The organism is Pseudomonas sessilinigenes, assembly GCF_003850565.1.
In the GTDB taxonomy this organism is placed as follows: Bacteria; Pseudomonadota; Gammaproteobacteria; order Pseudomonadales; family Pseudomonadaceae; genus Aquipseudomonas; species Aquipseudomonas sessilinigenes.
The window spans coordinates 2095486-2153156 of sequence record NZ_CP027706.1 but is presented as its reverse complement, the minus strand read 5'-3'; the positions used below and the strand labels follow the sequence as shown (position 1 = coordinate 2153156).

At 61.6% G+C, this 57671-nt stretch carries 48 protein-coding genes (2 of these 48 only partly in view); 24 read left to right on the top strand and 24 right to left on the bottom strand.

From position 1 onward, the window contains the following. A protein-coding gene (locus C4K39_RS10160) for a heavy metal sensor histidine kinase (protein WP_124346274.1) crosses the window boundary here: on the top strand, nt 1-1316 show its 3' portion. The gene continues 46 nt to the left of window position 1, outside the view; 1316 of the gene's 1362 nt are visible here — the last part of the coding sequence; its start codon lies off the left edge, out of view; the stop codon is at nt 1314-1316. Nucleotides 1317-1352: 36 nt separating this feature from the next. Here C4K39_RS10160 and C4K39_RS10155 read toward each other — a convergent pair whose 3' ends face one another. From C4K39_RS10155 to C4K39_RS10145, 3 genes are all read right to left on the bottom strand, one after another. Then, nucleotides 1353-2597: a lipoprotein-releasing ABC transporter permease subunit gene (locus C4K39_RS10155; RefSeq protein WP_068587831.1), complete on the bottom strand. Its 1245-nt coding sequence runs from the start codon at nt 2595-2597 to the stop codon at nt 1353-1355. 71 nt (nt 2598-2668) lie between these two features. Next, on the bottom strand, nt 2669-3352 hold the full coding sequence (lolD, locus tag C4K39_RS10150; protein ID WP_164487274.1) for a lipoprotein-releasing ABC transporter ATP-binding protein LolD: 684 nt from the start codon (nt 3350-3352) through the stop codon (nt 2669-2671). Nucleotides 3353-3359: 7 nt separating this feature from the next. After that, on the bottom strand, nt 3360-4610 hold the full coding sequence (locus tag C4K39_RS10145; RefSeq protein ID WP_124346273.1) for a lipoprotein-releasing ABC transporter permease subunit: 1251 nt from the start codon (nt 4608-4610) through the stop codon (nt 3360-3362). 94 nt (nt 4611-4704) lie between these two features. Here C4K39_RS10145 and C4K39_RS10140 point away from each other — a divergent pair, with 94 nt between their 5' ends. After that, complete coding sequence (locus C4K39_RS10140; RefSeq protein WP_068587837.1) at nt 4705-5292, top strand: PilZ domain-containing protein; 588 nt, start codon at nt 4705-4707, stop codon at nt 5290-5292. Between the two features lie 47 nt (nt 5293-5339). Continuing rightward, entirely contained in the window at nt 5340-6062 is a 723-nt protein-coding gene (locus C4K39_RS10135) for a glycerophosphodiester phosphodiesterase (RefSeq protein ID WP_124346272.1), read from the top strand. Nucleotides 6063-6104: 42 nt separating this feature from the next. On the opposite strand, the gene sthA is transcribed toward C4K39_RS10135, so the two are convergent. Both sthA and C4K39_RS10125 read right to left on the bottom strand, forming a co-directional pair. Beyond that, the gene (gene sthA, locus C4K39_RS10130) at nt 6105-7499 is read right to left on the bottom strand and encodes a Si-specific NAD(P)(+) transhydrogenase (RefSeq protein ID WP_031321327.1); all 1395 of its coding nucleotides are present in this window, start codon (nt 7497-7499) and stop codon (nt 6105-6107) included. A gap of 199 nt (nt 7500-7698) precedes the next feature. After that, nucleotides 7699-8679 carry an FAD:protein FMN transferase gene (locus C4K39_RS10125; RefSeq protein WP_437179381.1) on the bottom strand — a complete coding sequence of 327 codons (981 nt, stop codon included), beginning with the start codon at nt 8677-8679 and terminating at the stop codon, nt 7699-7701. Between the two features lie 320 nt (nt 8680-8999). Between C4K39_RS10125 and C4K39_RS10120 the strand changes: the two genes are divergently transcribed. Beyond that, nucleotides 9000-10301 (top strand): MFS transporter, encoded by a 1302-nt coding sequence (locus tag C4K39_RS10120; protein ID WP_068587840.1) that lies wholly within the window; start codon nt 9000-9002, stop codon nt 10299-10301. A 70-nt stretch (nt 10302-10371) separates the two neighbouring features. Here the strand turns inward: C4K39_RS10120 and C4K39_RS10115 are convergent, their stop codons facing one another. After that, a complete protein-coding gene (locus C4K39_RS10115; protein ID WP_068587842.1) occupies nt 10372-11835 on the bottom strand; it encodes a glyceraldehyde-3-phosphate dehydrogenase in 1464 nt (487 codons plus the stop codon). 353 nt (nt 11836-12188) lie between these two features. Between C4K39_RS10115 and mfd the strand changes: the two genes are divergently transcribed. Genes mfd through C4K39_RS10100 form a run of 3 tightly spaced genes read left to right on the top strand, consistent with a single transcriptional unit; the run spans nt 12189 to nt 18917 of the window. Then, a complete protein-coding gene (gene mfd, locus C4K39_RS10110) occupies nt 12189-15638 on the top strand; it encodes a transcription-repair coupling factor (RefSeq protein WP_124346270.1) in 3450 nt (1149 codons plus the stop codon). A gap of 10 nt (nt 15639-15648) precedes the next feature. Next, the gene (locus tag C4K39_RS10105; RefSeq protein WP_124346269.1) at nt 15649-16215 is read left to right on the top strand and encodes a CsiV family protein; all 567 of its coding nucleotides are present in this window, start codon (nt 15649-15651) and stop codon (nt 16213-16215) included. Nucleotides 16216-16226: 11 nt separating this feature from the next. Beyond that, a complete protein-coding gene (locus C4K39_RS10100) occupies nt 16227-18917 on the top strand; it encodes a DEAD/DEAH box helicase (RefSeq protein ID WP_124346268.1) in 2691 nt (896 codons plus the stop codon). A gap of 27 nt (nt 18918-18944) precedes the next feature. On the opposite strand, the gene nagZ is transcribed toward C4K39_RS10100, so the two are convergent. Beyond that, a complete protein-coding gene (gene nagZ / locus C4K39_RS10095) occupies nt 18945-19943 on the bottom strand; it encodes a beta-N-acetylhexosaminidase (RefSeq protein WP_178083983.1) in 999 nt (332 codons plus the stop codon). Nucleotides 19944-20141: 198 nt separating this feature from the next. Beyond that, nucleotides 20142-20849, bottom strand: a complete 708-nt coding sequence (locus C4K39_RS10090; RefSeq protein ID WP_068587851.1) for a TetR/AcrR family transcriptional regulator — start codon at nt 20847-20849, stop codon at nt 20142-20144. 251 nt (nt 20850-21100) lie between these two features. On the opposite strand from C4K39_RS10090, the gene lexA reads away from it, so the two are divergent. Both lexA and sulA read left to right on the top strand, forming a co-directional pair. After that, on the top strand, nt 21101-21706 hold the full coding sequence (gene lexA / locus C4K39_RS10085; protein WP_068587853.1) for a transcriptional repressor LexA: 606 nt from the start codon (nt 21101-21103) through the stop codon (nt 21704-21706). Nucleotides 21707-21716: 10 nt separating this feature from the next. Further along, the gene (sulA, locus tag C4K39_RS10080) at nt 21717-22190 is read left to right on the top strand and encodes an SOS-induced cell division inhibitor SulA (RefSeq protein ID WP_068587855.1); all 474 of its coding nucleotides are present in this window, start codon (nt 21717-21719) and stop codon (nt 22188-22190) included. A gap of 105 nt (nt 22191-22295) precedes the next feature. Here sulA and C4K39_RS10075 read toward each other — a convergent pair whose 3' ends face one another. The 10 genes from C4K39_RS10075 to C4K39_RS10025 form a co-directional block, all read right to left on the bottom strand. Next, entirely contained in the window at nt 22296-22529 is a 234-nt protein-coding gene (locus tag C4K39_RS10075; RefSeq protein WP_011060267.1) for a hypothetical protein, read from the bottom strand. A gap of 146 nt (nt 22530-22675) precedes the next feature. Continuing rightward, the gene (locus C4K39_RS10070) at nt 22676-23233 is read right to left on the bottom strand and encodes a LemA family protein (protein WP_124346266.1); all 558 of its coding nucleotides are present in this window, start codon (nt 23231-23233) and stop codon (nt 22676-22678) included. A 9-nt stretch (nt 23234-23242) separates the two neighbouring features. Next, complete coding sequence (locus C4K39_RS10065) at nt 23243-24253, bottom strand: hypothetical protein (RefSeq protein WP_124346265.1); 1011 nt, start codon at nt 24251-24253, stop codon at nt 23243-23245. Further along, on the bottom strand, nt 24253-25272 hold the full coding sequence (locus C4K39_RS10060) for a hypothetical protein (protein WP_124346264.1): 1020 nt from the start codon (nt 25270-25272) through the stop codon (nt 24253-24255). Before C4K39_RS10060 ends, C4K39_RS10065 begins: the two co-directional genes overlap by 1 nt. Before the next feature lie 50 nt (nt 25273-25322). Next, nucleotides 25323-25844, bottom strand: coding sequence for a DUF6586 family protein (locus C4K39_RS10055; RefSeq protein ID WP_124346263.1), 522 nt, complete (start codon nt 25842-25844; stop codon nt 25323-25325). Nucleotides 25845-26005: 161 nt separating this feature from the next. Continuing rightward, nucleotides 26006-28615 carry a type I DNA topoisomerase gene (topA, locus tag C4K39_RS10050; RefSeq protein ID WP_068587864.1) on the bottom strand — a complete coding sequence of 870 codons (2610 nt, stop codon included), beginning with the start codon at nt 28613-28615 and terminating at the stop codon, nt 26006-26008. A gap of 113 nt (nt 28616-28728) precedes the next feature. Continuing rightward, a complete protein-coding gene (locus tag C4K39_RS10045; RefSeq protein ID WP_019093731.1) occupies nt 28729-28965 on the bottom strand; it encodes a DUF1653 domain-containing protein in 237 nt (78 codons plus the stop codon). Between the two features lie 86 nt (nt 28966-29051). Then, on the bottom strand, nt 29052-30227 hold the full coding sequence (fadA, locus tag C4K39_RS10040; protein WP_068587866.1) for an acetyl-CoA C-acyltransferase FadA: 1176 nt from the start codon (nt 30225-30227) through the stop codon (nt 29052-29054). Between the two features lie 28 nt (nt 30228-30255). Continuing rightward, complete coding sequence (fadB, locus tag C4K39_RS10035; RefSeq protein ID WP_068587867.1) at nt 30256-32403, bottom strand: fatty acid oxidation complex subunit alpha FadB; 2148 nt, start codon at nt 32401-32403, stop codon at nt 30256-30258. A gap of 561 nt (nt 32404-32964) precedes the next feature. Continuing rightward, on the bottom strand, nt 32965-33402 hold the full coding sequence (locus C4K39_RS10025) for a hypothetical protein (RefSeq protein WP_068587870.1): 438 nt from the start codon (nt 33400-33402) through the stop codon (nt 32965-32967). A gap of 99 nt (nt 33403-33501) precedes the next feature. On the opposite strand from C4K39_RS10025, the gene C4K39_RS10020 reads away from it, so the two are divergent. Beyond that, entirely contained in the window at nt 33502-33939 is a 438-nt protein-coding gene (locus C4K39_RS10020) for a universal stress protein (protein WP_068587872.1), read from the top strand. Nucleotides 33940-34000: 61 nt separating this feature from the next. On the opposite strand, the gene C4K39_RS10015 is transcribed toward C4K39_RS10020, so the two are convergent. Beyond that, nucleotides 34001-35917 carry an ATP-binding cassette domain-containing protein gene (locus tag C4K39_RS10015; RefSeq protein WP_124346262.1) on the bottom strand — a complete coding sequence of 639 codons (1917 nt, stop codon included), beginning with the start codon at nt 35915-35917 and terminating at the stop codon, nt 34001-34003. Between the two features lie 213 nt (nt 35918-36130). On the opposite strand from C4K39_RS10015, the gene C4K39_RS10010 reads away from it, so the two are divergent. Then, on the top strand, nt 36131-38059 hold the full coding sequence (locus C4K39_RS10010; protein WP_124346261.1) for a transglycosylase SLT domain-containing protein: 1929 nt from the start codon (nt 36131-36133) through the stop codon (nt 38057-38059). A gap of 165 nt (nt 38060-38224) precedes the next feature. Here C4K39_RS10010 and C4K39_RS10005 read toward each other — a convergent pair whose 3' ends face one another. Continuing rightward, the gene (locus C4K39_RS10005; protein WP_164487351.1) at nt 38225-39994 is read right to left on the bottom strand and encodes an ABC transporter transmembrane domain-containing protein; all 1770 of its coding nucleotides are present in this window, start codon (nt 39992-39994) and stop codon (nt 38225-38227) included. Between the two features lie 259 nt (nt 39995-40253). Here C4K39_RS10005 and C4K39_RS10000 point away from each other — a divergent pair, with 259 nt between their 5' ends. Continuing rightward, the gene (locus C4K39_RS10000; RefSeq protein ID WP_011060254.1) at nt 40254-40433 is read left to right on the top strand and encodes a PA1571 family protein; all 180 of its coding nucleotides are present in this window, start codon (nt 40254-40256) and stop codon (nt 40431-40433) included. Between the two features lie 59 nt (nt 40434-40492). Here the strand turns inward: C4K39_RS10000 and pdxB are convergent, their stop codons facing one another. Next, on the bottom strand, nt 40493-41635 hold the full coding sequence (gene pdxB / locus C4K39_RS09995; RefSeq protein ID WP_124346259.1) for a 4-phosphoerythronate dehydrogenase PdxB: 1143 nt from the start codon (nt 41633-41635) through the stop codon (nt 40493-40495). Between the two features lie 184 nt (nt 41636-41819). On the opposite strand from pdxB, the gene C4K39_RS09990 reads away from it, so the two are divergent. Beyond that, nucleotides 41820-43229, top strand: a complete 1410-nt coding sequence (locus tag C4K39_RS09990) for an MATE family efflux transporter (protein WP_124346258.1) — start codon at nt 41820-41822, stop codon at nt 43227-43229. Here the strand turns inward: C4K39_RS09990 and tusA are convergent. After that, the gene (tusA, locus tag C4K39_RS09985) at nt 43226-43477 is read right to left on the bottom strand and encodes a sulfurtransferase TusA (protein ID WP_011060251.1); all 252 of its coding nucleotides are present in this window, start codon (nt 43475-43477) and stop codon (nt 43226-43228) included. The genes C4K39_RS09990 and tusA overlap by 4 nt on opposite strands. A gap of 58 nt (nt 43478-43535) precedes the next feature. Then, nucleotides 43536-44609, bottom strand: coding sequence for a 23S rRNA (cytidine(2498)-2'-O)-methyltransferase RlmM (gene rlmM, locus C4K39_RS09980; protein ID WP_124346257.1), 1074 nt, complete (start codon nt 44607-44609; stop codon nt 43536-43538). 238 nt (nt 44610-44847) lie between these two features. Here rlmM and acnA point away from each other — a divergent pair, with 238 nt between their 5' ends. From acnA to C4K39_RS09965, 3 genes are all read left to right on the top strand, one after another. Next, nucleotides 44848-47589, top strand: a complete 2742-nt coding sequence (gene acnA, locus C4K39_RS09975; RefSeq protein ID WP_124346256.1) for an aconitate hydratase AcnA — start codon at nt 44848-44850, stop codon at nt 47587-47589. 177 nt (nt 47590-47766) lie between these two features. After that, nucleotides 47767-48558, top strand: a complete 792-nt coding sequence (locus C4K39_RS09970) for a CPBP family intramembrane glutamic endopeptidase (RefSeq protein ID WP_068587885.1) — start codon at nt 47767-47769, stop codon at nt 48556-48558. Between the two features lie 233 nt (nt 48559-48791). Beyond that, on the top strand, nt 48792-50357 hold the full coding sequence (locus tag C4K39_RS09965) for a methyl-accepting chemotaxis protein (RefSeq protein WP_068587887.1): 1566 nt from the start codon (nt 48792-48794) through the stop codon (nt 50355-50357). 63 nt (nt 50358-50420) lie between these two features. On the opposite strand, the gene C4K39_RS09960 is transcribed toward C4K39_RS09965, so the two are convergent. Then, nucleotides 50421-51116, bottom strand: coding sequence for an alpha/beta family hydrolase (locus tag C4K39_RS09960; protein WP_068587889.1), 696 nt, complete (start codon nt 51114-51116; stop codon nt 50421-50423). A gap of 99 nt (nt 51117-51215) precedes the next feature. Here C4K39_RS09960 and ccoN (C4K39_RS09955) point away from each other — a divergent pair, with 99 nt between their 5' ends. From ccoN (C4K39_RS09955) to ccoP (C4K39_RS09920), 8 genes are all read left to right on the top strand, one after another. Further along, nucleotides 51216-52640: a cytochrome-c oxidase, cbb3-type subunit I gene (gene ccoN / locus C4K39_RS09955; protein WP_068595880.1), complete on the top strand. Its 1425-nt coding sequence runs from the start codon at nt 51216-51218 to the stop codon at nt 52638-52640. Between the two features lie 10 nt (nt 52641-52650). Further along, the gene (gene ccoO, locus C4K39_RS09950) at nt 52651-53259 is read left to right on the top strand and encodes a cytochrome-c oxidase, cbb3-type subunit II (protein WP_068587740.1); all 609 of its coding nucleotides are present in this window, start codon (nt 52651-52653) and stop codon (nt 53257-53259) included. 3 nt (nt 53260-53262) lie between these two features. Then, the gene (locus C4K39_RS09945) at nt 53263-53493 is read left to right on the top strand and encodes a cbb3-type cytochrome oxidase subunit 3 (RefSeq protein WP_068587738.1); all 231 of its coding nucleotides are present in this window, start codon (nt 53263-53265) and stop codon (nt 53491-53493) included. Next, on the top strand, nt 53490-54437 hold the full coding sequence (ccoP, locus tag C4K39_RS09940; RefSeq protein ID WP_124346255.1) for a cytochrome-c oxidase, cbb3-type subunit III: 948 nt from the start codon (nt 53490-53492) through the stop codon (nt 54435-54437). Before C4K39_RS09945 ends, ccoP (C4K39_RS09940) begins: the two co-directional genes overlap by 4 nt. Nucleotides 54438-54932: 495 nt before the next feature. Continuing rightward, nucleotides 54933-56375, top strand: a complete 1443-nt coding sequence (ccoN, locus tag C4K39_RS09935; protein WP_124346254.1) for a cytochrome-c oxidase, cbb3-type subunit I — start codon at nt 54933-54935, stop codon at nt 56373-56375. Beyond that, complete coding sequence (gene ccoO, locus C4K39_RS09930) at nt 56375-56983, top strand: cytochrome-c oxidase, cbb3-type subunit II (RefSeq protein WP_011060240.1); 609 nt, start codon at nt 56375-56377, stop codon at nt 56981-56983. Before ccoN (C4K39_RS09935) ends, ccoO (C4K39_RS09930) begins: the two co-directional genes overlap by 1 nt. Nucleotides 56984-56988: 5 nt before the next feature. After that, nucleotides 56989-57174 (top strand): CcoQ/FixQ family Cbb3-type cytochrome c oxidase assembly chaperone, encoded by a 186-nt coding sequence (locus C4K39_RS09925; RefSeq protein ID WP_025128824.1) that lies wholly within the window; start codon nt 56989-56991, stop codon nt 57172-57174. Further along, nucleotides 57171-57671 carry the 5' portion of a cytochrome-c oxidase, cbb3-type subunit III gene (gene ccoP / locus C4K39_RS09920; RefSeq protein ID WP_068588102.1) on the top strand. Its footprint extends 477 nt past the window's final position, so only the first 501 of its 978 coding nucleotides appear in the window; the start codon lies at nt 57171-57173; its stop codon lies off the right edge, out of view. Before C4K39_RS09925 ends, ccoP (C4K39_RS09920) begins: the two co-directional genes overlap by 4 nt.

The following is a 57671-nucleotide window of genomic DNA, read 5'->3' as shown; positions in this document are numbered from 1 at the left end:
CCTGTACCGCCGTGGTGTCGCTGCTGGCCGGGGTACTGTTCAGCCGCGCCAGCGAGGCGCACTTCATCGAGCTGGACCAACAACTGCTGGACAGCAAGCTGATCGCCCTGCGCAGTGCATTGCAGGATGTCACCACGGCGGCTGACTTTCCCCAGCACCTGGCCAGGTTGCAGGATGAACTGCGCCATCAACCAGACCTGGCACTGCGAATCGACGGCGCCGACGGCCAGGCCTGGCTCGACACCCTGCCCCCGCTCGACACCCCACTGCCCACCCCAGCTGGCCTGCACAGCCTGGACCTGGCCGGAACCGCCTACCGGATCTACAACGCGGCGCTGGTTCCCGGCCAAGCCAGCTCCCCCAGGCTGACCCTGATGCTCGACATCACCCATCACCAGCATTTCCTGCAACGCATGCAGAACCTGATCTGGCTCACCGTAGGGTTGTCAGCCCTGGCCACCGCCCTGCTGGGCGCCTGGGCCGCTCGCAGTGGCCTGCGTCCGTTACGGCGCATGAGTGTGGTAGCCGCCGGAGTTTCCGCCAGCTCACTGACCCAGCGCTTGCCGGCAGAGCAGATGCCGGCCGAGCTGGCGGAACTGGCCGGCAGCTTCAACGCCATGCTCGGTCGCCTCGACGAGTCGTTCCAGCGCCTCTCGGCCTTCTCCGCCGACATCGCCCATGAACTGCGCACGCCGCTGTCCAACCTCTTGACCCACACCCAGGTCACCCTGACCCGGCCCAGGCCTATCGAGGACTACCGCGAAGCCCTGCACAGCAATCTCGAAGAACTGCAGTGGATGGCACAGTTGGTCAACGACATGCTGTACCTGGCCAAGGCCGACCACGGTCTACTGGCCCCTCGACGCGAAATGCTCGACCTGGCCCATGAGACCGACGTGCTGCTGGAGTTCTACGGCCCCCTGGCCGAGGACGCGCAAGTCCACCTCAGCCGCGAGGGCAGTGCCCAGATTTCCGGGGACCGCAGCATGCTGCGCCGGGCCCTGTCCAACCTGCTGGACAACGCCCTGCGCTTCACTCCAGCCACTGGCTGGGTCAAGGTGCAAATCAGCGAAAGGCCTCGGGATTTGTGCCTGAGCATCGAGAACAGTGGCGAAGGTATCGCCAAGGAAGTCCTGCCGCACCTGTTCGATCGCTTCTACCGGGCCGATCCGGCGCGGCGCGAAGGCAGCAGTGAGCATGCCGGGCTGGGGCTGGCCATCACCCAATCGATCGTCAGGGCCCATGGCGGGCAGATCCATTGCGAATCGGGCCAGGGCTGGACTCGCTTCGTGATTGAGCTCCCGAAGAACACCTGACCCCTGTGCCACCCTCGCAGCACAGGGGTTCACGACTCAGGAGTAGCGCAGCGCCTGGGCCGGCTCGACCTTGGAAGCGCGCCAGGCCGGGTAGACGGTGGCCAGGAAGCTCAAGATGAACCCGGCGCTGCAGATCAACGCCACGTCACCGCCCTGCAGCTCCGAAGGCAGGTTGCTGACGAAGTACACATCCGAGCTGAAGATCTGCTGGCCGCTGATGCGCTCCAGCCACCCCACCAGCTCGCTCACGTTCAGCGCCGCCAGGACGCCCAGCACGCCGCCGATCAGGGTGCCGACGATGCCGATCACCGTCCCCTGGACCATGAAGATCGCCATGATCTGCCGCGGGGTGGCGCCGATGGTGCGCAGGATCGCGATATCCGCGCCCTTGTCGTTCACCACCATGATCAGGGTGGCGATGATGTTGAAGGCCGCCACCGCGACGATCATCAGCAGGAGCAGGCCGATCATGGTCTTTTCCATCTTCATCGCGCTGAACAGGCTGCCCTGGGTATGGGTCCAGTCATCGGCCCTGAAGTCCGCCCCCAGATCCTTGGCGATGCTCGCCGAAACCTGCGGCGCAGCGTACAGATCCTTCACCGCCAGGCGCACGCTCTGCACCTGGTTCGGCTGCCAGTGCTGCATTTCGGCGGCATCGGCCACATGAATCAGGCCCATGGAGCCATCCAGCTCGGCACCGACCTTGAATACCCCCACCACATTCAGGCGCTGCATGCGCGGGGTGATACCGCCGGGGGCGCTACTGACTTCCGGCACGATCAGCGTCAGCTTGTCGCCGACATTCAAGCGAAAGCGCCGGGCCGTGATCTCGCCGATCACCACGCCGAACTCGCCTGGCTTCAGGTCCTGCAGGCTGCCCTGGACGATATGCTGGGCGACGATGGAGACCTTGCCTTCCTGGGCCGGATCGATGCCGCTGATCTGGATCGGCTGCATCGCGCCCTTGTAGGACAGCATGCCCTCCATCTCAGTGAACGGCACTGCCGCGGTGACTTGTGGATTGCTCAGCGCCGCAGCGGCCACCGGCTGCCAGTCATCGATGGGCTTGACCCCGACGATGGTCGCATGGGGCACCATGCCAAGGATCCGCGAACTCATTTCCCGCTGGAAACCGTTCATCACCGAGAGCACCACGATCATCGCCAGTACACCCAGGGCAAGGCCGATCATCGAGGTCATGGAAATGAAGGAAACGAAGCGGTTACGCCGCTTGGCGCGGGTGTAGCGCGTGCCGATAAAGATCGATAAGGGTCGGAACATGGGCAAGGCACCCTGGAAAAATTAATGACCCGACGCCGCTGGGCTAACCACCGACGCCGCGTGCGGTCGCATCAGATTGCGACCAGGTGACCTTCTTGCAGGTGCAATACGCGATCCATCTGCCGGGCCAGGTTCATGTCGTGGGTCACCACCAAAAAGGCGGTGCGCATCGAGGTGCTGAGCTCCAGCATCAAGTCCTGGATGCCCTGGGCGGTATGGGAGTCGAGGTTGCCAGTAGGCTCGTCGAGCATCACCAGCCCAGGCTTGTTCACCAGGGCCCGGGCGATGGCCACCCGTTGGCGTTCGCCACCGGACAGTTCGGCGGGCTTGTGTTCCAGGCGATGACCGAGACCAACCCGCTCCAGCAGCGCCGTAGCCCGCTGCCGGGCTTCCGGGATCGGTGTACGGCCGATCAGCAGCGGCATGCAGACATTCTCCAGGGCGGTGAATTCCGGCAGCAGGTGGTGGAACTGATAGACGAATCCCAAGGCGCGGTTGCGTAGCTGGCCACGGGCCTTCTCACCCAGGGCCGAAAGCTCCTCCCCGGCCAGCCAGACGCTGCCCCTGGAAGGCGTATCCAGGCCGCCCAGCAAGTTGAGCAAGGTACTTTTACCGGAGCCGGAGCTGCCGACGATGGCCACTCGCTCCCCCGGGTGCAGCTCCAACTGCAGGCCAGACAGCACCACCACCGATTCCGGACCTTCCTCGTAGGATTTGCCCAGGTCGCGGCAGCTCAGGATTGCTTTTTCACTCATGCCCAACTCACTCATAACGTAGCGCCTCCGCAGGCTGGGTGCGCGCCGCACGCCAGGCAGGATACAGGGTGGCGAGGAAACTCAGGACCAACGCCGCGCCGCAGACCATCAACACGTCCTCGGCCATCAGCTGGGACGGCAGGTAATCGATGAAGTACACGTCGGCATTAAGGAATTTGTGCCCGATCAGGCGTTCGAGGCCGGCGATCGCAGCGCTGACATTCAACGCCGCGAGCATGCCCAGCACGGCGCCGATCAGGGTACCGACCACACCGATCACCGTGCCCTGGACCATGAAGATCGCCATGATGGTTCCTGGCGTCGCCCCCAGGGTACGGAGGATGGCGATATCGCCTTTCTTGTCGTTCACCACCATCACCAGGGTCGAGATGATGTTGAACGCGGCCACCGCGACGATCAGCAAGAGCAGCAGGCCGATCATGGCTTTTTCCATGCGGATGGCCTGGTACAGGTTGCCGTGGGTGCGGGTCCAGTCACGGGCGTAGAAATGGTTCTCGCCCAGCTCCTGGGCGATCTGCCAGGCCGTGCGCGGCGCCTGGAACAGGTCGTCGAACTTCAGCCGCAGGCCCTGGACCTGATCCGGCTTCCAGCGGTGCAGGCGCCCCAGGTCCTGGAGGTTGGTCAGGCCCAGGTAGCCATCGATCTCGCCGGCGCCAACGTGGAAGATGCCCACTACGATAAAGCGCTTCATGCGCGGGAACATGCCAGCCGGCGTCACCGAGACTTCCGGGGCGACGAAGGTCAGCTTGTCACCCAGGCCGACGCCCAGCTTGTTGGCGGCCTTGTCACCGATGACGATACCGAAACTGCCGGGCGCCAGGGCATCGAGCTGCCCCTGCTGCATGAAGTGGTCGATGATCGAGACCTGGCGTTCCTGGGCCGGATCGATGGCATTGAGCAGCACCTTCTGCACCTGGCCGTTGTTGGTCAACAGACCCTGCATCTGGGTGAAGGGCGCCACCGCCAGTACCTGGGGATTGGCCTTGACCTTGGCGGCCAGGCCTTGCCAGTCGCTGATGGGCTCGCCGGATTCGATAGTGGCGTGAGGCACCATGCCCAGCACGCGGGTGCGCATCTCATGGTCGAAGCCGTTCATTACCGACAGCACCACGATCATCACGATCACGCCGAGGGCGAGTCCGATCATCGAAGTCAGGGAAATGAATGACACAAAATGATTGCGGCGCTTTGCACGGGTGTAACGCGTGCCGATGAAAGCAAACAGAGGTCTGAACATGTCGGGGCTTGTTCGGAGGAAAAGAAGACGTCCTTGTGGCGGGGCCTGGTAAGCAGCTTTACACTCAGACCACTGCCTCTACCATGGGTTCGCCATGTCGACATTAGATGAAGAAGATCGCCGCGAATACTACCGTATCGAGGACGCGATCGCACTGGAAATTAGCCCCTTGTCCGCCCACGATGCGGCGAGCAAGGAAGTGTTGCAGGATGAGTCCGCACTGTTCAATCTGCTCAGTGAATTGCACCTGAGCGAATTCGAATCCCAGCACCTGTTGCGCCAGGTCAGCGAGCGCGATCGCACCCTGGCCAGCTACCTCAAGGTCATGAACAAGCGCATCGACCTGCTCGGCCAGGTAGTGGCCCAGACCGTGCTCGGCAAGTTCGGCGAGCCGCAACGGGTGATCCTCTCGGAGGGGGGCATCGAATTCGGCCACCACCAGAGCTACCCGGCCGGTAGCCACCTGGCGCTGAAACTGCTGCTGATGCCCCAGGCCCTGGGCCTGCTGTTGCGAGCCAAGGTCACCCACTGCGAGCCCCAGGGCTTCGGCACCTTTGAAATCGGCACCGAATTCGAAGCATTGACCGAGGCCCAGCGCCAGCTGTTGGCACGCTATATCATGCAGAAACAGGCCCAACAACGTCGCCTGGCCCGGGAACAGAACACTCCCGACACCCAATGAGCGCGCCTGACCCCTCTTAAAGGAACAACATCCGTGAAGGAGCAATTGTGACCCTGATCTATGGCCATCGCGGCGCCAAGGGCGAAGCGCCGGAAAACACCCTGACCAGCTTTCAGGAATGCCTCAAGCACGGCGTACGCCGCTGCGAGCTCGACCTGCACCTGTCCATGGACGGGGAACTGATGGTCATCCATGACCCGACCCTCAAGCGCACCACCGACCGGCGCGGCAAGGTCGTGGAGCACTCCGCTGCCGAACTGGTGACCTACGATGCACGCCGGGGCGGCCCGGGCTGGGTCAGCCCCTGCCCCATCCCGCGCCTGGAGGAGTTGTTCGAGAAATGCGACTTCGAGCACTGGCAGCTGGAGGTCAAGAGCGCCTCGCGCACCCGTGCCGCCACCACCGTACTGGCGATCCGGGAAATGGCCCAGCGCTTCGGCCTGCTGGACAAGGTCACCGTCACCTCGAGCTCCCGGGAGGTCCTCAAGGCCGCCGTCGAACTGACTCCGGACCTGTCCCGCGGACTGGTAGCCGAGTACGCCTGGCTCGACCCACTGAAGGTCGCCCAGAGCTATGGCTGCCAGATGCTTGCGCTGAACTGGACCCTGTGCACCCCGGAACGCCTGCAACGGGCGCAGCGCCAGGGCCTGCATGTGTCAGTGTGGACGGTCAACGAGCCGGCGCTGATGCGCAGGCTCGCCGACTTCGGCGTAGATAGCCTGATTACAGACTTTCCCGGTTTGGCCAGCGCCACCCTCGAGAATTACTGAAATCGGTCTCCCCGGCCGGCTCAGGCCACCGGCCGGAGCCGCTCAAAAAAGCCGGTTGAGGCCGTCGTACGCTGCCACCCGATAGGCCTCGGCCATGGTCGGGTAGTTGAAGGTGGTGTTGACGAAGTACTTCAGGGTATTGAGCTCGCCCGGCTGGTTCATGATCGCCTGGCCGATGTGCACGATCTCCGAAGCCTGGTAACCGAAGCAGTGCACGCCCAGTACCTCCAGGGTCTCGCGGTGGAACAGGATCTTCAGCATGCCCTGGGGCTCGCCGGCGATCTGCGCGCGGGCCATGCCCTTGAAGAACGCCTTGCCCACTTCGTATGGCACCTTGGCCTGGGTCAGCTCCTGCTCGTTCTTGCCGATCGAGCTGATCTCGGGAATGGTGTAGATCCCGGTCGGCACGTCGTTGACGAAGCGCCAGCTGCCGTTGTCGACGATGCTGCCGGCAGCGGAACGCCCCTGGTCGTGGGCGGCACTGGCCAGGCTCGGCCAACCGATCACGTCACCGGCGCCATAGATGTTCGGCACGCTGGTGCGGTAGTTCTCGTCCACCTCGATCTGACCACGGCCATTGACCTTGATCCCGATGTTCTCCATGCCCAGCTTGTCGGTGTTGCCGGTACGGCCGTTGCACCAGAGCAAGGCGTCGGCCTTGATCTTCTTGCCGGACTTGAGGTGCAGGATCACGCCGTTATCCACGCCCTCGACCCGCTCGTACTCTTCGTTGTGGCGCACGGTGATGTTGTTGTTGCTGAAGTGGTAGCTCAGGGCCTGGGAGATCTCGGAGTCCAGGAAGCTGAGCAACTGGCCGCGGTTGTCCACCAGCTCCACCAGCACACCCAGGCCGCTGAAGATCGAGGCGTATTCGCAACCGATCACTCCGGCACCGTAGACGATGAGCTTGCGCGGGGTATGGCCAAGGCTGAGGATGGTGTCGCTATCGTAGATACGCGGATGGTTGAAATCGATGTCCGCCGGGCGATAAGGGCGCGAGCCGGTGGCGATGATGATGTGCTTGGCCACCAGTTTTTCCACTACGCCATTGGCGCAAACCACTTCGACCGTCTGCTCGTCGGCGAAGCTGCCAGTACCGAAGAACACATCGACCCGGTTGCGCGCGTAGTAGCCGGTACGCGAGGCCACCTGCTTGGAGATGACTTTTTCCGCGCTCTTGAGCACGTCCGGGAAGGAAAACCAGCGCGGCTCGCCAATGGCCCGGAACATCGGGTTGGTGTTGAACTGCATGATCTGCCGGACCGAGTGACGCAAGGCCTTGGACGGGATGGTACCCAAGTGAGTGCAGTTACCGCCGACCTGGCGACGGCTGTCGACCATTGCCACCTTGCGCCCTGCTTTCGCGGCATTCATCGCCGCACCTTCTCCAGCGGGGCCTGAACCCAGCACCACTACGTCGTAGTTGTAGACAGCCATGCGTACTCCTCAGAACAGGCCGCGATGCCCTTCTGGCACCTACGGCTAAATCATGCCGCGGCCAGCGGCATGAAGGATCAATTTGGCTCGGTTACGAACCCGGGCACAGTCTATAGAAGCGACAACGCCGCGCACATTAACCCTTGGTCGCGTCGTAGGCTACTTTTGCCTGCACTACAGCGTGCGCGCCCTCATTGGCTCACTTGGGCCGCCCCGGGAACAACCGGTCGAAGGCCGGGTTGCTGCGTGTGACGAAACCTGTATCGGCACGCATCACGAAAAACGCGGCGATCGCCTGTTTTTCGGCATAGTCCCAGCCAGCCTCGGGGCCCAGGATGAGCAGCAGCGTCGACAAGCCATCGGCCATCAGCGCCGAAGGATGAACCACCGTTACCGAAGCGAGCTTGTGAGCAATGGGCCGCCCGGCCCTGGCATCGAAAGTATGGGAGTAGCGCTGGCCGTCCTGCTCGAAGTAATTACGGTAGTCGCCAGAGGTGGAAACGCCATAGCCGTCCACGGCGATCACCCGCTCGGCCACCTGCCGGTCATCCCGGGGTTCCTCCAGGGCAATACGCCAGGGCGTGCCATCCGGCTTGCGCCCAACCGCCTTGAGTTCGCCGGTGGCCTCGGCCAGATAACTGGTGATACCCAGTGCCCCAAGACGCGCCGCGATACGATCCACCGCATACCCGGCAGCGATGCTGTTGAAATCCACCTCCACTGCCGCCTCCTTGCACAACTGCGATCCCTCGATGCGCAGCAGCCCATGCCCCACGCGCTGCCGCACCTCGGCCAGGGCTCCGGCGTCCGGGATCTTCTCTGCCCGCCCCTGGGGACCAAAGCCCCAGAGATCGAGCAGCGGCTCCACCGTCAGGTCGAAGGCCCCGTCGCTGTCACGGGACAACTGCTCGCCAACCCGCACCAGCTGCAACACCGGCTCGGGCATGGGTTGGCAAGCATGGGCCGGCAACCGATTGAATCGTTCGATATCCGAATCGCTGCGATAAGTGGACATCTGGCGATCCACTTCAGCCAGGATCGCCTCGACCTCAGCCTTGACCGCAGCTGCCTGCGGCCCTCCTGAAGGCCGGACATATTGCACCGACCAGGTGCTGCCCATGGTCGGCCCGGAAATGCTTTCCAAACGCTCCCCGGCACCACATCCAGCCAATAGCGCCATCACACCCCACAGTACCTGCCACTGCCTGCTACCTGCCAAGGTCATCCCTCCAGAACGGCCACCCGCAGGGCCTGCCCATCAAGCAAAAAGCCATTATGCGACAGACGGAACGGCATTCACCTATCCACTTCCCCTCAAAGACAAGGGCAAAGCCACAAGCTAGAGCCATCGCGCGATGACCAAGAGTTTTAGTTGCCTGATGCCTTCCACACACATATTGTTACAAAACTGTTCAGCGTGCAGCCCCGTGCCCCGCCTTTGCAGTGAGGACGAGTAATGACCAGGGAATGCTAACAAGACAGCCAAAGTGAGTGAAAAACATGTCCACGACCACGGGCAAAGGCAAGGCGATCTTTCGCGTTGTCAGCGGCAACTTTCTAGAGATGTTCGACTTCATGGTCTACGGCTTCTACGCCACGGCGATCGCCAAGACCTTCTTCCCTGCCGACAGTGCTTTCGCTTCGCTGATGCTGTCCCTGGCGACTTTCGGCGCTGGCTTCCTGATGCGCCCCCTGGGAGCGATTTTCCTTGGTGCCTACATCGACCGCCATGGCCGTCGCCAAGGCCTGATCATTACCCTGGTCCTGATGGCCGCCGGCACCGTGCTGATTGCTTGCGTGCCAGGCTACGCCACCCTGGGCGTGGCCGCCCCGCTGCTGGTGTTGCTCGGGCGCCTGTTGCAGGGCTTCTCCGCTGGCGTGGAACTGGGCGGCGTCTCGGTCTACCTGGCCGAGATCTCCACCCCCGGACGCAAGGGCTTCTTCGTCAGCTGGCAATCGGCAAGCCAACAGGCCGCCGTGGTATTCGCCGGCTTGCTGGGCGTAGGCCTGAACCACTGGTTGAGCCCCGATCAGATGGGCGACTGGGGCTGGCGCGTACCGTTCCTGGTGGGCTGCATGATCGTGCCGGCGATCTTCATGATCCGTCGCTCCCTGGAGGAAACCCCGGAGTTCCAGGCGCGCAAGCACCGTCCGACCCTGCAGGAAATCGTGCGTTCCATCGGCCAGAACTTCGGCATCGTCATCGCCGGCATGGCCCTGGTGGTGATGACCACCGTGTCCTTCTACCTGATCACCGCCTACACCCCGACCTTCGGCAAGGCCGAATTGCACCTGTCCGATTTCGACTCGCTGCTGGTGACGGTATGCATCGGGGCGTCCAACTTCTTCTGGCTACCGGTCATGGGATCGCTGTCCGACAGGATCGGCCGCAAGCCATTGCTGCTGGGCGCCACCATCCTGGCGATTCTCACGGCCTATCCGGCGCTGTCCTGGCTGGTGGCCAACCCCAGCTTCAGCCACCTGTTGATCGTCGAGTTGTGGCTGTCCTTCCTCTATGGTTCCTATAACGGCGCCATGGTGGTGGCCCTGACCGAAATCATGCCGGCCGAAGTCCGTACCACCGGTTTCTCCCTGGCCTATAGCCTGGCCACCGCCACCTTCGGCGGCTTCACCCCGGCAGCCTGCACCTACCTGATCCACATACTGGACAACAAGGCAGCCCCCGGCATCTGGCTCAGCGGCGCTGCCGTACTGGGGCTGATCGCCACCCTGGTGCTGTTCCACGGCAACCGCCATGCCCTGCGGACCGCGCAGACGACCGTGACCGGCGGCGCTCGGTAAACCTTTCGCGGGCAATCGCCCCAAACAAAAACGCCCCGACAAGTCGGGGCGTTTTCATATCGGCAGATGCTTAGCGTGGGAACGCTGGCGGGTTGACCCCAGCCATGTCTTCCATCACGCGCACTACCTGGCAGCTGTAACCGAATTCGTTGTCGTACCAGACGTACAGGACAACGCGGTTGTCGTTGCAGATAGTAGCCTCGGCATCGACCACACCAGCATGGCGGGAACCAACGAAGTCGGTGGACACCACTTCCTGGGAATTGACGAAGTCGATCTGCTTGTGAAGATCCGAGTGCATGGCGGTCTGGCGCAGGTACTCGTTGATCTCGTCGCGGGTGGTGGCCTTTTCCAGGTTCAGGTTGAGGATGGCCATCGACACGTTTGGCGTTGGTACGCGAATCGCGTTGCCGGTCAGCTTGCCCTTGAGCACCGGCAGTGCCTTGGCAGCAGCGGTGGCTGCACCAGTCTCGGTGATCACCATGTTCAGCGGCGCGGCGCGGCCACGACGGCTGCCCTTGTGGAAGTTGTCGATCAGGTTCTGGTCGTTGGTGAACGAGTGAACGGTTTCGACGTGGCCATTGACGATGCCGTACTGGTCGTTCACGGCCTTGAGCACCGGCACGATGGCGTTGGTGGTGCAAGAAGCAGCGGAAACGATCTTGTCGTCAGGGGTGATTTCACCGTGGTTGATGCCGTGCACGATGTTCTTCAGCGCGCCCTTGCCAGGTGCGGTCAGGACCACGCGGGCAGCGCCCGGGCAGGCCAGGTGCTGGCCCAGGCCATCGGCATCGCGCCATACACCGGTGTTGTCGACGATCAGCGCATCGTGGATGCCGTACTGGGTGTAGTCGACTTCGCTCGGGCTCTTGGCGTAGATGACCTGGATCAGGTTGCCGTTGGCGGTGATGGTGTTGTTTGCTTCATCGATGGTGATGGTGCCGTTGAACGAACCATGTACCGAGTCGCGACGCAGCAGGCTGGCGCGCTTGGTCAGGTCGTTCTCGGCGCCCTTGCGCACCACGATGGCGCGCAGGCGCAGGCCATCGCCACCACCGGTTTTTTCGATCAGGATGCGTGCCAGCAGGCGACCGATACGACCGAAGCCGTACAGCACTACGTCAGTGCCTTTGCGCGCCGAGGCGTTTTGTTGGCCCACGACATCAGCCAGCTCTTCGCGAACGAACTGTTCGGCGGTGCGGCCATTGCCCTGGGTTTTGAATTTGACAGCCAACTTGCCCAGATCGACCGAAGCCGCACCGAGCTTGAGCTCGCTCATGGCTTTCAGAAGCGGGAACGTTTCGTGGACGGACAATTCGCTTTCGTCGGACTGACGATGGCGAGCAAAGCGGTGAGCTTTGAGAATCGCGATGACAGACTGGTTGATCAGGCTGCGGCCATAGATCGAGCTCACCACATTGTTGTTGCGGTAGAGCTGACCGATAAGCGGAATCATCGCTTCTGCGAGTGCTTCACGGTCGATCCATTCACCAAGACACTGGTCGGGCTTCTGAGTCACGGGAACCTTCCACATGTAGGGGCAGAAAAAAGGGGCTACATTATGCCGCCGAGTCCCTCCCGTAGCAATGCGCACCTGTCGTGCGGAACGTAACAATAGTCCTTGCAAAAAAATCAACGCCACGCTGCAGCCCAGTAAACACGCGGGCTCCAGCGGTGTCATTTTTTTGTCAGAGTGGGCGACCTGTCCGTAACCCTCCGTAACACTAGTCAAAATCGGCACTACATTTCCCACTAAAAAGCCGGTTTTTTTGTGATTGCCACTACATTTCCCCCAACCAGCGTATTAGACACATCAGCCACTGACAGTGGCTGCCCGGGGCCGTTACAATTACCGACTTTGTCGCAACGCCTGGAGCTTGACCGTCCGTGCCTGTCCTGCGTCTACCGCTACTCCCAGCCGCCACCGGCAAACAGCACTGGGGCAACCTGCCCGGTGCCGCCCTGAGCCTGGCCATCGCCGAAGCGGCCAGCGCCGCCAAGCGCTTCACCCTCCTGCTGACCGCCGACAGCCAAAGCGCTGACCGCCTGGAACAGGAGTTGAGCTTCTTTGCCCCGGACTTGCCGGTCCTGCATTTCCCCGATTGGGAAACCCTGCCCTACGACCTGTTTTCCCCCCACCAGGACATCATTTCCCAGCGCATCGCCAGCCTGTATCGGTTGCCCGAGCTGGAGCATGGCGTACTGGTGGTACCGATCACCACCGCCCTGCACCGCCTGGCGCCGACCCAGTTCCTGCTGGGCAGCAGCCTGGTGCTGGACGTGGGCCAGAAGCTCGATGTGGAACAGATGCGCACCCGCCTGGAGGCCAGCGGCTATCGCTATGTGGATACGGTGTACGAACACGGCGAGTTCACCGTTCGCGGCGCCCTGATCGACCTGTTCCCCATGGGCAGCAAGCTGCCCTACCGCATCGATCTGTTCGATGACGAAATCGAAACCTTGCGCACCTTCGACCCGGAAAACCAGCGTTCCATCGACAAGGTCGACTCCATACGCCTGTTGCCGGCCAAGGAGTTCCCCCTGCAGAAGGAGGCGGTCACCCGCTTCAAGGCCCGCTTTCGCGAACGCTTCGACGTCGACTTCCGCCGCTGCCCGATCTTCCAGGACCTGACCAGCGGAATCACTCCGGCCGGTATCGAGTACTACCTGCCGCTGTTTTTCGAAGAGACCTCGACCCTGTTCGACTACCTGCCCCAGGACACCCAGGTGTTTTCCCTGCCCGGCATCGAACAGGCCGCGGAGAACTTCTGGAACGACGTGCGCAACCGCTACGAAGAGCGGCGCATCGACCCTTCGCGGCCATTGCTGCCGCCGGCCGAACTGTTCCTCCCGGTGGAAGACTGCTTCGCCCGCCTGAAGAACTGGCCTCGGGTGGTCGCCAGCCAGCAGGACATCGAGACGGGTGTCGGACGCGAACGCTTTGCCGCACGCGAACTGCCCAACCTGGCCATCGAAGCCAAGGCCAACCAACCGTTGGCGGCGCTGGCCACCTTCCTCGATGAATTCCCGGGCCGCGTGCTGTTCACCGCCGAGTCCGCCGGCCGCCGCGAAGTCTTGCTGGAACTGCTGGAGCGCCTCAAGTTGCGCCCCAGGACGGTCGACAGCTGGCCGGACTTCGTCGCCAGCAAGGAGCGCCTGGCCATCACCATCGCGCCCCTGGATGAAGGCCTGGCCCTGGACGAGCCAGCCCTGGCGCTGGTCGCGGAAAGCCCACTGTTCGGCCAGCGCGTGATGCAACGCAGGCGTCGGGAAAAACGTGCCGACGCCAACAACGATGCCGTGATCAAGAACCTCACCGAATTGCGTGAGGGCGCACCGGTGGTGCATATCGATCATGGTGTCGGCCGCTACCTGGGCCTGGCGACCCTGGAGATCGACAACCAGGCCGCCGAGTTCCTCACCCTTGAGTACGCCGAGGGCGCCAAGCTCTACGTGCCGGTGGCCAACCTGCACCTGATCGCCCGCTATACCGGCAGCGACGATGCCCTCGCACCCCTGCACCGCCTGGGCTCCGAGGCTTGGCAAAAGGCCAAGCGCAAGGCCGCCGAACAGGTGCGCGACGTGGCCGCCGAGCTGCTGGATATCTATGCCCGCCGGGCGGCCCGGGAAGGTTATGCCTTCGCCGACCCCAAGGCCGACTATGCGACCTTCAGTGCCGGCTTCCCCTTCGAGGAGACCCCGGACCAGCAGAGCACCATCGAAGCGGTGCGCGAGGACATGCTCTCGCCCAAGCCGATGGACCGCCTGGTCTGCGGCGACGTGGGCTTCGGCAAGACCGAAGTGGCCATGCGCGCAGCCTTCATCGCGGTGCACGGCGGCAAGCAGGTGGCGATCCTGGTCCCCACCACTCTGCTCGCCCAGCAGCACTACAACAGCTTTCGCGATCGCTTCGCCGACTGGCCGGTAACCGTCGAGGTCATGAGCCGCTTCAAGTCGGCCAAGGAGGTCAGCACGGCGGTACAGGACCTGGCCGAAGGCAAGATCGACATCGTCATCGGCACCCACAAGCTGTTGCAGGACGATGTGAAGATCAAGAACCTGGGGCTGGTGATCATCGACGAAGAACACCGCTTCGGCGTACGCCAGAAAGAGCAGCTCAAGGCCCTGCGCAGCGAAGTGGACATCCTCACGCTCACCGCCACGCCGATACCGCGTACCCTGAACATGGCGGTATCGGGCATGCGCGACCTGTCGATCATCGCCACGCCGCCGGCCCGACGGCTGTCGGTACGCACCTTCGTCATGGAACAGAACAAGAGCACGGTCAAGGAGGCCCTGCTGCGCGAGCTGCTGCGTGGTGGCCAGGTGTATTACCTGCACAACGACGTGAAGACCATCGAGAAGTGTGCCGCCGACCTTGCCGAACTGGTGCCGGAAGCGCGAATCGGCATCGGCCACGGGCAGATGCGCGAACGCGAACTCGAACAGGTGATGAGTGACTTCTATCACAAGCGCTTCAACGTCCTCATCGCCTCGACCATCATCGAGACCGGGATCGACGTGCCCAGCGCCAATACCATCATCATCGAACGGGCCGACAAGTTCGGCCTGGCCCAGCTGCACCAATTGCGCGGCCGGGTCGGCCGCAGCCACCACCAGGCCTATGCCTACCTGCTCACGCCACCGCGCCAGCAGATCACCACGGATGCGGAAAAGCGCCTGGAGGCGATCGCCAACACCCAGGACCTGGGAGCCGGTTTCGTCCTGGCCACCAACGACCTGGAGATCCGCGGTGCCGGCGAGCTGCTGGGGGATGGCCAGAGCGGCCAGATCCAAGCGGTGGGCTTCACCCTGTACATGGAGATGCTGGAGCGGGCGGTGAAGGCCATTCGCAAGGGCGAACAACCCAACCTCGACCAACCCCTGGGCGGCGGCCCGGAAATCAACCTGCGCCTGCCGGCACTGATTCCCGAGGACTACCTGCCGGATGTCCACGCTCGCCTGATCCTCTACAAGCGCATCGCCTCGGCCACCGACGAAGATGGCCTGAAGGACCTGCAAGTGGAAATGATCGACCGCTTCGGCCTGTTGCCGGAGCCGACCAAGAACCTGATCCGCCTGACCCAGCTCAAGCTCCAGGCCGAGCAACTGGGGATCAAGAAGATCGATGGCGGCCCCCAGGGTGGGCGTATCGAGTTCGCCGCGGACACCCCGGTGGACCCGCTGGCCTTGATCAAGCTGATCCAGGGCCAGCCCAAGCGCTACAAATTCGAAGGCGCCACGCTGTTCAAGTTCATGGTGCCGATGGAACGCCCGGAAGAGCGCTTTAATACATTGGAGGCCCTGCTTGAGAGCCTCACCCCGAAAACTGCTTGAAGGACGCCCCATGCGCCTGTTCCGCTCCTTGCCCCTGCTCCTGGCCCTGGTCATGCCAACGGCATTCGCCAACGACCTGTACCAGGTGGAAATGATCCTCGTGCGCCAGAACGCCGAACCCCAGATCATCAGCCGCGCCGCCCCCGAGGACTGGGCCGCCGGCGCCACGCGCCTGGAGCCGGGCAGCCTGCGGACTCCCGCGCTGAATGCGATAGTCGAAAAACTCGGCGCCAGCAGCGACTACAGCGTGCTGCTGCATCGGGCCTGGCAACAGACCCTGGGAGAAAGCCCGGTCAAAGTCGCCCTCAGCGACGGCCCCGAGCAGTTCGGCCAGTTCCCCATCGAAGGCACCCTGAGCCTGACGCTTGGGCGCTTTACCGATGTGGATGCCGACTTCTGGATCAACCAGATCGACAGCAATGGCCTGGTCACCCGCAGCGAACGCCTCAAGCAGCAGAGCCATACCAAGAACGGCCAGCTCAACTACCTGGATAACGGCCACCTGGCACTGCTGATCAAGATCACTTCGCTGACCGCGCCCGCACCGCGCCCCGCTCCTGCTGAAATTCCGGACTGATAGAAGTCCTTATGACCCTGCCCCTGACCAAACCCCTGGCCCCATCCTGGCTCAATCGCTTCAAGGAACAAGCCTTGGAGCGCGGCCGGCGCTACGCCATGGAAAAGCGCGTGCGCATCGTCAGCGCCGGAGACAGCGCTATCACGGCCAGTTGCGAAGGCTCCAATGGCAATGTCTATCGCCAGACCATCACCCTGCGCGAGTCGAGCAAGGGCAACCTGCTACTGATCGATGGCCACTGCACGTGCCCGGTGCACAGCAACTGCAAGCACATCGCCGCCGTCTTGCTGCAAGTGGAGGAAACCCTGGCCTATCCGGCGGCGGCCAAAGATGCCGAACTGCTGGAAAAGCTTTCCGCCGTCCTCGACAACCGGCGCCCACCCGCGCCGCCCCAACAACTGCTGGAGGATGTCCAGCCAGTACCACGCCTGTGGCTGGCGAGCGTCGAGTTCAGCGCCTTCGAGCCGCGCAACGGCAAGATGCAGCGATACATCCAGCACCGCGCGGCACTGTCCTTCAACTACCAGGGCGAATACGTCAGCGACCAGAAACACGCCGACCTGATCATCCGCCAGGAACACCAGAGCCTGCGGATCAAGCGCCAACCCGAACAGGAACAGGCCTTTCGCGAACAGTTGCGGGGCCTGGGCTTCAAGATCGCCACCCGCCAGAGCAAGGCCTTGCCGGAGAGCGCTGGCGAGCTGTACGAGATGGTCAATGACAGCGCCTGGCTGACCTTCACCCTCAATGAACTGCCCAAGCTGCGCAGCCAGGGTTGGGAACTGCAAATCGACGATGGCTTCGGCTTCGACCTGACAGCGGTGGACGACTGGTATGCCAGTGTCGATGAAGCCCCGGGGCGGGATTGGTTCGACCTTGAGCTGGGGATCATCGTCAACGGCGAACGCCTGAGCCTGCTGCCGATCCTGCTCAACCTGATGCGCTCGCATACCGAGATCCTCAACCCGGAACGCCTGGCCAAGCGCCGCGATGACGAACTGATCCTGGTGAACATTCCCAATCGCCCCAACTCCCAGCACGGCCCACTGCAAGTGGCGCTGCCCTATGGCCGCCTGAAACCCGTGCTGGCGACCCTGGGCGAGTTCTACTTGCAGGAAAACAGCGATCTGGCCCTGCGCCTGAGCAACGCCGACGCCATCCGCCTCAACCCGCTCGAGGAGCTGCCGCTGCTTTGGGAGGGTGGCGAGCACATTCGCAGCTTCGCCCAGCGCTTGCGAGACATCCGCGACTATTCAGCGCCAGTCCCCGAGGGGCTCAACGCGACCCTGCGGCCCTATCAACTCGAAGGCCTGAGCTGGATGCAGTCGCTGCGCCAACTGGAAGTGGGCGGCATCCTGGCCGACGACATGGGCCTGGGCAAGACCCTGCAGACCCTGGCTCACATCCTCAGCGAAAAACACGCCGGACGCCTGGACCGCCCGTGCATGGTAGTGATGCCTACCAGCCTGATTCCCAACTGGCTGGACGAGGCCGCACACTTCACGCCGCAGCTTAAAGTCCTGGCCCTGTATGGCGCCGGGCGCAAGAAGCATTTCAGCCAGCTGGCCGATTACGACTTGCTATTGACCACCTATGCCCTGCTGCCCAAGGACGCCGAGCTATTGGCCGCGCAACCATTGCACGTGCTGATCCTGGATGAGGCGCAGTACATCAAGAACCCCTCGAGCAAGGCGGCCCAGGCCGCACGCCTGCTCGATGCCCGGCAACGCCTGTGCCTGTCCGGTACGCCCCTGGAAAACCATCTGGGAGAGCTCTGGTCGCTGTTCCACTTTCTCCTGCCGGGCTGGCTGGGCGATGCCAAGAGCTTCAATCGCGACTACCGCGCGCCGATCGAGAAACAGGCCAGCGAAGTACGCCTGCAACACCTCAATGGCCGGATCAAGCCTTTCCTCTTGCGTCGCACCAAGGAACAAGTGGCGACGGAGCTGCCGCCCAAGACCGAGATCATCCACTGGGTCGAACTCAACGATACGCAGCGTGACGTCTACGAGACCATGCGCCTGGCCATGGACAAGAAGGTCCGCGACGAAATCACCCGCAAAGGCGTGGCCCGCAGCCAGATCATCATCCTCGAGGCCCTGCTCAAGCTGCGCCAGGTGTGCTGCGACCTGCGCCTGGTCAACGACTCGCCACCGGCGCGCGGCAGCTCGTCCGGCAAACTCGACAGCCTGATGGAGATGCTCGAGGAGTTGTTCGATGAAGGCCGGCGAATCCTGCTGTTCTCGCAATTCACTTCGATGCTGGGCCTGATCGAAGTCGAGCTGAAGCGACGAAACATCGCCTATGGGCTGCTCACCGGCCAGACCCGGGACCGGCGCACACCGGTGCGGGACTTCCAGAGCGGTCGCTTGCAGATCTTCCTTATCAGTCTGAAAGCCGGCGGGGTCGGCCTCAACCTGACGCAAGCCGATACGGTGATCCACTACGACCCGTGGTGGAACCCGGCCACCGAGACCCAGGCCACCGATCGCGCCTATCGCATCGGCCAGGAAAAGCCGGTATTCGTCTACAAGATGATTGCCCGTGGCACCGTGGAGGAGAAGATCCAGCACCTGCAACAGGAGAAGTCGGACCTGGCAGCAGGCGTGCTGGATGGACGCCAGGCTGGCGACTGGAAACTGCAAAGCGAAGATATCGAGGCCCTGTTCGCACCGCTCCCCGATGACAAGACAGGCCGCTGAAGCGGCCTGTCGAAGGGATCGGTCGGGTCAGTCGATCAGCTGAGCGGCCCTGAGGGCACCCAGCGCCGTCAGCCAGCGCGGATCCTGCTTGTATTCGACATTGGCGAAGGCTTGGCCGCGCATCCGTGCAATCCGTGGCGAAGGACTGACCTTGAGGCGCTGCGCGGCGCCCAGGGCCAGCTCGGCGGCAGCACGGTCATTGCAGACCAACCCCATGTCGCACCCGGCGCTCAGGGCAGCCTCGATCCGGCTCGCAGCGTCACCCACCACATGAGCCCCTGCCATGGACAGGTCATCACTGAAGATCACGCCATCGAACTGCAACTCGCCGCGCAGGATGTCCTGCAGCCAGCGCCGGGAGAAGCCGGCTGGCTGGCCGTCGACCTGCGGGTAGATCACATGGGCCGGCATCACCGCCGCCAGCTGCTTGCTCAGGCGGGCGAATGGCAGCAAGTCCTTGGCACGGATCTCTTCCAGGCTGCGCTCGTCATTGGGGATCGCCACATGGGAATCCGCCTCGGCCCAGCCATGGCCGGGGAAATGCTTGCCGGTGGCGGCCATGCCGGCGCTGTTCATGCCCCGGATGAAGGCTCCGGCCAGCAACGCGGCGCGTTCCGGATCGCCTTCAAAGGCCCGGGTGCCCACCACAGCGCTACGCTGGTGATCGAGATCCAGCACCGGCGCGAAACTCAGATCCAGGCCAACGGCCAGGACTTCAGTGGCCATGACCCAACCGCATTGCTCGGCCAGGTACTCGGCATTCGGGTTGTCGGCCAGGGCACGCATCGCCGGCAGGCGCACGAAGCCCTGGCGCAAGCGCTGCACCCGGCCACCTTCCTGGTCTACCGCCAACAGCAGGTCCGGGCGGATTGCGCGAATCGAGGCGCAGAGCTCACGCACTTGGTGCGGGTGCTCGATATTACGGGCAAAGATGATCAGCCCGCCCACTTCTGGCTGACGCAGGAGGTGGCGATCTTCGGCCGTCAGCCAGGTACCGGCGACGTCCACCATCAAGGAGCCTTGCAGGCCAGCGGTCATAGAATGTCCTTAAACACGAGTGCGCGCGCCATCAGCAATGGCGTCCACGGAACGCCAGCCGACTGTATCCACGACACAGGCGGCCAAGGCGATCCGCATTAGCGGGAAAAAAGCGCGGAGGTAGAAAACGAGAATCGGCATGGGCGGCTAGCTTAGCGGATGTAAGCTGTCGCGCCCACCCGTGGATCAGGCCTTGGCAGCTGCCGGGACCGACTTGCTGCGCGGCTTGAGCTGGGCGCTGGCCATCGCTTCGTCGGTTACCCCCGTTTCGGCACGCATGCCGGCAGCGAGGAACGGCACCATCAGGCGCATGACCTGCTCGATGGAGGTATTGACCCCGAAGTCAGTCTCGGCGATAGCCCGCAAGGCCTTGATTCCGGACATGCTGAAAGCGGCTGCACCCAGCATGAAGTGCACACGCCAGAACAGCTCGATCGGTGGAATACGCGGCGCAGCATCGTTGACCAGAAGCATATAGCGGCGAAATACCTTGCCGTACATGTCTTCCAGGTAGCGACGCAGATGCCCCTGGCTCTGACTGAAAGCCAGCCCCAGCAAGCGCATGAAGATCGATAGGTCGTTACCGCTGCGCGGCTGAACCACCAACGCCTGCTCAACAAGGATTTCCAGCAGTTCTTCCAGGCTGGGCTTGCTGTCCGGCTTGGACTGGCGACGCTCCAACTCGCGATCAAGGCTGATGCAGAACGGCCCGAGAAAGCGCGAGAACACCGCTTGGATCAAGGCCTTTTTGGAGCCGAAATGATAGTTGACAGCAGCCAGGTTGACCCCGGCCTTGCTGGTGATCAGCCGCAATGAGGTTTCGGCAAAACCTTTTTCCGCGAACAACTGCTCGGCAGCATCGAGAATGCGTTCAACGGTTTCCGACTGGGCCATGGCTACTCCGCCTGACAAACACTTGTTTGAAACATACGTTTCAGGCTCCGTAATGTCAAGTCTGCGAGCCCTTTCAACGACCAGCCGGCGCACTATTTAATCATACCTGCCACTGCCAGTTGGCGACCCTGGCAGCAGATTCCGACACCTGAACGACAAGCTTCAGGAGCGAGCATGACAAATGGAGGATTGCCAAGCGACATTCACTGTATATAATCCCAGCAACTGTATAAAAAGACAGAGCGATCGACATGCTAAAACTGACGCCACGCCAAGCTGAGATTCTGGCTTTTATCAAACGTTGCCTTGAAGACAATGGCTATCCGCCGACTCGTGCCGAAATCGCCCAGGAGTTGGGATTCAAGTCCCCCAATGCGGCGGAAGAACACCTCAAGGCGCTGGCCCGCAAGGGCGCCATCGAGATGACCCCCGGCGCCTCCCGAGGCATCCGCATTCCAGGCTTCGAGGCCAAGAACGACGACACCCTGCCGATCATCGGGCGCGTCGCTGCCGGTGCTCCCATCCTCGCCCAGCAGCACATCGAGGAATCCTGCAACATCAACCCGACCTTCTTCCACCCGCGCGCCGACTACCTGCTACGGGTTCACGGCATGAGCATGAAGGATATCGGCATTTTCGACGGCGACTTGCTGGCGGTACACACCACCCGTGAAGCCCGCAACGGCCAGGTGGTCGTAGCGCGCATCGGCGATGAAGTCACGGTCAAGCGCTTCAAGCGTGAAGGCAGCAAGGTCTGGCTGATTGCAGAAAACCCCGAGTTCGCCCCTATCGAAGTCAACCTGAAGGACCAGGACCTGGTGATTGAAGGCTTGAGTGTCGGCGTCATTCGCCGCTGAAGGAGGCTCCATGCAGTTCCCCCACGCACCACAACAGGCACAGCTACCCTTGTTCGAGGCGTTCATGGCACACCCCTTGACGCCCGCCCTCAAGGACGTGGTCGAGCCGCCCAAGAACAATACTCAGGAAGCCTTCAGCGAGCTGTCGCTACGCGGTACTGCCGGGAGCTGCCTGAACCTTCTGGCCCCCATCCTCAGGGAACTAAGCCAGGACCAGGACGCCCGCTGGCTGACCCTGATTGCCCCGCCCTCCAGCCTAACCCAGGCCTGGCTACGTGATGCCGGCCTGAATCGCGAACGCATCTTGCTGCTCCATCCGCGGGGTAACCAGAGTCCTCAACAGCTAGCCTGTGAGGCCCTGCGCCTAGGTCGCAGTCATACGGTAGTCAGTTGGCTGAATCCATTGAGCTCCAGCGCCCGGCAACAACTGGTCAGCGCTGCACGCACTGGCGAGGCGCAAAGCCTGAATATTCGCTTGGGATGAACAGCGGGAGGTCGCAGGAAATACGCTTGAGTAACTCGGGGCTTCTCCAGGATTGAGAAGCCGGAACAATGCGACGAATGACCTCAAGAAAACCGATAGACGGGCTTAGTGAAGAACCCGTGGACCATCTTCCTTGTCGATTTCACCCTCGACCAAGCGGCCAGCCATCTGTACACCGACACTCAACATGGCCTTGGCCACTTCGACATGCTGGCCCTGCAGAAAGGCCTTGGCATCCTCGGAGAAATCCAAAGTAACCAGAGAACCCTCGTCCTCAGCCCTACGCAGCTCAATACGGCCGTCTGGCAACTCGACAATTTCTAGAAAGGACGTTGGCATATAGATCTGTTCTCCACGAAAGGCGGGGGATTATACCAGCCATCATCCTCTCCCCGCTCAGGAATCGCCAACCCTCAGCAGACCGACCCTGCCTATTTGAAACGCCCAATGCTGCCCAATAAGCATGCACAAGCACCTCGGCATCTTCAGAAATTCGGCTTGTATTCAATGCCAGCCGAGGCCTCACTGTCGGAGAACGGTACGATCAGTGGCTTGCCCAGGGCCAACCTGTTGATCAGAGAGCCAGGGAACAACTGAATGGTGTTATTGAAGCGTTCCACATTCAGGTTGAACAAGGTAATGGCTCCACCGACATTACCTTCCTGCTCGGCAACCTCGCGCATCAGGTTGCTCAACAGCTCCACGGACCTGAGCTCAGGGTAGGCTTCAAGCGCGAGGTTCAACTCGCCCCGCAGAGCCTTGGCGCCCTGATCTACCGATTTGAGCGCACCGCCATCGGCTGCAGACGGCAAACTGCCAATAGCACTACGCAGCCCAACGATCTTTTCCAACAATTGGCTTTCATAAGCCTGAAAGCCGGCTACCTGGGGTTCGAGCATATCCAGCACCTTGATTCTCTGGCGCTGGTAGGTCAAAACATCCGACCAGGCACGCTGGACACGGTTGTACGCGCTGACAATCCTGTTGTAGTGAACATAAGCAACAACACCCACGGCAATCACCGCAACCAGCAACAACTCCATTCCCTACTGCTACATTTCATCAGCGACCTTCAATGGAAGGTCGAAATTATTGTCGTGCAACTCCGCCAACTCATGCACCAGGGCCAGCACCGGAAACAGATTCGGCAACTCCAACCCGCATTCGATGTTCGCGTAGAAGCTCGCTAGATCCTCAAGCGTGCCTGGATCCTTGTAGGCCATGACTTCTGCATCATCGAAGCTCAGGCATAGATGCCCCTGGCTGGAAAACTCCAGGTTCACTTTTTTCAGCCGCCGATGAAGACCCAGCAAAAAAGCCAGGGTTGTAGGTGTCGCGAACTTTGCGCAATCCAACTCGCTGTCACCGGCAAAACTGAAGACCCTGTTGAATTCATCGGACGTGGTCTCGAAGACCTTGGGCCTAGTGCTTTTTTTGCTCGGCAGATCACTGCGCACCGTTACACCGGTAACCCAAGGAAAATCCACCACCAGGCTGAAGCGGTCGAAGTGCTCGTACACCTTTTCGCTCTCACCATCGGATTTGGTCTTGTTATGGGCGTTCACATAATGCAAATGGTGGAAGACAAAGGACAACTGATGCCGTCTCCCCTGATACACGCCCCTGGCCGAAGCCTCGATGCGACGACTGTCGTTACCACGGTCATAATCATCGAACTCCTCATTCAACCAACTCAGGCGCTCATCTGCAGTACCGCCCGGATCCCTGAGGCCATTGCTGAGAAACGAACATTTGCGGGCTATGTTCTTCGGCAACTCATCCAAGGCCACCGAGCGGCTCATCCAAATGTACAGGCTGGCAAACCCCAGGCACGCAGTGGCGAACCACATCAACACCAGGCCTGCCAGGGCAGGGATCGCCGAGACAATGGCCAGCAGTAGCAACACCCAGCATTGGGCGTGATCGAACTGCAGCCCTCCCTTGAAGGCCTTGAGCCTGTCGATGACTATCAACAAGTCTTCATTGGACCGGGCCTGCAACACCGCCACATCGCAATCGCCCAACAAACGGATCAAATCAGCATCGTGCTTGAGAAACTGCATCATCCTTCCTTGATCAGCTCACCGAGCTCGGAGTCCTCTGTCGGACTATCATGTGCCAGCGCCAACTGGTGCACCCACTCCAGAACCGGGAATAGTCCTGGTAATTCAACCCCCTCCTCGATCCGCTCACGAAAGACCGAGAGATCACTCAAAGCTCCCAGATCGGCATGAGCCATGACCTGTGCATTATCGAAGCTCAGGCAGAGCCGCTCCTGACTGGAAAACTCAAGGTTCGGCTGGTCCAGGTGGCGCGCGAGCCCCAGCAGGAGATCCAAGGTCGCAGGTGTGACGAATCGCTCGCAACTGGCCTGGTCATTGCCCCGAAGCACAAAGACCTCATTGAAAGCGTTGCAGTCAGTCTTGAATGGTTGTCCCGCCAGGGTGGCCTCCAATGGACGGGATCGAACCGCAATGTCCGTGACCCAAGGAAAATCCACTACCAGGCTATAGCGATTGAAGGTCTCGAAGACTGTTCTGTAGCTGCCCCCCGCCCCACGCTGGAGACTGGAGGTAACGTACTGCAGTTGGTGATACTCGAACGCCAGCCGATGGCGGCTCCCCTGATAGGCCCCTTGGACCGAGTCGACGATGTGACGTCGCTCATTACCTCGCTGATACTCGACAAATTCGCTATTGAGCTTCTTCAAGCGCCAATCGGCAGTGCTGTCGAATTCGCTCAGCTCGTTACAGAACAAAGCACACTTGCGGGCAATGCTCGTTGCCAGGTCCGTTAACGATCCGGAAAGCCCTTTACGGGTGTAATAACTGAAAAAAGCCAAGGCCAGGCCCACCCAGAAAAACCCGCCCATCCCATCCATCAACAGCGCCGTGGCGAAAGAGGCAAAGGCCAGTACCAGGAGGACTATCGATTGCACATGATCGAACTCCAACCCGCCGGGAAATACATCGAGCCTGTCGAGCACCTCTAGCAGATCCGCATTGCAACGGGCACGCGCAACCCGCACCTGAGAGTCGCTCAGCAGGCGAACCAGCGCCTGGTCACGCAAGAAGAACAGCATGAATCTTCCTTGATCAAATAGTCTTACGGCGAATCAGCTAGCACTCAGGTTCAGCACTCGTTCAAGCCGTCCCGAAAGCGAATGGCCAGGGCCTTGAGATTCTGCCGCCAGCTTTCCAGCTCCTCGCGCCCCAGCTCCGGTTGTTCTTCCTCATCGAGGTTGACCGCCACGATAAGTGGCTGGGTGACATCGCCCTTGGGCTTGTGGGGCACCCTTGGCGGCTGGAGCAACGCTGCATAGGCAGTTAACAGCTGCGCCAGCCAGCTTTGCGGGCTCTGCGCCAGCTCGACCAGCTCCGCCAGTTCAGGAATCGCGATGCTCTCCAGCACATCACGATTGAGTATCTGCTCCACCCGCGCAGCGCCCGCCTGGGGCAACCGGTAGAACCCGGCGATCTCATGACACAAGCCCAGCAACGCCCCGTACAGGTGAAACAGTACTGACTCACGCCCCGCCTGGACCAGAGCATGGGCATTCATCGCTCGCCCCTCTTCAGCCCGCGCCAGAGCCTCCAGGGCCAGGCCGGCGAAGTAGATCTTCTGATTGGTACGGGTATAGAGCTCGTGGGCCATGTAGGCAGCCTCCACTGCGAGAAGAGAACCGGGTGCGAATGGCACAGTTTCAGGGATCAATCCTGTCGGCCGCAAGCCAAAAGAAAGGCCGCATGCTCCGTGGGAACATGCGGCCTCGTGAATCACCGAGCCAGATACCCGGCTCCAGCGCTCAATGGACCTCAGCGCTTGTCTTCGATCTTCCAGCTACCGCCATCGTAGAAAGCGCGCCAGCCAGTAGGCTTGCCATCGACTTCGGTCTGCACGTACTGCTCCTTGGTCTTGCGGCTATAGCGCACGACTGCGGGACGGCCATCAGGATCCTTCTGCGGCGCCTCGCACAGGAAGTGATACTTCGGATCGATCTCGTCCTTGTGCGGGATCAGCTCGAGCACCAACGGTGCACGGGTCTCACGGTTTTTCGGGAACTGGCTGGCAGCCAGGAACAACCCCGATGCACCGTCACGCAGGATATAGGTGTCGTTGACCTTCTCGCACTTGAGCTCGGGCATCTTCACCGGATCCATCTTCGGCGGCGCCGCATCGCCGCTCTTGAGCAGCTTGCGGGTGTTCTTGCAGGTCGCATTGGTGCAACCGAAGAACTTGCCGAAACGACCGGTCTTGAGCTGCATTTCGCTACCGCACTTGTCGCACTCCAGGCTCGGGCCTTCGTAGCCCTTGATCCGGTAGCTGCCCTCTTCGATCTCATAGCCGGCGCAATCCGGGTTGTTGCCACAGATATGCAGCTTGCGCTTTTCATCCAGCAGGTAAGCGTCCATCGCCGTGCTGCAGATCGGGCAACGATGCTTGCCGCGCAGTACCAGGGACTCGGACTCACCCTCGTCGTCCGCCGCGATCTCGTCGCCCGGAACCAGGTTGACCGTGGCCTTGCAGCGCTCCTTGGGCGGCAGGCTATAACCCGAGCAGCCCAGGAACACGCCTGTGGAAGCCGTACGGATCTGCATCGGCCGGCCGCAGGTCAGGCATGGGATATCGGTCATGACCGGCTGGTTGGCGCGCATACCGCTTTCAGCGCCCTCCGCGACCTCGAGCTTGTTCTTGAAGTCGCCGTAGAACTCGTCGAGCACGTTCTTCCAGTCACGCTCGCCCTGGGCCACGTCGTCGAGATTCTCTTCCATGCCGGCAGTGAAGCCGTAGTCCATGAGGTTGGAGAAGCTTTCGGAGAGGCGTTCGGTAACGATGTCGCCCATCTTTTCCGAGTAGAAGCGACGGTTGTGCAGGGTCACATAACCGCGATCCTGGATGGTGGAGATGATCGCCGCATAGGTCGAAGGACGGCCGATGCCACGCTTCTCCATCTCCTTCACCAGGCTGGCTTCGGAGTAGCGCGCCGGCGGCTTGGTGAAGTGCTGGCTCGGGTCCAGCTTGATCAGTTTCAGGACTTCGCCCTGGGCCATGTCGGGCAACACATCGTCGTCGCCCGGCTTGCTCACCTGGGGCATGACCCGGGTGTAACCGTCGAACTTGAGGATACGACCCTTGGCGCGCAGCTCGAACTCACCAGCGGCAACGCTGACAGTGGTGGACAGGTATTGCGCTGGCGGCATCTGGCAGGCCACGAACTGGCGCCAGATCAGCTCATACAGGCGCTCGGCATCACGTTCCATGCCCGACAGCTTGCTCGGATGGGTGTGCACATCGGACGGACGAATCGCTTCGTGCGCCTCCTGGGCCCCTTCCTTGCTGCTGTAGACATTGGGCGAGGCTGGCAGGTACTTGTCACCGAACTCGCTCTCGATATAGCTACGAGCCATCGCCACGGCGTCGGCCGAGAGGTTGGTGGAGTCGGTACGCATGTAGGTGATGTAGCCCGCTTCATACAAGCGCTGGGCCATCATCATGGTCTTCTTCACCCCGAAGCCCAGGCGGTTGCTCGCAGCCTGCTGCAGGGTGGAAGTAATGAACGGGGCCGAAGGCTTGCTGCTGGTGGGCTTGTCTTCGCGCTTGGCGACGCTGTAGGACGACGCCTTGAGCTTCTCCAGGGCCGCCATGGCCTGGGCTTCGTTGAGCGGCTTGAAGGCCTCGCCGTTCTCGCGCGCCACTTCGAAACGCACCTTGGCGTTCTTCGCGGTACCGAGGTCGGCATGCACCTCCCAGTATTCTTCGGGGATGAAAGCGCGGATTTCGCGCTCACGCTCCACTACCAACTTGACCGCCACCGATTGCACGCGGCCGGCGGACAGGCCACGGGCGATCTTGGCCCACAGCAGCGGCGACACCATGTAGCCCACTACACGGTCGAGGAAACGCCGGGCCTGCTGGGCATTGACCCGATGGATATCCAGCTCGCCGGGCTGGGAGAAGGCGTCCTGGATCGCCTTCTTGGTGATTTCGTTGAACACCACGCGCTTGTAGCGCTCGTCGTCACCGCCGATGGCTTCGCGCAGGTGCCAAGCAATGGCCTCCCCTTCGCGGTCCAAGTCCGTTGCGAGATAGATGGTGTCGGCATCCTTGGCAAGGCGGCGCAGCTCTTCGATGACCTTTTCCTTGCCGGGAAGGATTTCGTACTTGGCTTTCCAGCCGTGCTCGGGGTCGACGCCCATGCGCGCCACCAGCTGCTTGCGCGCCTTTTCCTTCGGCGACAGTGCCGGGGCTTCGCCCGCGGCCTTGCCACGCTTGGCGGCCGGCTCCTTGGCGGCACTTGCCGAACCGCTGGTGGGCAGGTCTCGGATATGGCCGATACTCGACTTCACCACGTATTGGTTACCCAAGTACTTGTTGATGGTCTTGGCCTTAGCCGGGGATTCCACAATGACCAGCGATTTGCCCATGGATCGGAAAATTCCTGAATTCGAGAAGTTGAGGCGGATGGCGCCTGACGCGGCACCGCTATATATAGTGGCAACAAGGTGAGGTCAAGCGCGGGGTACTGCGCGACCTGCGCTCAAGCCGGTGAAAAAAGACTGGGTTCGGCCTGCACCAAAGCAAAGCGTGGGACCTGCTCGCCGTCAACTTCGACTGACTCCAGGAACATGCTCAAGGGGCGTACCCAAAAGCCGTAATCGCCATACAGGGCTTGGTAGAACACCACTTCTTCTTCCGTTTCCGAATGCCGCGCCACGCTGAAGACGCGGTACTGCGGCCCTTTGTAATGCTGGTAGAGCCCGGGTTGTAACTGCATGCTCTGGCCCTCTTGCAAAAAAAATTAAAAATCTTCAGAAAAACAAAAACCGGGGCACAGGGCCCCGGCTTCCATCAACCCAACGCTTAAACGCGTTCGAAGACGGTCGAGATACCCTGGCCAAGGCCGATGCACATGGTGGACACACCGAAGGTGCCGCCATTCTGCTTCATGACATTGAGCAGCGTCCCCGAGATACGGGCCCCGGAACAACCGAACGGGTGACCCAGGGCGATTGCGCCGCCGTGCAGGTTAACCTTCTCGTCCATCTTGTCGAGTACTTTCAGATCTTTCAGCACTGGCAGGGCCTGTGCGGCGAAAGCTTCGTTAAGTTCGAAGAAGTCGATATCAGCGATTCCCAGGCCCGCACGCTTCAAGGCTTTTTGCGTAGCCGGTACTGGACCATAGCCCATGATCGCCGGATCCACACCTGCTACCGCCATCGAGCGAATCACTGCCATCGGCTGGATACCCAGGTCCTGGGCACGCTGAGCAGACATCACGATCATGCACGAGGCACCGTCGGTGATCTGCGACGAAGTACCGGCAGTCACGGTACCGCCCTTGGGGTTGAACGCCGGCTTCAGGGCCGCCAGGCTTTCCAGGGTAGTGTCCGGACGGATGGTTTCGTCGTAGTCGAACAGCTTCAGGAAGCCATTCTCGTCGTAACCCTGCATCGGGATGATCTCGTCCTTGAACTTGCCCTCCAGGGTCGCCTTGTGGGCGAGCTGGTGGGAGCGCAGGCCAAAGGCGTCCTGCTGCTCACGGGTGATGCCATGCATCTTGCCCAGCATCTCGGCAGTCAGGCCCATCATGCCCGAGGCTTTGGCCGCATACAGGGACATGTGCGGATTCGGATCGACGCCATGCATCATGCTCACGTGGCCCATGTGCTCGACGCCGCCGACGACGAACACGTCACCGTTACCGGTCATGATCGCCTGCGCCGCGGTGTGCAGTGCGCTCATGGACGAGCCGCACAAGCGGCTGACGGTCTGGCCAGCCGACGTGTGAGGGATCTGGGTCATCAGCGAGGCCATGCGGGCGATGTTCCAGCCCTGCTCCAGGGTCTGGTTGACACAGCCCCAGATCACGTCTTCGACTTCCGCCGGATCGACCTTGGCGTTGCGCTCCAGCAGCTTGCTGATCAGGTGTGCCGACATGTCTTCGGCACGGGTGTTGCGGTGCATGCCGCCCTTGGAGCGGCCCATCGGAGTACGACCGAAGTCGACAATCACGACGTCTCTAGGATTCAAGCTCATATGTTCACTCTCGCTCTAGTGTGGGCGCTTAACCGAAGAAGCTCTGGCCGTTCTTGGCCATCTCACGCAGCTTCGCGGTCGGGTGGTACAGCGCGCCCAGATCGGCGTACTGGTCGGCCAGGGCAACGAACTCGGCAACACCGACGGAATCGATGTAGCGCAGCGCACCGCCACGGAATGGAGGGAAACCAATACCGTAGACCAGACCCATGTCGGCTTCGGCAGCGGTCTCGACGATGCCATCTTCCAGGCAGCGAACGGTTTCCAGGCACAGCGGGATCATCATCCAGTTGATGATGTCTTCGTCGGTGACTTCACGCTGCTCGTAGACGATCGGCTTGAGCACTTCCAGCACCGACGGATCGGCGACCTTCTTCTGCTTGCCGCGCTTGTCGGTCTCGTAGGCGTAGAAGCCCTTGCCATTCTTCTGGCCCAGGCGCTTGGCCTCGTAGAGCACGTCGATGGCCGAACGGCGATCGTCCTTCATGCGATCAGGGAAGCCTTCGGCCATCACGTCACGGCCGTGGTGGCCGGTGTCGATGCCGACCACGTCCATCAGGTAGGCCGGGCCCATCGGCCAGCCGAACTTCTCCATGATCTTGTCGATGCGCACGAAGTCCACGCCAGCGCTGACCAGCTTGGCGAAACCGCCGAAATACGGGAACAGCACGCGGTTGACCAAAAAGCCCGGGCAGTCGTTGACCACGATCGGGTTCTTGCCCATTTTCTTGGCGTAGGCAACGGTGGTGGCCACGGCTTGTTCGCTGGACTTCTCGCCACGGATCACTTCCACCAGAGGCATCATGTGCACCGGGTTGAAGAAGTGCATGCCGACGAAGTTTTCCGGACGCTTGAGGGCCTTGGCTAGCAGGCTGATGGAGATGGTCGAGGTGTTGGACGCCAGGATGGTGTCCTCCTTGACCTGTGCCTCGACCTCGGCCAGGACGATTTGCTTGACCTTGGGGTTCTCGACGACAGCCTCGACCACCAGGTCGACATTGCCGAAATCGCCGTAGGACAGGGTCGGGCGAATGCCGTTGAGCACTTCAGCCATCTTCGCTGCGGTCATGCGACCTTTGTCGACGCGACCTACCAGCAATTTCGCAGCCTCAGCCAGGCCCTGCTCGATACCGTGTTCGTTGATGTCCTTCATCAGGATCGGCGTGCCTTTGGAAGCCGACTGATAAGCGATGCCACCCCCCATGATGCCGGCACCGAGTACGGCGGCCTGCTTCACATCCTTGGCGATCTCATCGTAGGCCTTGGCCTTGCGCTTGAGTTCCTGGTCGTTCAGGAACAGGCCGATCAGGCTCTGAGCGGCCGAAGTCTTGGCCAGCTTGACGAAGCCGGCTGCTTCCACTTCCAGGGCCTTGTCGCGACCGAAGTTGGCAGCCTTCTGGATGGTCTTGATCGCTTCGACCGGCGCCGGGTAGTTCGGACCTGCCTGGCCTGCGACGAAACCCTTGGCGGTTTCGAAAGCCATCATCTGCTCGATGGCGTTGAGCTTGATTTTCTCCAGCTTCGGCTGGCGCTTGGCCTTGTAGTCGAACTCGCCGGAAATAGCCCCCTTGATCAGGGTCAGGGCAGCATCCTTGAGCTTCTCAGGGGCCACCACTGCATCCACGGCACCAACTTTCAGCGCGTCTTCGGCACGGTTTTCCTTGCCGGCGGCGATCCATTCGATGGCATTGTCGGTACCGATCAGGCGCGGCAGGCGCACGGTGCCGCCGAAGCCCGGGTAGATGCCCAGCTTGACTTCCGGCAGGCCGATCTTGGCGCTGGCGGACATGACGCGGTAGTCCGCCGCCAGGCACATTTCCAGGCCGCCGCCCAGGGCGATGCCGTTGATGGCGGCAACGGTCGGCACGTTAAGGTCTTCGAAATCGCTGAAGATCTTGTTGGCTTCGAGGTTGCCCGCCACCAGCTCCGCATCCGGCAGCTTGAAGTTATCGACAAACTCGGTGATGTCGGCGCCGACGATGAACACGTCCTTGCCACTGCTGACGATCACGCCCTTGATCGAAGCATCTGCCTTGATGGTGTCAACAGCCTGACGCAATTCGTTCAGGGTTAGACGGTTGAACTTGTTGACGGACTCACCCTTGAGGTCGAAATTCAATTCGACGATACCGCTTTCAAGAGCCTTAACCGTGATGGCTTTACCTTCGTAAATCATCAACTGATCTCCACGATATGGAAGCTGAACAGTACACGTCGGACGCTAACTTCTGGCATGGCACTGACGTCACCGTCGATGCTAACGCCAATCCGCCAGGCACACCCGCCAACGCGATAGTCGGGAATCTGTATAGAGTCGCCTAAGATATAAACGCTCATTTCATACGCCCGTTTGATTTGGGTACGCCACATTCACGGAAAATCCACGAATTGTCAATCGTCCAAAATGCCGTTTGAAACGCGACTTTGCGGTCATTCCCGCACTGCACGGACCACCAACACGCCCCTGCATTTATAGTCATTCATAGGATCAATATTTAGAAAAATCGCCCTAAATCTCCGCTGCCACGGACCAAAGGCAACTACATCAGGAAGATATCTAGAGAGAAAACAGGGCCTTTCGATCGAAGGCACCGTGTCGAATGAACGCAAGAGCGAGCCGCGCCCGCGCTTATACCGGATGGCTCCATGACAGCGACTTGGCCGGCCAGCCCTCCCAATGCCAAGCTCGCGCCCTTGCTGCTCGCAAGCACCTTGGCTACGCCTGCCTGCCCAGCCCTCAAGCCAGGGACTTGAGGACCGTGGCAATGTCCTGCAATACACTGATTTCACCGCGCTCATTCCAATACACGGCGATCATCTGCTTGTCCGCTTCAACCTTGAACACGCCGAAGGGCAAGCTGCGCAGTTGCTTGAGCAGTGACTCATCGTCACAGGGCTCGCGCCATTGATTGACCCAGTTACCGGGTTCTACCTGCCAATAACTCCAGCAGGCGGCCTGGCCATTGCGTCGCGGCCGATGATATTGCGGACAAGGATCAGGAGGCTCCTGCCCCAGCCAATGCGGCCATTGCTGGGGCGCCAGCTGCATGGCCAGCCCCATTCGCCGGGCCTCCATGCGCAAGGCGATCAACCCATTCTGGCGGCGCGAAGGTCGCAACCATGCCCAAGGGCTGAGGACCACCACAAGGATTGACACCACTATCCAGACCGTCATATCTGTACTCTCGATTCTTGATGAGCGGGCCTGGTTGGAACCAACCCGCTTGAAACCAGCCATACTTGAAGCAATTGCAATCCTCAGGAGGAGCGCCTCATGTCCTACCACCATATTCTGGTCGCCGTAGATCTAACCGAAGAGTGCGATCCTGTTATCCATCGTGCTCGCGAGCTATCGGTAAGCAATTCCGCCAAGCTGTCGCTGGTACATATTGTCGAACCCATGGCCATGGCCTTTGGCGGCGATGTCCCGATGGATCTTTCGCAACTGCAGCAACAACAGTTCGACCAGGCCAGGGAACGCCTCGATCGGCTGATCAACAAGTACCCGGAGTTGACCAAGGAGTACAGCCACCTGACCTATGGCCAACCGCGCCAGGAAATCCATCACCTGGCCAAGGAACAGGAATGCGACCTGATCGTGGTCGGCAGCCATGGCCGCCACGGCCTTGCCCTGCTACTGGGCTCCACCGCCAATGACGTCCTGCACGGCGCCCCCTGCGACGTACTCGCGGTCCACCTGGCCAAGCGCTAAGCATTCGGCCTCGAAAAAAAGCCCGACTCTAGAATCGGGCTTTTCATATGGCGCCGGTCACTCAGGCATCCAGCTCCGCCCAGCGCTCGACCATCTGGTCCAGCTCGGCATTCAACTGTTCCAGCTGTGCAATGACCGCCGCAGTCTCAGCCACGGGACGCTGGTAGAAACCGGCATCGGCCATCTCGGCCTCGACAGCGGCAATGCGCTGCTCCATCGCCTCGATCTGCCCTGGCAGTGCCTCAAGCTCGCGCTGCAGCTTGTAGCTGAGTTTCTTCTTCGCTGCAGGTGCATCCTGTGCCGGCGCCGATGCCTGCACCGGTGGTACTACCGCGGAGTTCAGCTCGGCCTTGCCGGACTTGTTCTCGGTCACACCCAGCAACCGTGGCGAACCACCCTGGCGAATCCAGTCCTCATAACCACCGACATACTCGCGTACGCGCCCCTCACCCTCGAACACCAGGGTGCTGGTCACCACGTTGTCGAGGAATGCCCGATCGTGACTGACCATCAACACTGTGCCCTGGTAGTTCGACAGCACCTCTTCGAGCAGCTCGAGGGTCTCCACGTCCAGATCGTTGGTTGGTTCGTCCAGCACCAGCAGGTTGGCCGGCTTGCTGAACAGCTTGGCCAACAGCAACCGCGCCCGCTCACCACCCGATAGCGCCTTGACGGGCGTACGGGCCCGCTGTGGGCTGAACAGGAAGTCGCCCAGGTAGCTGAGCACGTGGCGGTTCTGGCCATCGATCTCGATGAAGTCGCGGCCTTCGGCGACGTTGTCGATCACGGTCTTTTCCAGGTCCAGTTGATGGCGCAGCTGGTCGAAATAGGCCACCTCGATCCGCGTCCCCTCCTCGACCTTACCGCTGCTGGGCACCAGGCCACCGAGCATCAGCTTGAGCAGAGTGGTCTTGCCAGTACCGTTGGCACCCAGCAGGCCGATACGATCACCGCGCTGCAGGACCATGGAGAAGTCCTTGACCAGGAACGGACCTTCCGGATGGGCGAAGCTGACATTCTCCAGCACCATCACTTGCTTGCCGGACTTGTCCGCCGCTTCCAGCTGGATGTTGGCCTTGCCGGTGCGCTCGCGACGCTGGCTGCGCTCCACGCGCAAGGCCTTGAGTGCTCGCACCCGACCTTCGTTACGGGTGCGACGGGCCTTGATGCCCTGGCGAATCCAGACTTCTTCCTGGGCCAGGCGCTTGTCGAACAACGCATTGGCGGTTTCTTCCGCCGCCAATGCCGCTTCCTTGTGGACCAGGAAGCTGGCGTAGTCGCCGTTCCAGTCGATCAGGCCGCCACGGTCCAGCTCGAGGATGCGGGTAGCCAGGTTCTGCAGGAAAGAACGGTCGTGGGTGATGAAGAGCACGGCCCCCGGGAAGTCCTTCAAGGCCTCCTCGAGCCAGGCGATTGCACCGATGTCGAGGTGGTTGGTCGGTTCATCGAGCAGCAGCAGGTCCGGCTCCGCCACCAGGGCCTGGGCCAGCAGGACACGCCGGCGCCAGCCACCGGACAGTTCGGCCAGGGTCTTGTCGGCCGGCAGTTGCAGACGGCTCAGGGTGCTGTCCACCAACTGCTGCAAGCGCCAGCCATCACGGGCTTCAAGGTCGTGCTGGACGTGCATCAGCTTTTCCAGGTCGGCATCGGTGACGATGTTCTGGCTCAGGTGATGGTACTGGGCCAGCAACTCGCCAACCCCCGACAGCCCCTGGGCGACCACGTCGAACACCGTCCGACCGTCGGCCACCGGCAGCTCCTGGGGCAACTCGCCGATCTTCAGGCCAGGTGCGCGCCATATGGAGCCGTCGTCGGGTTTCTGATCACCCTTGACCAGCTTCATCATGCTGGACTTGCCAGTGCCGTTACGACCGATGATGCACACCCGCTCACCACGGGCGATCTGCCAGGACACCTTGTCCAACAACGGCATGGCGCCGAAAGCAAGGGACACATCGCTTAATTTGAGCAGGGTCATGTTCTTCTCCAAAAACCGGGCGCGCATTCTACCTGACTTGCGCCCGTTAAAGGCCGGCTATTTCGCCACCGGCGGCATTGCTACAACATTTGTTGCCAACTGATACCAGCGGGCCGGCAAAGCTTTTACCGGTTGCTGGCAAAAGGCTAAGCTAGTGAACAATCAGTGTTGGCCCTGTCGGCACTTGTCATGATTTCTCTGCCCGGATGTCTCATGCGCAGTCGCCTTTTCAGCCTCTTATCCTGTCTGCTTCTTTCCGCTACTGCCGCTCAATCCGCCCAGGCGGCAGACCTGACCCTGCAGCGCCAGTACTACGACGAAGCCAAGCGCGCCCTGGCCAAGGGCGACTCCGGCCCCTACTTCCGTTATGCCGATGCCCTGCGCGACTACCCCCTCGAGCCGTACCTGGCCTACGACGAGCTCACCGCCCGGCTGAAGTCCGCCAGCAATGCCGAGATCGAGAAGTTCCTCGCCGAACATGGCGACCTGCCGCAGGCCAACTGGATGAAACTGCGCTGGCTACGTTGGCTGGCAGAACGCGGTGACTGGGCGACCTTCACCAAGTACTACGACCCCAAGCTCAACTTCACCGAGCTCGACTGCCTCAACGGCCAGTACCAGCTGGGCCACAACCTCAAGGCCGAGGGCTACGCCACCGCCGAAAAGCTCTGGCTGAGCGGCAAGTCCCAGCCGGCGGCCTGCGACGGCCTGTTCGGCCAGTGGGCCGCCGAAGGCCAGCTGACCGAACAAAAACGCTGGCAACGGGCCAAGCTGGCGGCCGAAGCGCGTAACTACGCCCTGGCCAACAGCCTGGTCAACAGCATGACCACCCTGGCACCCCAGGGCCGCCTGCTGGTGGACGTGGCCCAGAAACCGGAGCTGCTGAGCCAGCCTTCGCGCTTCCAGCCCGTCAACGAAGCCATGTCCGACGTGGTCGGCCTCGGCCTGCGTCGCCTGGCCCGCCAGGACCCGGACAAGGCCATGGCGTTGCTGGACGGCTATGCCAGCAGCATGCACTTCTCCCGTGACGAAAAAGTGGCCATCGCCCGCGAGATCGGCCTGACCCTGGCCCGCCGCTTCGACAGCCGCGCCCTGGACGTGATGACCAAGTACGACCCCGAGCTGCGGGACAACACCGTGTCCGAATGGCGCCTGCGCCTGCTGTTGCGCCTGGCGCGCTGGGAAGACGCCTACCAGCTGACCCGCAAATTGCCCCAGGAGCTGGCCAGCACCAACCGCTGGCGCTACTGGCAAGCGCGCAGCCTGGAACTGGCGGAACCGAAGAACCCCCAGGCCCAGGCACTGTTCAAGGGCCTGTCCCGGGAGCGCGACTTCTATGGTTTCCTCGCCGCCGACCATGCCAAGGCACCCTACCAGTTGAACAACCAGCCGCTGATGCTCAGTCAGGCGGTGATCAACAAGGTACGCAACACCCCTGGGGTGCGTCGCGCCCTGGAGCTCCACGCCCGTGGACAGATCGTCGACGGACGTCGCGAGTGGTACCACGTCAGCCGGCACTTCAACCGCGACGAAATGGTCGCCCAGGCGCGGCTGGCCTATGACCTCAAATGGTACTTCCCGGCCATCCGCACCATCAGCCAGGCCCAGTACTGGGACGACCTGGACATTCGCTTCCCCATGGCCCATCGCGACACCCTGGTACGCGAGGCCAAGGTCCGCGGCCTGCATTCAAGCTGGGTATTTGCCATCACCCGCCAGGAAAGCGCCTTCATGGATGACGCCCGCTCCGGTGTCGGAGCCAGCGGCCTGATGCAATTGATGCCTGGTACCGCCAAGGAAACCGCACGCAAGTTCAGCATTCCCCTGGCATCGCCGCAGCAGGTACTGGACCCGGACAAGAACATCCAACTGGGCGCGGCCTATCTCAGCCAGGTCCATAGCCAGTTCAACGGTAACCGGGTACTGGCCTCCGCGGCCTACAACGCCGGCCCGGGGCGGGTACGCCAATGGCTGAAGGGGGCCGACCACCTGAGCTTCGACGTCTGGGTGGAGAGCATTCCCTTCGATGAAACCCGCCAGTACGTGCAGAACGTCCTGTCCTATTCGGTGATCTACGGCCAGAAGCTCAATTCGCCGCAACCCCTGGTGGACTGGCATGAGCGGTACTTCGACGACCTCTAGCGCCCCACCCAGTAAAAAGCCCGCATGGTAGCGGGCTTTTTTTCGTCTATCCCCCGCCCCTTGGTTGTGATCGGGTACGAAGCGGCCGCGATACTGTGAGTGGCGAGGCTGCGTCCTCGTGCGCAGCCTCGCAAGCTCGGCAGCGGCGATAGGAGCACGCAGCCATCAAACCGAACCATCACTGAATTGCAGCGCTGCCAGCCGCGCATACAACGGGCTGCTGACAAGCAACTGCTGGTGGCTGCCTACCGCCACCAGACGACCCTGATCCATGACCGCGATGCGGTCGGCATTCTTCACCGTCGCCAGGCGATGGGCAATCACCAGGGTGGTGCGGTTCCTCATGAGGCTCGGCAAGGCCTGCTGGATCAGGTGCTCGCTTTGCGCATCGAGGGCGCTGGTAGCCTCGTCCAGCAACAGGATCGGCGCATCCACCAGCAAGGCCCGGGCAATCGCCAGGCGCTGGCGCTGGCCGCCAGACAGCCCCTGCCCCGCATCGCCCAGATGGGTCTGGTACCCCTGGGGCATCTGCTCGATGAACTCATGGGCGTAGGCGATCCTTGCCGCCTCCTGGATCTGTTCCAGGCTCGCACCGGGATTACCGTAGCGAATGTTCTCCTCGATACTGCCGTAGAACAGCGCCGGGCTCTGGGACACCAGGGCAAAGCAACGGCGCAAGTCCAGCGGATCGAGACGGGTCAGGGGCACGCCATCGAGAAGGATCTGCCCCTGCTGCGGATCGTAGAAACGCAGCAGCAAATCATAGAGAGTGGATTTACCGGCCCCCGAAGGCCCGACCAGTGCCAGGGTTTCTCCGGCCTGGATATTCAGGGAAAGGCCATCCAGGGCATAACGGTCCGGGCGCGACGGATAGGCGAACCGCAACCCCTCGAGCTGCAATGCGCCTTGCACCCTAGCCGGTAGGCTCACCAATCCGCTCTCGGGCGCCAGGATGATGCTGTCTGCCCGCAACAGTTCGGCAATTCGCTCAGCAGCCCCTGCCGCCCGCTGCAACTCGCCGATCACCTCGCTCAAGGTCCCGAAGGCACTGCCGACGATCAGGCTGTAGAACACGAAGGCGGCCAGCTCACCGCCGGAAATTCGCCCGGCGATCACGTCCATGCCACCGACCCAGAGCATCACTCCCACGGCACCCAGAACCAGCACGATCACCAGGGTGATCAGCCAGGCCCTCTGGACAATGCGCTGGCGCGCCGTACGGAACGCCTCCTCCACGGTCACGGCAAAACGCTGCTCGTCCTGGGGCTGGTGGTTGTAGGCTTGGACTGTCTTGATCTGGCCGAGGGTTTCCGCAACATAGCTGCCGACATCGGCGATCCGGTCCTGGCTCAGGCGCGACAGGCTGCGCACTCGGCGACCGAAGAACAGGATCGGTACCAATACCAGCGGCAAGGCGATCACGACGATGCTGGTGAGCTTGGGGTTGGTGATAAACAACAGCACCACCCCACCCAGCACCATCAGGGCGTTGCGCAGGAACAACGACAAGGACGAGCCGATCACCGATTGCAGCAACGTGGTGTCTGCCGTCAGCCGGGACTGGATCTCCGAACTGCGATTGTTCTCGTAGAAGCCAGGGTGCAAGTAGATCAAGTGGTTGAACACCTGGCGCCGAATGTCCGCCACGCAGCGCTCGCCAATCCAGGACACCAGGTAAAAGCGCACGAATGTCCCCACCGCCAGGGCCAGCACCAGCAGCAGGAACAGGGCGATGGACTGGTTCAGCAGATGGGGGGACTGGGTCATGAAACCCTGGTCCACCAACAGCCGGATACCCTGCCCCATGGACAGGGTAATGCCCGCAGTCAGGATCAGTGCCAGCAAGGCTCCCAACGCCTGCCAACGGTAGGGAGCGATAAAGCGGCCGGCCAGTTTCAAGGCCCGGCGATGACGAGAAGAAAGCATGCCGTTCATCCATTGACGCACCAGCGTTCGATCCGTCGCAGCCTCGGCAACGAGATGAATTCGCAGGAACTTTGGTAAATCACAATGAGTCAGGTTGATTATGACCAGTAACACTAGGACCTAGAGATTATCGGTCTAATCTATGCCTGGCACTCCCCAGGTATTTCTGTTGGAGTGAAGTTACCGGGCCAGCCCTGGCGGTGATCTGTAACAGCTTGGTCACCCGGTCATTCTAAAGTAAGCACACAACCTGATGAGGAGACAGGCCATGTCCTTGCAACACAGCAGCAATGACAAGATTCAAGTAATTCGTACCCAGCCTAACCAGTCTCTGGGGTGTGCCATCATCGACGCCCAAGGCCGCGAAGTACCTATTACTGAAGACATGATCCAGAACGCCTGCCGCGAACTGGAAAAGCGACTGGTCAAGCCTGCTCGGCAAGATTGACACATAGCCTCACGTCCTCTTGACCCGGCCTGGTGGCCGGGTTTTTTATGGGCGCCTCACTAGACCTGGCTGGCTCCCAGGGCCCGGACGATCCTGCTCAAAGCCGCTGATTCGCCCTGGATTCGCACCTGCAAACCGTCGATCTCACGGCGCTCAGGGTAATGCTTGCGCAGCCCGTCGAAAGCACTGCGCTGCAGGGCGACGTTATCCGACAGGCTACGCCGAAAATCCGCATCGTCCCGGCGCGGGTCATACACCGCCCGGCAGATCGCTGCCAGGGCCCAGGCCGGATCGGCACTGGCATTCAGGCTGACCTGCGCCACCCAGGGGGCTGGCAGCAGGGTCTCCAGGCGAACCTGCTCGGCATGACCAAAATGCCGGCAGAACGCCTGGTAGATCTGCGCCGTCCCCCGTTGCTTGCCATCCAGGCTGTAGCCGGCGATGTGCGGCGTGGCCAGCACGCAAAGGTCGGCCAGTGCACTGTCCACCGTGGGTTCCTCCTCCCAGACATCCAGCACCGCCTGCAGGTCCTCGCGCTGCACCAGCACTTCACGCAGTGCACGGTTGTCCACCACCGGGCCCCGGGCGGCATTGATCAACCAGGTTCCCTGGCGCAGCCGCTCCAGGCGCTGGCGATCCAGCAAGTGCCAGGTACGATGCTCGCCATGCCGGGTCAGCGGCGTGTGCAGGCTGATGACATCACAACGCTCGAGCAACTGCTCCAGGCTGACATAGTCGCCACCTTCCACCGCCTGGCGCTGGGGATCACAGACCAGTACGTTCCAGCCCAGGCCGCGCAGCACCTCGATCAGCCGCCCCCCCACCTCGCCAGCCCCGACCACGCCGTAACAGCGCCGGGCCAGGTCGACACCCTCGAGCTCGGCCAGGGTCAGCAGGCTGCCCAACACGTAATCCACCACGCCACGGGCGTTACATCCCGGCGCGCTGGACCAAGTGATGCCGGCCTGCTGGAAGTAGTCCAGGTCCAGGTGATCGGTACCGATGGTGCAAGTGCCGACAAAACGTACCGGGCTCCCCTCGAGCAAAGCCTGGTCGACCCGGGTCACCGAACGCACTAGCAGGACATCGGCCTGCGCTACGCTCTGCCGATCGATGGCGCGCCCGGGAAAGCGCCGGATCTCGCCGAAACCGGCAAAGAACTCATCGATCAGGGGAATGTTTTCGTCGGCAACAATCAACATGGCAGGCTCCTCTTGGGGAGCCGCAGTTTAGGCCCAGATCCAGGCACGAACCAGCACAGCGTGCAGGCGCAGAAAAATTGGCCGCTGGGCATTACAAATCCACAACACGGGTTTTTTCCTGACTGCGGTGTCAACGCGTAGACTGTCGCGTCCTGCGCAACACCACCTATGGACGCTCCGCCCCGTGAATTCCGTGATCGACTCATCCACTCCCCTCCCCACCAGCCGTCCCGTGCGGGTTGGCCGTGAACTCAAGGATCTGCTGGCTCTTGCCCTGCCGATCATGATCGCCCAAGTGGCGACCACCGCCATGGGTTTCGTCGATGCCGTGATGGCCGGGCGAGTCGGCCCCCGCGACTTGGCGGCCGTGGCGCTGGGCAACTCGATCTGGATCCCGGTGTTCCTCTTGATGACCGGCACCTTGCTGGCCACCACGCCGAAGGTGGCCCAGCGTTTCGGCGCCGACAAGCTCGATGAAATCGGCCCGCTGGTGCGCCAGGCACTGTGGCTGGCCATCGTGGCCGGGATCTCGGCCATGCTGATACTGGTCAGTGCCGAGCCGGTGCTGCACCTGATGAAGGTCGATCCGGAGCTGATCGGGCCCTGCATGGGCTACTTGCACGGCATCGCCAGCGGCCTGCCCGCGGTAGCGCTGTATTACGTGCTGCGCTGCTTGAGCGATGGCCTGGGCCGCACGGTGCCGAGCATGGTCATCGGCCTCTGCGGCCTGGCCCTGAATATCCCCATCAACTACATCTTCATCTACGGTCATTTCGGCGTACCGGCCATGGGCGGTGTCGGCTGCGGCTGGGCCACGGCGATCGTGATGTGGGCCATGATGCTGGGCATGGCCGGCTGGATTCGCTGGGCCCCGGCCTACCGCAAGATTCAATTGTTCAGCCGTTTCGACTGGCCACAAGGAGCGATGATCGGGCGCTTGCTGAGCATCGGCCTGCCCATCGGCATCGCGGTATTCGCCGAATCGAGCATCTTCGCGGTGATCGCCCTGCTGATCGGCAGCCTGGGTGCCACGGTAGTGGCCGGACACCAGATTGCCCTCAACGTCAGCGCCCTGATGTTCATGATCCCCTACTCCCTGGCCATGGCGGTGACCGTGCGGGTCGGCCAGTCGCTGGGACGCCAGGAACCACGCAACGCTCGCTTCAGCGCCGGCGTCGGCATGGCCACCGCGCTCGTCTATGCCTGCTTGTCAGCGAGCCTGATGTTCTTCCTGCGCGAGCCTATCGCCTCGATCTACACCGCCGACCCGCTGGTGATCCAGGTGGCATCGATGCTGATCGTGTATGCCGCGCTGTTCCAGTTCTCCGACGGCATCCAGGTGACTGCCGCCGGGGCACTGCGCGGCTACCAGGACACTCGGGTGACGATGATCCTGACCTTGTTCGCGTATTGGGGCATTGGTCTGCCGGTGGGCTATGCCCTGGGGCTGACCGAATGGTTCGGTGCCCCCAGGGGACCAAGCGGCCTCTGGGAGGGCTTGATCGTCGGCTTGAGCTGCGCCGCGCTGATGCTTTCGATCCGCCTGGTGCGCAGTGCACGCAAGCAGATTCGCATCAGCCGCTCGGCGAGTTAATCGAGCTTCTTGCGGATCCAGTAGAGGTAGGTCCCGGCCTCTTCCTGCTGCGCCACCAACTCGTGGTCCAGGAAGACGCAGAACTTGGGAATATCGCGGCGGGTGGACGGGTCGGTGGCAATCACCTTCAACAGTCCACCCGGCGGTAGATCACGAATGTGCTGGTGCAGCATCATCACTGGCTCCGGGCAGTTGAGCCCGGTGGCGTCGAGGGTGCCGTCAACCGGCGTATCGATGATTTGACTCATGGTTCACTCCTGAAACTGGCCGGCATTGTCGCGCAATGCCGGTCATGTGGCGAGGGACTCAGCGCGAGCGGGCGGGCTTGTGCTCCAGGCGGCGCAGGTGGCAGGTCACTTCCTCTCGATCGTGGTACAGCTGCTTGCAGCCAATGGCCACGCGAATCCCCCGGGCCTTGAACCCCTCTTCAATCCGCTCCAGCAAGCGCTTCACCTCGGCATAACGCTGCTTCATCGGCAGCTTCAGGTTGACCACTGCCTCGCGACAATGCCCCTCGCCGATCCACGTCTCCAGCAAGGCTGCGTTGCGCGCCGGTTTCTCGACGATGTCGCAGACCATCCAGTCCACCGGCTGACGAGGCTTGTAGGTGAAACCGTCGGCCATCAGGTGCTGGACCAGGCCTGTGTCCATCAGGCTCTCGGCCATTGGCCCGTTATCGACCGCGGTCACCAGCATGCCGCGATTGACCAGTTGCCAGGTCCAGCCTCCCGGCGCAGCGCCCAGGTCGACGCCGGTCATGTCGCTGTGCAAGCGCTCGTCCCACTGCTCGCGGGGAATGAAGTGGTGCCAGGCCTCCTCAAGCTTCAGGGTCGAGCGACTGGGAGCTTCCCGGGGGAACTTCAGCCGTGGAATTCCCATGGGCCACATCGCCGAATTACCGGCATCGGCCAGCCCGACGAACACTTCGCGGCCACTCATGAACGTCAACAACAAGCGCGGCTTGCTGGCCTCCTCCACCAGCTTGCCGGCCCCGAGCAGGGCCTTGCGCAGCGGGCCTTCGAACTTCTTGCAAAAAGTCGACAGTTCCTTGCCGTCGTTGGTGTCCACCACTTCCAGCCATAAACTGCCGCACTGTGGGAAATGGGCCAGGTAGGCCAGGATCGCACTGACGCGATCGGTTTCCGGCAGATCGATGAAACCTCCCCGCGCCCACTGCCGGGGAAAGATCAGCTTGTCGAAGCTCAGGCCCTGCATCAGGCGTTGGGCCCCATCCTGCTCAGTGCAGATGAACTGCGCACAAGCAGTACCGGGCTTGGCCTTGGCATAACCGGAGACGTTCAGGTGAGCCGCGTGATCGGCGATCTCCGAACAGACTTCGCCCTCGAAACCGGGACGGCAATGGAAAAACAGGGTGTTCATTGAATCTCCTGGGCAACTGGCGATGAATCGATGCGCAAACCTGCCCGAAAGTGCCCTGAATCAATGGAAACAGGACAAGCGCAAAGCCTGTCACGAAAACCGGCGCATGATAACCGAGTTAGGAACCTTGGACTCAGGCTTGGAGTCCAGTGATTAGCGATAAGCCCCAAACAGAGCTAGGTTAATGCTCTGTTCGTACCCAAGGCCCGTAGCCGTGCGGGCTCAAAGGAGTCATTCAATGCCATCCCTCGATAGCCTGAAAACCCTTAAGACCCTAAAAGTCGAAGACAAGACTTACCACTACTTCAGCCTGCCGGACGCAGCCAAGAGCCTGGGCGATATCGACGCCCTGCCCATGTCGCTGAAAGTCCTGCTGGAAAATCTCTTGCGCTGGGAGGACAACCAAACCGTTACCAGTGCCGACCTCAAGGCCATTGCCGCCTGGCTCAAGGAGCGCCGCTCCGACCGCGAGATTCAATACCGCCCGGCCCGGGTGCTGATGCAGGACTTCACTGGGGTCCCCGCCGTGGTCGACCTGGCCGCCATGCGTGCAGCCATGGCCAAGGCCGGTGGCGACCCGCAACGGATCAACCCGCTGTCGCCGGTGGACCTGGTGATCGACCACTCGGTGATGGTGGACAAGTTCGCCAGCAGCAGCGCCTTCGAGCAGAACGTCGACATCGAGATGCAGCGCAACGGCGAGCGCTACGCTTTCCTGCGCTGGGGCCAAAGCGCCTTCGATAACTTCAGCGTAGTGCCACCGGGCACCGGCATTTGCCACCAGGTCAACCTGGAGTACCTGGGGCGTACCGTCTGGAGCAAGAATGAAGACGGACGCACCTATGCCTTCCCCGATACCCTGGTGGGTACCGATTCCCACACCACCATGATCAACGGGCTGGGCGTGCTGGGCTGGGGCGTGGGCGGGATCGAGGCCGAGGCGGCGATGCTTGGCCAGCCCGTCTCGATGCTGATCCCTGAAGTCATCGGCTTCAAGCTCACCGGCAAGCTCAAGGAAGGCATCACCGCCACCGACCTGGTGCTGACGGTCACGCAGATGCTGCGCAAGAAAGGCGTGGTGGGCAAATTCGTCGAATTCTATGGCGACGGCCTGGCCGACCTGCCCCTGGCGGATCGCGCCACGATCGCCAACATGGCGCCGGAATACGGAGCCACCTGCGGTTTCTTTCCGGTGGACGAGATCACCCTCGACTACCTGCGCCTGTCTGGTCGCCCAAGCGCGCTGGTGAAACTGGTGGAAACCTACAGCAAGGCCCAGGGCCTGTGGCGCCTGCCGGGCAAGGAGCCGGTGTTCACCGATAGCCTGGCCCTGGACATGGGCACCGTGGAAGCCAGCCTCGCCGGACCTAAGCGCCCCCAGGACCGGGTCGCCCTGCAGAATGTCGGCCAAGCCTTCAGCGACTTCCTCGACCTGCAGTTCAAGCCCACCAGCAAGGAAGAAGGTCGCCTGGAAAGCGAAGGCGGTGGCGGTGTCGCCGTTGGCAACGCCGACCTGGTCGGGGAAGCCGACTACCAGCATGACGGCCAGACCCATCGCCTGAAAAATGGCGCGGTAGTGATCGCAGCCATCACCTCCTGTACCAATACCTCCAACCCGAACGTCATGATGGCAGCCGGCCTGGTGGCCAAGAAGGCCGTCGAGAAAGGCCTGCAGCGCAAACCCTGGGTCAAGAGCTCCCTGGCGCCAGGCTCCAAGGTGGTGACTGACTACTACCAGGCCGCAGGCCTCACTTCGTACCTGAACCAATTGGGGTTCGATCTGGTGGGCTACGGCTGCACCACGTGCATTGGCAACTCCGGCCCATTGCAGGAGCCGATCGAGAAAGCCATCCAGAAATCCGACCTGACCGTGGCTTCAGTGCTGTCCGGCAACCGTAACTTCGAGGGTCGGGTGCATCCACTGGTGAAGACCAACTGGCTGGCCTCTCCGCCCCTGGTAGTGGCCTACGCCCTGGCTGGCACGGTGCGCATCGACCTCAGCCGCGAGCCCCTGGGCCAGGGCAAGGATGGCCAGCCGGTGTACCTGAAGGACATCTGGCCCAGCAGCCAGGAAATTGCCGAGGCCGTCGCCCAGGTCAACACGCGCATGTTCCACAAGGAATACGCGGAGGTGTTTGCCGGCGACGCCCAATGGCAGGCCATCGAAGTGCCGCAAGCCGCTACCTACGTCTGGCAGGACGACTCGACCTACATCCAGCATCCGCCGTTCTTCGACGATATCTCAGGCCCCTTGCCAGAGATCAAGGATATCGGCGGCGCGCGGGTCCTGGCGCTCCTGGGAGACTCAGTGACCACCGACCACATCTCCCCTGCCGGCAACATCAAGGCCGATAGCCCGGCCGGGCGCTACCTGCGGGACAAGGGCGTGGAACCCCGGGATTTCAACTCCTATGGTTCACGGCGCGGCAACCATGAAGTGATGATGCGCGGCACCTTTGCCAACATCCGCATCCGCAACGAAATGCTCGGCGGCGAGGAAGGATGCAATACGCTGTACATTCCCACCGGCGAGAAAATGGCGATCTACGACGCGGCCATGAAGTACCAGGCCACGGGCACGCCACTGGTGGTAATCGCGGGGCAGGAGTACGGCACCGGCTCGAGCCGCGACTGGGCGGCCAAAGGCACCAACCTGTTGGGGGTCAAGGCGGTCATCGCCGAGAGCTTCGAGCGCATCCACCGCTCCAACCTGGTGGGCATGGGCGTGTTGCCGCTGCAGTTCAAGACCGGCCAGGATCGCAAGAGCCTCAAGCTCAGCGGTCGCGAGACCCTGGATATCCTTAGCCTCAGCGGCACGCAACTGGCCCCGCGGATGAACCTGCAACTGGTGATCATCCGCGAGGATGGCAGCCGTGAGCAGATCGAGGTGCTGTGCCGCATCGACACCCTGAACGAAGTGGAATACTTCAAGTCCGGGGGGATCTTGCACTACGTCTTGCGCCAGTTGATCGCGGCCTGATCCGTGACAGCCACAGACACCGCCTTCGGGCGGTGTTTTTTATTGGGTTAACGCACACAAATCGACTGGCTATAATCCCCGCCCGCCAAACCTGACCGACCAGTCACAACAACGACTACAGATCAGGCGCCGGACAACGTCTCTGCAATACCCATTCTTTCGCAACAAGGATTCCCCATGACCGCTCTGCCATGGATGTACCTGGCACTCCTTTCCCTTGGCTATGCACTGGCCCTGAGCTACGGGCAACTGGGGCTGCTGGCCGCCCTCTCGCTCTTGCTGTTGTTGTGCGCCGGCTTCGCCGTGCGCCAGCAGCGCAGCACCATTGGCCAATACCTGGGCCACGGCCTGTTCGTGGTCGTCGCCCTGGCCCTGGCCATGCACTGGCTGCCCGGCTTCTACAATGGGCGCGCCATCGATCCGCAACGCCTCACTGATGACGCCGTGCCGTTTTCCCTGTACCTGAACCAGGACAAGCCACTGATCGGCTTCTGGCTGCTGTTGGTGTGCCCCTGGATCATTGGTCGGCGCTCTCTGCGCCTGTCGCTGTGTGCCAGCGTCCTGGCCCTGCTCTTGTGCGCCATCACTGCGCTGGGTGGCGCCTTGCTACTGGGCATCATCAGCTGGGCTCCCAAATGGCCGGACCAGGCCTGGCTGTGGGTACTGAACAACCTGCTGCTGGTGACCTTGGTGGAAGAGGCGCTATTCCGGGGCTATATCCAGGGAGGCCTGAGCCGACGCCTGAAACACCTGCCCTACGGCGAGAACCTGGCCCTGCTCGCCTCGGCCCTGCTATTCGGCCTGGCACACCTGGGAGCCGGCTGGCAATGGACGCTGCTGGCGAGCGTCGCCGGGATCGGGTACGGTCTGGCGTATCGGTTCGGGGGCCTGGGAGCCGCGCTGGCCACCCACTTCGGACTGAACCTGCTGCATTTCGGGCTTTTCACCTATCCAATGCTCGCCGGATAGGTCCGGACACTGCAAAACCGCAAGCAAATTGCCCAAACCAGTACTTCAGAAGTATTGACTGCCAAGGAAGAAGGTCAATGATTAGCCCCTCGCCAACGCCGGTGGATGCCGGCGCCGCATACGACGACACAACACACTCTGCCAATGAGACCGAATGCCAATTATTGAAAAATAGTTTCAATAATAAGCCGAAGCGGCCGATCACTTATCAAAGCCTTGCGGATTGAAAAAACATGCGTAATAACCAGCCTGTCACTCAGCGCGAACGTACCTTCCCGGCTCAACAACGGTTGATTTCCACGACCGATGCCAAGGGCGTCATCACCTACTGCAACGACGCCTTCGTCGAGATCAGTGGGTTCTCCCGCGAAGAACTGGTTCGCGCGCCGCACAACCTGGTACGCCACCCGGATGTGCCAGCGGCGGTATTCGCCCATATGTGGACCACCTTGAAACAAGGCCTGCCATGGATGGGTATCGTCAAGAACCGCTGCAAGACCGGCGATCACTACTGGGTCAACGCCTACGTGACCCCGGTGTTCGAAGGCAGCAAGGTCGTGGGCTACGAATCGGTACGGGTCAAGCCCACCGCCGAACAGGTGCGCCGCGCCGAATCCCTCTACAAGCGGATCAACCAGGGCAAATCGGCCATTCCCAAACGCGACAAGTGGCTGCCGATACTACAAGACTGGCTGCCGTTCATCCTGGTCAGCCAACTGAGCTTCATGATCGGTGCCTGGCTCAACTCCCACTGGGGCTTCGTCCTGGCCGCCGGTCTCTCGGTGCCACTGGGCCTGCTGGGCCTGACCTGGCAACAGCGCGGCCTCAAGCGCCTGCTGCGCCTGGCCGAACAGACCACCTCGGACCCCCTGATCGCGCAGATGTACACCGACAGCCGGGGTGCCCAGGCACGCCTGGAAATGTCGATCCTGAGCCAGGAAGCACGACTCAAGACCTGCCTGACCCGCCTGCAGGACACCGCCGAGCACCTCAACGAGCAGGCCCGGCAGTCCGATACCCTGGCCCACAACAGCTCCAGCGGCCTGGAGCGCCAGCGCCAGGAGACCGAACAGGTCGCCACCGCGGTCAACCAGATGGCGGCCACGACCCAGGAGGTCGCCAGCCATGTACAGCGCACCGCCGATGCGACCCAGGAAGCCAATCGCCTGACTGGCCGAGGCCGTAACATCGCCGGGGAAACCCGTGAAGCCATCCAGCGCCTGTCGGTGGTGGTGGGCGAAACCGGCCAGACCGTGACCCAGCTGGCCAAGGACAGCGACGAAATCGGTGGCGTCGTGGATGTGATCAAAGGCATCGCCGACCAGACCAACCTGCTGGCCCTCAACGCAGCCATCGAAGCGGCTCGTGCCGGGGAAATGGGTCGTGGTTTTGCCGTGGTGGCCGATGAAGTGCGCCAATTGGCGCAACGCACCAGCGAGTCCACCGGGCAGATCCACACCCTGATCGCCAAGCTGCAGCAAACCGCTGCCAGTGCGGTGCAGACCATGGACGCTGGCCATCGCCAGGCCGAAGAAGGCGTGGCCCGAGTGCTGGAAGCCGACCAGGCGCTGGTGGGCATCAGCGAAGCCGTGGCCAACATCACCGACATGACCACCCAGATCGCCGCCGCGACCGAGGAGCAAAGTTCGGTGGCCGAGGAGATCAGCCGCAACATCAGTACCATCGCCCAATTGGCCGACCAGACCTCGGAGCAAGCACAGCACTCGGCCGAACTCAGCGAGGCCCTGACCCATACCGCGCACACCCAGTACTCTCTGGTAGAACGCTTCAACCGCTAGGCCCAGGGCCAGGCAATAAAAAACCGGAAGCCGCTGCTTCCGGTTTTTTTTGCCCGACAATCCTTACCCCTGCCCCCGGAGGAATCCAGCGACCCGGCATGCCGTGGACTCAAGATGCTCTTCGTGGGTATGTCCGGATGCCTTCAGGGGCTTTAGGTCATGATCTGCCGCCGACAACCAGCACAGCTCGATGCTTGGCGCCAACGCGTAGCCCTCCACCGCCTGGCGATTGCCCAGGGCATCGCGCTCCCCCTGCACGATCAGCGTTGGCGTGGCCAGGCTCGCCAGATGCGCCACCCGTGGCTTCTCGGGCTTGCCAGCGGCATAGAAGGGATACCCCAGGCAGACCAGGGCATCGGCCTGTAGCTCATCGGCCAGCAAACTGGCCATGCGTCCCCCCATGGACTTGCCTCCGACCGCCAACCTTCCGGTGACATAAGGTCGCACCGCGGCATACACCTCACGCCAGCACTCCAAGAGTTTGGGGGCCGGGTTGGGAGGGCGCTTGCCACCATCGAGGCGTCGTTGCGCCATGTATGGAAATTCGAAACGCAAGACATTCACGCCATGCCTGGCAAGGCGTACGGCAATATCGCCCATGAACGCGCTGTCCATTGGTGCACCGGCGCCATGCGCCAGGATCAGCGTCGGCGCCTCCTGCGGCACGACGCCACAAGCGGTCTCCCACAGCCAGCCCCGGTCCTGCACGCACTGCCCCCATTGATCCCCGTCAATACTGGCCTTGTGCTCATTGCTCATGCTTGCCTCGCTTTTAGTCTGCCTATAACTCCAGACGAAGTGGACGCATACCGCCTCGCGCAGTCGCTTTCACTTCAGCTGAACCGTGGATGGGGAACCATGAACACTTCTATCAGTACCGCCTACAACTACAAGGTGGTCCGCCAATTCGCCATTATGACGGTGGTGTGGGGCATCGTCGGCATGGGGCTCGGGGTTTTTCTCGCAGCCCAGTTGGTGTGGCCCGAACTTAACTTCGATCTACCGTGGACCAGCTTCGGTCGCCTGCGGCCCTTGCACACCAACGCGGTGATTTTCGCTTTCGGTGGCTGTGCACTGTTCGCCAGCTCGTTCTATTCGGTACAACGTACCTGCCAGACCACCCTGTTCGCGCCGAAGATCGCCGCGTTCTGCTTCTGGGGCTGGCAACTGGTGATCCTGTTGGCGGCTATCAGCCTGCCACTGGGCTACACCAGCTCCAAGGAATACGCCGAACTGGAATGGCCGATCGATATCCTGATCACCATTGTCTGGGTCGCGTATGCCATCGTGTTCTTCGGCACCCTGGCCCAGCGTAAAACCAAGCATATCTATGTCGGCAACTGGTTCTTCGGTGGCTTCATCATCACTGTGGCCATCCTGCATATCGTCAACAACCTGGAGGTGCCAGTCAGCCTGACCAAGTCCTACTCGCTGTATGCCGGTGCGACCGACGCCATGGTGCAATGGTGGTACGGCCACAACGCCGTGGGCTTCTTCCTGACGGCAGGCTTCCTGGGGATGATGTACTACTTCGTGCCCAAGCAGGCCGAGCGCCCGGTGTACTCCTATCGCCTGTCCATCGTGCACTTCTGGGCACTGATCACCCTGTACATCTGGGCCGGTCCGCACCACCTGCACTACACCGCACTGCCGGACTGGGCCCAATCCCTGGGCATGGTCATGTCGCTGATCCTCCTGGCTCCGAGCTGGGGCGGCATGATCAACGGCATGATGACCCTCTCGGGGGCCTGGCATAAGCTGCGCAGCGACCCGATCCTGCGGTTCCTGGTGGTATCCCTGGCGTTCTACGGCATGTCGACCTTCGAAGGCCCGATGATGGCCATCAAGACCGTCAACGCACTCTCCCACTACACCGACTGGACCATCGGCCACGTACACGCCGGCGCCCTGGGCTGGGTAGCGATGATCTCCATCGGCGCCCTGTACCACCTGATCCCGAAAGTCTTCGGCCGCGAGCAGATGCACAGCATCGGCCTGATCAACACCCACTTCTGGCTGGCAACCATCGGCACCGTGCTCTACATCGCCTCGATGTGGGTCAACGGTATCGCCCAGGGCCTGATGTGGCGTGCGGTCAACGAAGACGGCACCCTCACCTACTCCTTCGTCGAAACCCTGGTGGCCAGCCACCCAGGCTTCATCGTACGACTGGTAGGTGGTGCGATCTTCCTCAGCGGCATGCTCCTGATGGCCTACAACACCTGGCGCACCGTGCGTGCCGCGGTGCCAGCCGAAGTCAACGCTGCAGCGCAGATGGCCTGAGGAGTCCGCCATGAAACACGAAACGATTGAGAAAAACGTCGGCCTGCTCATGCTGCTGATGATCTTCGCGGTGAGCATCGGCGGTCTGACCCAGATCGTCCCGCTGTTCTTCCAGGACGTCACCAACAAGCCGGTGGAAGGCATGAAGCCCTATACCGCGCTGCAACTCGAAGGCCGCGACATCTACATTCGCGAAGGCTGCGTACAGTGCCACTCGCAGATGGTCCGCCCCTTCCGCGCCGAGACCGAGCGCTACGGCCACTATTCGGTAGCCGGTGAGAGCGTCTGGGACCACCCATTCCTGTGGGGTTCCAAGCGTACCGGTCCGGACCTGGCCCGTGTCGGCGGCCGCTACTCCGATGACTGGCACCGTGCGCACCTGTACAACCCGCGCAACGTCGTGCCCGAGTCGAAGATGCCGGCCTACCCATGGCTGGTGACCGCTCCGGTGGACAGCAGCCATACCGAAACCAAGCTCAAGGTCATGCGCACCCTGGGCGTGCCTTACACCGACGAAGACATCGCCGGTGCCACCGCCTCGCTCAAGGGCAAGACTGAAATCGACGCCCTGGTGGCCTACCTGCAAGTGCTTGGCACTTCGATCAAGAGCAAGAGGTGAGCCATGGGTTTTGAACTCGATAGCGGCATGATCCGCGGGCTCGGGACCCTGGTGGTGATGATCGCCTTTGTCGGCCTGTCGATCTGGGTCTTCAACGCCAAACGCAACCCCGAGTTTGCCCAGGCACGCTTGCTGCCCTTCGCCGACGATCCGGCACCGGGCACGGCGCACGCCGGTCAACCATCAGATGACGCTCAACCTCAAGAGCCTGTAACAAGGAGCATTCGGCCATGACCACCTTCTGGAGTACGTGGATCTGCGTACTGACCATCGGCAGCCTGATCGGCCTGACCTGGCTGCTGGTCGGCACCCGCAAGGGTGAAACCAAGGGCAGCGTGGACCAGACCATGGGGCACGCGTTCGATGGCATCGAGGAGTATGACAACCCCCTGCCGCAATGGTGGTTCCTGCTGTTCGCCGGCACCCTGGTATTTTCCGTGGGCTACCTGATCCTCTACCCGGGCCTGGGCAACTGGAAAGGCGTCCTGCCGGGCTATGAGGACGGCTGGACCCAGAACAAGGAATGGGAAAAGGAAATGGCCAAGGCGGACGTGAAGTTTGGTCCGATCTTCGCCAAATTCGCTGCCATGCCCGTTGAAGAAGTGGCCAAGGACCCACAAGCGCTGAAAATGGGCGGACGCCTGTTTGCCTCCAACTGCTCGGTCTGCCACGGCTCCGACGCCAAGGGTGCCTTCGGCTTCCCCAACCTGGCTGACGACAACTGGCGCTGGGGCGGCGATGCCGACACCATCAAGGCCACCATCATGGGCGGCCGCATGGCCGCCATGCCGGCTTGGGGTGAAGTGCTCAAGGAAGACGGGGTGAAGAACGTCGCTGCCTATGTACGTCATGAACTGGCCGGCCTGCCGCTGCCAGCCGATAACGACGCCGACCTGGTAGCCGGCCAGCAAGCCTTCAGCACCACCTGTGTGGCTTGCCACGGTGCGAATGGCAAGGGCACCGCCATCATGGGCGCGCCTGACCTGACCCAACCAGCCGGCTTCATCTACGGCACCAGCCTGGCCCAGTTGCAACAGACCATCCGCCACGGTCGCCAGGGTCACATGCCTGCGCAGAGCGAACTGCTCGGCAATGACAAGGTGCAACTGCTGGCAGCCTACGTCTACAGCCTGTCCCACAACAGCAGCAACAAGCCTCAAGCTGCAAGCGACAAGTAAAAGATCAACGGCAAGCTGCGAGTCTTCACTTGCAGCTTGCCGCTTCAAACTTCCCCTCTGCTTCTTTGCGACCAAGTGTCGCACCCTCCTCCCCCGCCACGTTTGCACCGATCCGAATCAGGTCTAGGCTTATTCGCAAATAGGCTGGCACAGATCGCTCGCTGACCGATCCATTCGTGACATTCGAAAGCTTTTGTCCGATGACAGGCCGTAAGGGCTGGTTTATACCGGCTGTCGACTCGATGACCACCTGTCAGTTGATCAATGGGCTTCAACACACTCGGTTACAAGTAACTCGATAGCTCGAGTTTTTTACCCGCTGCGACATTTTGTCCGAGGGCATTTTTTGTCCCTACTCGGCATAGGGAAAGGCCGCAGAATCAGGCATGGAACGCATTGACGCAGGTCATGGCGCGTTGCAATGACCCCCTGCTTTCTCCATACTTGCGACCGATTTTTATCCCTAATAAAACACCCAAACCGTGGAACCTTAGAATGAGCACAGCAATCAGTCCGACTGCTTATAACTATAAGGTAGTCCGCCAGTTCGCCATCATGACGGTGGTCTGGGGGATCCTTGGCATGGGGCTCGGTGTCTTCATCGCCTCGCAACTGGTATGGCCGGAGTTGAACTTCGGTCTGCCGTGGACGACGTTTGGACGCCTGCGCCCGCTGCACACCAACCTGGTGATCTTCGCCTTCGGTGGATGTGCATTGTTTGCCACCTCTTACTATGTCGTGCAGCGAACCTGCCAGACGCGACTGATTTCCGACAGCCTTGCGGCCTTCACCTTCTGGGGATGGCAAGCGGTGATCGTCGGTGCCATCGTGACCCTGCCCCTGGGTTACACCACCACCAAGGAATACGCCGAACTGGAATGGCCCCTGGCTATCCTGCTGGCGATTGTGTGGGTCACCTACGGCCTGGTGTTCTTCGGCACCATCACCAAGCGCAAGACCAAGCACATCTACGTGGGCAACTGGTTCTACGGTGCCTTCATCGTGGTGACCGCGATGCTGCACATCGTCAACCACGCCTCCCTGCCGGTCAGCTTCTTCAAGTCCTACTCGGCCTACGCCGGTGCGACCGACGCGATGATCCAGTGGTGGTACGGCCACAACGCCGTGGGCTTCTTCCTGACCACCGGCTTCCTGGGGATGATGTACTACTTCGTACCCAAGCAGGCCGAGCGTCCGATCTACTCCTATCGCCTGTCCATCGTGCACTTCTGGGCGCTGATCACCCTGTACATCTGGGCCGGTCCGCACCACCTGCACTACACCGCGCTGCCGGACTGGGCCCAGTCCCTGGGCATGGCCATGTCGATCATCCTGCTGGCTCCGAGCTGGGGCGGCATGATCAACGGCATGATGACCCTCTCGGGCGCCTGGCATAAGCTGCGCACCGACCCGATCCTGCGGTTCCTGGTGGTATCCCTGGCGTTCTACGGCATGTCGACCTTCGAAGGCCCGATGATGGCCATCAAGACCGTCAACTCGCTGTCCCACTACACCGACTGGACCATCGGCCACGTACACGCCGGCGCCCTGGGCTGGGTAGCGATGATTTCGATCGGCGCCCTGTACCACCTGATCCCGAAAGTCTTCGGTCGTCAGCAGATGCACAGCATCGGCCTGATCAATACCCACTTCTGGCTGGCTACCATCGGTACCGTGCTCTACATCGCCTCGATGTGGGTCAACGGCATCACCCAGGGCCTGATGTGGCGTGCAATCAACGATGACGGCACCCTCACCTACTCCTTCGTCGAAGCGCTGCAAGCCAGCCACCCGGGCTTCATCGTTCGCGCCCTGGGCGGCGCGTTCTTCGCCGGCGGCATGCTGATCATGGCGTACAACGTGTTCCGCACCGTTCGCGCCTCTAACCCGGCTGAAGCTGAAGCCGCTGCTCAGATCGCTGTAGTTGGAGCTCACTGATGAAGCATGAAGTAGTCGAGAAGAACATTGGCCTACTGGCCTTCTTCATGGTCATCGCCGTCAGTATCGGCGGCCTGACCCAGATCGTCCCGCTGTTCTTCCAGGACGTCACCAACAAGCCGGTGGAAGGCATGAAGCCACGCACCGCGCTGGAACTGGAAGGTCGTGATGTGTACATCGCCAACGGCTGTGTCGGCTGCCACTCGCAGATGATCCGTCCGTTCCGTGCCGAAACCGAACGTTATGGCCACTATTCGGTCGCTGGTGAAAGCGTCTGGGATCACCCATTCCTGTGGGGTTCCAAGCGCACCGGCCCTGACCTGGCCCGCGTCGGCGGCCGCTACTCCGATGACTGGCAACGCGCGCACTTGTACAACCCGCGCAACGTTGTCCCCGAGTCGAAAATGCCGGCCTATCCGTTCCTCGTAGAAAACAAGCTCGACGGCAAAGACACCGCGAAAAAAATGGAAGTCCTGCGCACGCTCGGCGTTCCCTACACCGATGAAGACATCGCCGGTGCCAAGGATGCTGTGAAGGGCAAGACCGAAATGGACGCGCTGGTGGCCTATCTGCAAGGCCTGGGCACCATCATCAAAAGCAAACGGTGATCTAGATGGATATCGGGATGATTCGTGGCCTGGGCACCCTCGTCGTGATGGTGGCCTTCGTCGGCCTGGCACTGTGGGTATTCAGTCCCAAGCGCAAGTCCGAGTTTGAAGACGCGACCTTGCTGCCGTTCGCGGATGATCCCGACGCCATCAAGCACGTCGAGCAAGCTTCTAGGAGTAACAAAGAATGACTACGTTCTGGAGTCTGTACGTCACAGTCCTCAGTCTGGGTACCATCTTCGCCTTGACCTGGCTGCTGCTGTCGACCCGCAAGGGCCAGCGCGCCGAGCAGACCGACGAGACGGTCGGCCACTCCTTCGACGGGATCGAGGAGTACGACAACCCACTGCCCAAATGGTGGTTCATGCTGTTCGTCGGCACCATCGTCTTCGCCCTGGGTTACCTGGTGCTGTACCCGGGCCTGGGCAACTGGAAAGGCGTCCTGCCGGGCTACAACTATCTCGATAACGAGAAGCAGACAGCATTCGCCAACGGCCAGTCCGGCTGGACCGGCGTGCACGAGTGGGAAAAGGAAATGGCCCGCTCCGACGCCAAGTTCGGCCCGATCTTCGCCAAGTACGCTGCAATGCCGATCGAGGAAGTCGCCAAGGATCCGCAAGCCCTGAAAATGGGTGGCCGCCTGTTCGCGTCCAACTGCTCGGTCTGCCACGGCTCCGACGCCAAGGGC

Bases quoted from the DNA above. Each gene is read 5' to 3' on its own strand.
- C4K39_RS10155 (WP_068587831.1), bottom strand. From the start codon at position 2,597: ATGTTCCGACCCTTATCGATCTTTATCGGCACGCGCTACACCCGCGCC.
- lolD (WP_164487274.1), bottom strand. From the start codon at position 3,352: ATGAGTGAAAAAGCAATCCTGAGCTGCCGCGACCTGGGCAAATCCTAC.
- C4K39_RS10145 (WP_124346273.1), bottom strand. From the start codon at position 4,610: ATGTTCAGACCTCTGTTTGCTTTCATCGGCACGCGTTACACCCGTGCA.
- C4K39_RS10140 (WP_068587837.1), top strand. From the start codon at position 4,705: ATGTCGACATTAGATGAAGAAGATCGCCGCGAATACTACCGTATCGAG.
- sthA (WP_031321327.1), bottom strand. From the start codon at position 7,499: ATGGCTGTCTACAACTACGACGTAGTGGTGCTGGGTTCAGGCCCCGCT.
- C4K39_RS10125 (WP_437179381.1), bottom strand. From the start codon at position 8,679: ATGGCGCTATTGGCTGGATGTGGTGCCGGGGAGCGTTTGGAAAGCATT.
- C4K39_RS10120 (WP_068587840.1), top strand. From the start codon at position 9,000: ATGTCCACGACCACGGGCAAAGGCAAGGCGATCTTTCGCGTTGTCAGC.
- C4K39_RS10115 (WP_068587842.1), bottom strand. From the start codon at position 11,835: ATGTGGAAGGTTCCCGTGACTCAGAAGCCCGACCAGTGTCTTGGTGAA.
- C4K39_RS10105 (WP_124346269.1), top strand. From the start codon at position 15,649: ATGCGCCTGTTCCGCTCCTTGCCCCTGCTCCTGGCCCTGGTCATGCCA.
- C4K39_RS10100 (WP_124346268.1), top strand. From the start codon at position 16,227: ATGACCCTGCCCCTGACCAAACCCCTGGCCCCATCCTGGCTCAATCGC.
- C4K39_RS10090 (WP_068587851.1), bottom strand. From the start codon at position 20,849: ATGGCCCAGTCGGAAACCGTTGAACGCATTCTCGATGCTGCCGAGCAG.
- lexA (WP_068587853.1), top strand. From the start codon at position 21,101: ATGCTAAAACTGACGCCACGCCAAGCTGAGATTCTGGCTTTTATCAAA.
- sulA (WP_068587855.1), top strand. From the start codon at position 21,717: ATGCAGTTCCCCCACGCACCACAACAGGCACAGCTACCCTTGTTCGAG.
- C4K39_RS10075 (WP_011060267.1), bottom strand. From the start codon at position 22,529: ATGCCAACGTCCTTTCTAGAAATTGTCGAGTTGCCAGACGGCCGTATT.
- C4K39_RS10070 (WP_124346266.1), bottom strand. From the start codon at position 23,233: ATGGAGTTGTTGCTGGTTGCGGTGATTGCCGTGGGTGTTGTTGCTTAT.
- C4K39_RS10065 (WP_124346265.1), bottom strand. From the start codon at position 24,253: ATGCAGTTTCTCAAGCACGATGCTGATTTGATCCGTTTGTTGGGCGAT.
- C4K39_RS10060 (WP_124346264.1), bottom strand. From the start codon at position 25,272: ATGCTGTTCTTCTTGCGTGACCAGGCGCTGGTTCGCCTGCTGAGCGAC.
- C4K39_RS10055 (WP_124346263.1), bottom strand. From the start codon at position 25,844: ATGGCCCACGAGCTCTATACCCGTACCAATCAGAAGATCTACTTCGCC.
- topA (WP_068587864.1), bottom strand. From the start codon at position 28,615: ATGGGCAAATCGCTGGTCATTGTGGAATCCCCGGCTAAGGCCAAGACC.
- C4K39_RS10045 (WP_019093731.1), bottom strand. From the start codon at position 28,965: ATGCAGTTACAACCCGGGCTCTACCAGCATTACAAAGGGCCGCAGTAC.
- fadA (WP_068587866.1), bottom strand. From the start codon at position 30,227: ATGAGCTTGAATCCTAGAGACGTCGTGATTGTCGACTTCGGTCGTACT.
- fadB (WP_068587867.1), bottom strand. From the start codon at position 32,403: ATGATTTACGAAGGTAAAGCCATCACGGTTAAGGCTCTTGAAAGCGGT.
- C4K39_RS10025 (WP_068587870.1), bottom strand. From the start codon at position 33,402: ATGACGGTCTGGATAGTGGTGTCAATCCTTGTGGTGGTCCTCAGCCCT.
- C4K39_RS10020 (WP_068587872.1), top strand. From the start codon at position 33,502: ATGTCCTACCACCATATTCTGGTCGCCGTAGATCTAACCGAAGAGTGC.
- C4K39_RS10015 (WP_124346262.1), bottom strand. From the start codon at position 35,917: ATGACCCTGCTCAAATTAAGCGATGTGTCCCTTGCTTTCGGCGCCATG.
- C4K39_RS10010 (WP_124346261.1), top strand. From the start codon at position 36,131: ATGCGCAGTCGCCTTTTCAGCCTCTTATCCTGTCTGCTTCTTTCCGCT.
- C4K39_RS10005 (WP_164487351.1), bottom strand. From the start codon at position 39,994: ATGAACGGCATGCTTTCTTCTCGTCATCGCCGGGCCTTGAAACTGGCC.
- C4K39_RS10000 (WP_011060254.1), top strand. From the start codon at position 40,254: ATGTCCTTGCAACACAGCAGCAATGACAAGATTCAAGTAATTCGTACC.
- pdxB (WP_124346259.1), bottom strand. From the start codon at position 41,635: ATGTTGATTGTTGCCGACGAAAACATTCCCCTGATCGATGAGTTCTTT.
- tusA (WP_011060251.1), bottom strand. From the start codon at position 43,477: ATGAGTCAAATCATCGATACGCCGGTTGACGGCACCCTCGACGCCACC.
- rlmM (WP_124346257.1), bottom strand. From the start codon at position 44,609: ATGAACACCCTGTTTTTCCATTGCCGTCCCGGTTTCGAGGGCGAAGTC.
- acnA (WP_124346256.1), top strand. From the start codon at position 44,848: ATGCCATCCCTCGATAGCCTGAAAACCCTTAAGACCCTAAAAGTCGAA.
- C4K39_RS09970 (WP_068587885.1), top strand. From the start codon at position 47,767: ATGACCGCTCTGCCATGGATGTACCTGGCACTCCTTTCCCTTGGCTAT.
- C4K39_RS09965 (WP_068587887.1), top strand. From the start codon at position 48,792: ATGCGTAATAACCAGCCTGTCACTCAGCGCGAACGTACCTTCCCGGCT.
- C4K39_RS09960 (WP_068587889.1), bottom strand. From the start codon at position 51,116: ATGAGCAATGAGCACAAGGCCAGTATTGACGGGGATCAATGGGGGCAG.
- ccoN (WP_068595880.1), top strand. From the start codon at position 51,216: ATGAACACTTCTATCAGTACCGCCTACAACTACAAGGTGGTCCGCCAA.
- ccoO (WP_068587740.1), top strand. From the start codon at position 52,651: ATGAAACACGAAACGATTGAGAAAAACGTCGGCCTGCTCATGCTGCTG.
- C4K39_RS09945 (WP_068587738.1), top strand. From the start codon at position 53,263: ATGGGTTTTGAACTCGATAGCGGCATGATCCGCGGGCTCGGGACCCTG.
- ccoP (WP_124346255.1), top strand. From the start codon at position 53,490: ATGACCACCTTCTGGAGTACGTGGATCTGCGTACTGACCATCGGCAGC.
- ccoN (WP_124346254.1), top strand. From the start codon at position 54,933: ATGAGCACAGCAATCAGTCCGACTGCTTATAACTATAAGGTAGTCCGC.
- ccoO (WP_011060240.1), top strand. From the start codon at position 56,375: ATGAAGCATGAAGTAGTCGAGAAGAACATTGGCCTACTGGCCTTCTTC.
- C4K39_RS09925 (WP_025128824.1), top strand. From the start codon at position 56,989: ATGGATATCGGGATGATTCGTGGCCTGGGCACCCTCGTCGTGATGGTG.